This window comes from Ectobacillus ponti (assembly GCF_024294785.1).
In the GTDB taxonomy this organism is placed as follows: Bacteria; Bacillota; Bacilli; order Bacillales; family Bacillaceae_G; genus Ectobacillus; species Ectobacillus ponti.
Map to the genome: position 1 here is coordinate 230,686 of NZ_JANCLT010000005.1, position 57,180 is coordinate 287,865.

At 48.8% G+C, this 57,180-nt stretch carries 56 protein-coding genes, 3 tRNA genes, 2 pseudogenes and 1 riboswitch (2 of these 62 cut by a window edge); of the genes and pseudogenes, 43 read left to right on the plus strand and 18 right to left on the minus strand.

Annotated elements, in window-relative coordinates; all coding sequences use genetic code 11:
- From NK662_RS11780 to hxlA, 3 genes are all read right to left on the minus strand, one after another.
- Positions 1–260 carry the 5' portion of a hypothetical protein gene (locus NK662_RS11780; protein ID WP_254759134.1) on the minus strand. 346 nt of this gene lie to the left of the window's left edge, so 260 of the gene's 606 nt are visible here — the first part of the coding sequence; the start codon lies at positions 258–260; its stop codon lies off the left edge, out of view.
- A 136-nt stretch (positions 261–396) separates the two neighbouring features.
- On the minus strand, positions 397–954 hold the full coding sequence (gene hxlB, locus NK662_RS11785) for a 6-phospho-3-hexuloisomerase (RefSeq protein ID WP_254759253.1): 558 nt from the start codon (positions 952–954) through the stop codon (positions 397–399).
- Positions 955–958: 4 nt separating this feature from the next.
- Positions 959–1,603 carry a 3-hexulose-6-phosphate synthase gene (gene hxlA, locus NK662_RS11790; protein ID WP_254759135.1) on the minus strand — a complete coding sequence of 215 codons (645 nt, stop codon included), beginning with the start codon at positions 1,601–1,603 and terminating at the stop codon, positions 959–961.
- Positions 1,604–2,020: 417 nt separating this feature from the next.
- Here hxlA and NK662_RS11795 point away from each other — a divergent pair, with 417 nt between their 5' ends.
- The 5 genes from NK662_RS11795 (at position 2,021) to NK662_RS11815 (ending at position 4,105) form a co-directional block, all read left to right on the plus strand.
- The gene (locus NK662_RS11795) at positions 2,021–2,305 is read left to right on the plus strand and encodes an ArsR/SmtB family transcription factor (RefSeq protein ID WP_254759136.1); all 285 of its coding nucleotides are present in this window, start codon (positions 2,021–2,023) and stop codon (positions 2,303–2,305) included.
- 162 nt (positions 2,306–2,467) lie between these two features.
- Positions 2,468–3,352 carry a hypothetical protein gene (locus NK662_RS11800; protein WP_254759137.1) on the plus strand — a complete coding sequence of 295 codons (885 nt, stop codon included), beginning with the start codon at positions 2,468–2,470 and terminating at the stop codon, positions 3,350–3,352.
- 515 nt (positions 3,353–3,867) lie between these two features.
- Positions 3,868–3,953, plus strand: a tRNA-Leu gene (locus NK662_RS11805).
- A gap of 1 nt (position 3,954) precedes the next feature.
- Positions 3,955–4,029 (plus strand) — tRNA-Gly (locus tag NK662_RS11810).
- Positions 4,030–4,032: 3 nt separating this feature from the next.
- Positions 4,033–4,105 (plus strand) — tRNA-Ala (locus NK662_RS11815).
- A gap of 45 nt (positions 4,106–4,150) precedes the next feature.
- Here NK662_RS11815 and NK662_RS11820 read toward each other — a convergent pair.
- Positions 4,151–4,357, minus strand: coding sequence for a YozQ family protein (locus NK662_RS11820; protein WP_254759138.1), 207 nt, complete (start codon positions 4,355–4,357; stop codon positions 4,151–4,153).
- 210 nt (positions 4,358–4,567) lie between these two features.
- Here NK662_RS11820 and NK662_RS11825 point away from each other — a divergent pair, with 210 nt between their 5' ends.
- Positions 4,568–5,383, plus strand: a complete 816-nt coding sequence (locus NK662_RS11825) for a basic amino acid ABC transporter substrate-binding protein (RefSeq protein ID WP_254759139.1) — start codon at positions 4,568–4,570, stop codon at positions 5,381–5,383.
- Positions 5,384–5,444: 61 nt separating this feature from the next.
- On the opposite strand, the gene NK662_RS11830 is transcribed toward NK662_RS11825, so the two are convergent.
- Positions 5,445–6,101 (minus strand): C40 family peptidase, encoded by a 657-nt coding sequence (locus NK662_RS11830; protein ID WP_254759140.1) that lies wholly within the window; start codon positions 6,099–6,101, stop codon positions 5,445–5,447.
- A gap of 241 nt (positions 6,102–6,342) precedes the next feature.
- Between NK662_RS11830 and NK662_RS11835 the strand changes: the two genes are divergently transcribed.
- The 6 genes from NK662_RS11835 to NK662_RS11860 all read left to right on the plus strand — a co-directional run bounded on the left by NK662_RS11835 (position 6,343) and on the right by NK662_RS11860 (position 14,241).
- A complete protein-coding gene (locus NK662_RS11835; protein WP_254759254.1) occupies positions 6,343–6,612 on the plus strand; it encodes a LemA domain protein in 270 nt (89 codons plus the stop codon).
- An 88-nt stretch (positions 6,613–6,700) separates the two neighbouring features.
- Positions 6,701–8,491, plus strand: coding sequence for a DUF8727 domain-containing protein (locus NK662_RS11840; RefSeq protein WP_254759141.1), 1,791 nt, complete (start codon positions 6,701–6,703; stop codon positions 8,489–8,491).
- The gene (locus NK662_RS11845; protein WP_254759142.1) at positions 8,481–10,325 is read left to right on the plus strand and encodes a hypothetical protein; all 1,845 of its coding nucleotides are present in this window, start codon (positions 8,481–8,483) and stop codon (positions 10,323–10,325) included. Before NK662_RS11840 ends, NK662_RS11845 begins: the two co-directional genes overlap by 11 nt.
- 140 nt (positions 10,326–10,465) lie before the next feature.
- The gene (locus tag NK662_RS11850; RefSeq protein ID WP_254759143.1) at positions 10,466–11,935 is read left to right on the plus strand and encodes a spore germination protein; all 1,470 of its coding nucleotides are present in this window, start codon (positions 10,466–10,468) and stop codon (positions 11,933–11,935) included.
- Positions 11,932–13,134, plus strand: coding sequence for a Ger(x)C family spore germination protein (locus tag NK662_RS11855; RefSeq protein WP_254759144.1), 1,203 nt, complete (start codon positions 11,932–11,934; stop codon positions 13,132–13,134). The genes NK662_RS11850 and NK662_RS11855 overlap by 4 nt, the downstream gene beginning before the upstream one ends.
- Before the next feature lie 12 nt (positions 13,135–13,146).
- Positions 13,147–14,241 (plus strand): GerAB/ArcD/ProY family transporter, encoded by a 1,095-nt coding sequence (locus NK662_RS11860; protein ID WP_254759145.1) that lies wholly within the window; start codon positions 13,147–13,149, stop codon positions 14,239–14,241.
- Here the strand turns inward: NK662_RS11860 and NK662_RS11865 are convergent.
- A complete protein-coding gene (locus NK662_RS11865; protein WP_254759146.1) occupies positions 14,232–14,456 on the minus strand; it encodes a hypothetical protein in 225 nt (74 codons plus the stop codon). The two genes, NK662_RS11860 and NK662_RS11865, sit on opposite strands and share 10 nt — an antisense overlap.
- A gap of 179 nt (positions 14,457–14,635) precedes the next feature.
- Between NK662_RS11865 and NK662_RS11870 the strand changes: the two genes are divergently transcribed.
- Together NK662_RS11870 and hcp are read left to right on the plus strand one after the other, a co-directional pair.
- Positions 14,636–15,238 carry a GNAT family N-acetyltransferase gene (locus NK662_RS11870; RefSeq protein WP_254759147.1) on the plus strand — a complete coding sequence of 201 codons (603 nt, stop codon included), beginning with the start codon at positions 14,636–14,638 and terminating at the stop codon, positions 15,236–15,238.
- 136 nt (positions 15,239–15,374) lie between these two features.
- Positions 15,375–16,673 carry a hydroxylamine reductase gene (hcp, locus tag NK662_RS11875; protein WP_254759148.1) on the plus strand — a complete coding sequence of 433 codons (1,299 nt, stop codon included), beginning with the start codon at positions 15,375–15,377 and terminating at the stop codon, positions 16,671–16,673.
- A gap of 258 nt (positions 16,674–16,931) precedes the next feature.
- Here hcp and NK662_RS24335 read toward each other — a convergent pair.
- Positions 16,932–17,043, minus strand: a pseudogene (locus NK662_RS24335) (chromosome segregation protein); the annotation flags it as partial.
- A gap of 908 nt (positions 17,044–17,951) precedes the next feature.
- Here NK662_RS24335 and NK662_RS11885 point away from each other — a divergent pair.
- Positions 17,952–19,214 (plus strand): hemolysin family protein, encoded by a 1,263-nt coding sequence (locus tag NK662_RS11885; RefSeq protein WP_254759150.1) that lies wholly within the window; start codon positions 17,952–17,954, stop codon positions 19,212–19,214.
- Between the two features lie 39 nt (positions 19,215–19,253).
- On the opposite strand, the gene NK662_RS11890 is transcribed toward NK662_RS11885, so the two are convergent.
- Entirely contained in the window at positions 19,254–19,655 is a 402-nt protein-coding gene (locus tag NK662_RS11890; RefSeq protein WP_254759151.1) for a YueI family protein, read from the minus strand.
- A 199-nt stretch (positions 19,656–19,854) separates the two neighbouring features.
- Between NK662_RS11890 and NK662_RS11895 the strand changes: the two genes are divergently transcribed.
- Positions 19,855–20,970, plus strand: coding sequence for a sensor histidine kinase (locus NK662_RS11895; RefSeq protein WP_254759255.1), 1,116 nt, complete (start codon positions 19,855–19,857; stop codon positions 20,968–20,970).
- A 28-nt stretch (positions 20,971–20,998) separates the two neighbouring features.
- Here the strand turns inward: NK662_RS11895 and NK662_RS11900 are convergent, their stop codons facing one another.
- Complete coding sequence (locus NK662_RS11900; protein WP_254759152.1) at positions 20,999–21,760, minus strand: DUF4397 domain-containing protein; 762 nt, start codon at positions 21,758–21,760, stop codon at positions 20,999–21,001.
- An 81-nt stretch (positions 21,761–21,841) separates the two neighbouring features.
- On the opposite strand from NK662_RS11900, the gene NK662_RS11905 reads away from it, so the two are divergent.
- From NK662_RS11905 to NK662_RS11915, 3 genes are all read left to right on the plus strand, one after another.
- Entirely contained in the window at positions 21,842–22,114 is a 273-nt protein-coding gene (locus NK662_RS11905; protein WP_254759153.1) for a hypothetical protein, read from the plus strand.
- 25 nt (positions 22,115–22,139) lie between these two features.
- On the plus strand, positions 22,140–22,925 hold the full coding sequence (gene yidC / locus NK662_RS11910; protein WP_254759154.1) for a membrane protein insertase YidC: 786 nt from the start codon (positions 22,140–22,142) through the stop codon (positions 22,923–22,925).
- Between the two features lie 164 nt (positions 22,926–23,089).
- Complete coding sequence (locus tag NK662_RS11915) at positions 23,090–23,233, plus strand: YjcZ family sporulation protein (protein WP_254759155.1); 144 nt, start codon at positions 23,090–23,092, stop codon at positions 23,231–23,233.
- Positions 23,234–23,403: 170 nt separating this feature from the next.
- Here the strand turns inward: NK662_RS11915 and copZ are convergent, their stop codons facing one another.
- Positions 23,404–23,607, minus strand: coding sequence for a copper chaperone CopZ (gene copZ, locus NK662_RS11920; RefSeq protein ID WP_254759156.1), 204 nt, complete (start codon positions 23,605–23,607; stop codon positions 23,404–23,406).
- Between the two features lie 183 nt (positions 23,608–23,790).
- On the opposite strand from copZ, the gene NK662_RS11925 reads away from it, so the two are divergent.
- The 8 genes from NK662_RS11925 (at position 23,791) to NK662_RS11960 (ending at position 31,231) form a co-directional block, all read left to right on the plus strand.
- Positions 23,791–23,994, plus strand: coding sequence for an SHOCT domain-containing protein (locus tag NK662_RS11925; RefSeq protein ID WP_254759157.1), 204 nt, complete (start codon positions 23,791–23,793; stop codon positions 23,992–23,994).
- Positions 23,995–24,261: 267 nt separating this feature from the next.
- Positions 24,262–24,495 (plus strand): hypothetical protein, encoded by a 234-nt coding sequence (locus tag NK662_RS11930; protein WP_254759158.1) that lies wholly within the window; start codon positions 24,262–24,264, stop codon positions 24,493–24,495.
- A 409-nt stretch (positions 24,496–24,904) separates the two neighbouring features.
- On the plus strand, positions 24,905–26,461 hold the full coding sequence (locus tag NK662_RS11935) for a spore germination protein (RefSeq protein WP_254759159.1): 1,557 nt from the start codon (positions 24,905–24,907) through the stop codon (positions 26,459–26,461).
- Positions 26,458–27,543 carry a GerAB/ArcD/ProY family transporter gene (locus NK662_RS11940; RefSeq protein ID WP_254759160.1) on the plus strand — a complete coding sequence of 362 codons (1,086 nt, stop codon included), beginning with the start codon at positions 26,458–26,460 and terminating at the stop codon, positions 27,541–27,543. The genes NK662_RS11935 and NK662_RS11940 overlap by 4 nt, the downstream gene beginning before the upstream one ends.
- Positions 27,540–28,760, plus strand: a complete 1,221-nt coding sequence (locus NK662_RS11945; RefSeq protein WP_254759161.1) for a Ger(x)C family spore germination protein — start codon at positions 27,540–27,542, stop codon at positions 28,758–28,760. The genes NK662_RS11940 and NK662_RS11945 overlap by 4 nt, the downstream gene beginning before the upstream one ends.
- A 10-nt stretch (positions 28,761–28,770) precedes the next feature.
- Positions 28,771–28,929, plus strand: a complete 159-nt coding sequence (locus tag NK662_RS11950) for a hypothetical protein (RefSeq protein ID WP_254759162.1) — start codon at positions 28,771–28,773, stop codon at positions 28,927–28,929.
- A 606-nt stretch (positions 28,930–29,535) separates the two neighbouring features.
- Positions 29,536–30,945, plus strand: coding sequence for a lysine 2,3-aminomutase (gene kamA / locus NK662_RS11955; protein WP_254759163.1), 1,410 nt, complete (start codon positions 29,536–29,538; stop codon positions 30,943–30,945).
- 4 nt (positions 30,946–30,949) lie between these two features.
- Complete coding sequence (locus NK662_RS11960) at positions 30,950–31,231, plus strand: YokU family protein (RefSeq protein WP_254759164.1); 282 nt, start codon at positions 30,950–30,952, stop codon at positions 31,229–31,231.
- A gap of 256 nt (positions 31,232–31,487) precedes the next feature.
- On the opposite strand, the gene NK662_RS11965 is transcribed toward NK662_RS11960, so the two are convergent.
- Positions 31,488–33,089, minus strand: coding sequence for an acetolactate synthase large subunit (locus NK662_RS11965; protein ID WP_254759165.1), 1,602 nt, complete (start codon positions 33,087–33,089; stop codon positions 31,488–31,490).
- A 340-nt stretch (positions 33,090–33,429) separates the two neighbouring features.
- Here NK662_RS11965 and NK662_RS11970 point away from each other — a divergent pair, with 340 nt between their 5' ends.
- On the plus strand, positions 33,430–33,819 hold the full coding sequence (locus NK662_RS11970; RefSeq protein ID WP_254759166.1) for a cupredoxin domain-containing protein: 390 nt from the start codon (positions 33,430–33,432) through the stop codon (positions 33,817–33,819).
- Between the two features lie 101 nt (positions 33,820–33,920).
- On the opposite strand, the gene NK662_RS11975 is transcribed toward NK662_RS11970, so the two are convergent.
- Entirely contained in the window at positions 33,921–35,336 is a 1,416-nt protein-coding gene (locus tag NK662_RS11975) for a PQQ-dependent sugar dehydrogenase (protein ID WP_254759167.1), read from the minus strand.
- A 445-nt stretch (positions 35,337–35,781) separates the two neighbouring features.
- On the opposite strand from NK662_RS11975, the pseudogene NK662_RS11980 reads away from it, so the two are divergent.
- From NK662_RS11980 to NK662_RS23745, 7 genes and pseudogenes are all read left to right on the plus strand, one after another.
- A pseudogene (locus NK662_RS11980) lies at positions 35,782–35,961 on the plus strand (ring-cleaving dioxygenase); the annotation flags it as partial.
- Positions 35,962–36,129: 168 nt separating this feature from the next.
- Positions 36,130–36,396: a hypothetical protein gene (locus tag NK662_RS11985; RefSeq protein ID WP_254759168.1), complete on the plus strand. Its 267-nt coding sequence runs from the start codon at positions 36,130–36,132 to the stop codon at positions 36,394–36,396.
- 602 nt (positions 36,397–36,998) lie between these two features.
- Positions 36,999–37,559, plus strand: coding sequence for a class I SAM-dependent methyltransferase (locus NK662_RS11990; RefSeq protein WP_254759169.1), 561 nt, complete (start codon positions 36,999–37,001; stop codon positions 37,557–37,559).
- 28 nt (positions 37,560–37,587) lie between these two features.
- Positions 37,588–37,839, plus strand: a complete 252-nt coding sequence (locus tag NK662_RS11995; protein ID WP_254759170.1) for a TVP38/TMEM64 family protein — start codon at positions 37,588–37,590, stop codon at positions 37,837–37,839.
- Positions 37,840–37,861: 22 nt separating this feature from the next.
- Positions 37,862–38,548 carry a response regulator transcription factor gene (locus NK662_RS12000; RefSeq protein ID WP_438503616.1) on the plus strand — a complete coding sequence of 229 codons (687 nt, stop codon included), beginning with the start codon at positions 37,862–37,864 and terminating at the stop codon, positions 38,546–38,548.
- On the plus strand, positions 38,545–40,014 hold the full coding sequence (locus NK662_RS12005) for a HAMP domain-containing sensor histidine kinase (protein ID WP_254759172.1): 1,470 nt from the start codon (positions 38,545–38,547) through the stop codon (positions 40,012–40,014). The genes NK662_RS12000 and NK662_RS12005 overlap by 4 nt, the downstream gene beginning before the upstream one ends.
- Positions 40,011–40,130: a hypothetical protein gene (locus NK662_RS23745; protein ID WP_368736065.1), complete on the plus strand. Its 120-nt coding sequence runs from the start codon at positions 40,011–40,013 to the stop codon at positions 40,128–40,130. The genes NK662_RS12005 and NK662_RS23745 overlap by 4 nt, the downstream gene beginning before the upstream one ends.
- 68 nt (positions 40,131–40,198) lie before the next feature.
- On the opposite strand, the gene NK662_RS12010 is transcribed toward NK662_RS23745, so the two are convergent.
- From NK662_RS12010 to NK662_RS12020, 3 genes are all read right to left on the minus strand, one after another.
- Positions 40,199–41,566: a sensor histidine kinase gene (locus NK662_RS12010; protein WP_254759173.1), complete on the minus strand. Its 1,368-nt coding sequence runs from the start codon at positions 41,564–41,566 to the stop codon at positions 40,199–40,201.
- A gap of 18 nt (positions 41,567–41,584) precedes the next feature.
- Positions 41,585–42,262 carry a response regulator transcription factor gene (locus tag NK662_RS12015; RefSeq protein WP_254759174.1) on the minus strand — a complete coding sequence of 226 codons (678 nt, stop codon included), beginning with the start codon at positions 42,260–42,262 and terminating at the stop codon, positions 41,585–41,587.
- Between the two features lie 134 nt (positions 42,263–42,396).
- A complete protein-coding gene (locus NK662_RS12020) occupies positions 42,397–42,948 on the minus strand; it encodes a YdhK family protein (protein ID WP_254759175.1) in 552 nt (183 codons plus the stop codon).
- Between the two features lie 423 nt (positions 42,949–43,371).
- On the opposite strand from NK662_RS12020, the gene NK662_RS12025 reads away from it, so the two are divergent.
- The 5 genes from NK662_RS12025 to NK662_RS12045 all read left to right on the plus strand — a co-directional run bounded on the left by NK662_RS12025 (position 43,372) and on the right by NK662_RS12045 (position 51,179).
- The gene (locus NK662_RS12025) at positions 43,372–44,034 is read left to right on the plus strand and encodes an MBL fold metallo-hydrolase (protein WP_254759176.1); all 663 of its coding nucleotides are present in this window, start codon (positions 43,372–43,374) and stop codon (positions 44,032–44,034) included.
- 343 nt (positions 44,035–44,377) lie between these two features.
- Positions 44,378–44,887, plus strand: coding sequence for a MarR family winged helix-turn-helix transcriptional regulator (locus NK662_RS12030; protein ID WP_254759177.1), 510 nt, complete (start codon positions 44,378–44,380; stop codon positions 44,885–44,887).
- A gap of 206 nt (positions 44,888–45,093) precedes the next feature.
- Positions 45,094–45,747: an HlyD family secretion protein gene (locus NK662_RS12035; RefSeq protein ID WP_254759178.1), complete on the plus strand. Its 654-nt coding sequence runs from the start codon at positions 45,094–45,096 to the stop codon at positions 45,745–45,747.
- A 12-nt stretch (positions 45,748–45,759) separates the two neighbouring features.
- On the plus strand, positions 45,760–47,610 hold the full coding sequence (locus NK662_RS12040) for a DHA2 family efflux MFS transporter permease subunit (protein WP_254759179.1): 1,851 nt from the start codon (positions 45,760–45,762) through the stop codon (positions 47,608–47,610).
- A 365-nt stretch (positions 47,611–47,975) separates the two neighbouring features.
- A complete protein-coding gene (locus tag NK662_RS12045) occupies positions 47,976–51,179 on the plus strand; it encodes a DEAD/DEAH box helicase (RefSeq protein ID WP_254759180.1) in 3,204 nt (1,067 codons plus the stop codon).
- A gap of 79 nt (positions 51,180–51,258) precedes the next feature.
- On the opposite strand, the gene guaC is transcribed toward NK662_RS12045, so the two are convergent.
- The 3 genes from guaC to NK662_RS12060 form a co-directional block, all read right to left on the minus strand.
- The gene (gene guaC / locus NK662_RS12050) at positions 51,259–52,242 is read right to left on the minus strand and encodes a GMP reductase (protein WP_254759181.1); all 984 of its coding nucleotides are present in this window, start codon (positions 52,240–52,242) and stop codon (positions 51,259–51,261) included.
- A 123-nt stretch (positions 52,243–52,365) separates the two neighbouring features.
- A riboswitch (purine riboswitch) is annotated at positions 52,366–52,465 on the minus strand.
- 263 nt (positions 52,466–52,728) lie between these two features.
- The gene (locus NK662_RS12055) at positions 52,729–53,949 is read right to left on the minus strand and encodes an MFS transporter (protein WP_254759182.1); all 1,221 of its coding nucleotides are present in this window, start codon (positions 53,947–53,949) and stop codon (positions 52,729–52,731) included.
- A gap of 122 nt (positions 53,950–54,071) precedes the next feature.
- Positions 54,072–54,884, minus strand: coding sequence for a hypothetical protein (locus NK662_RS12060; RefSeq protein WP_254759183.1), 813 nt, complete (start codon positions 54,882–54,884; stop codon positions 54,072–54,074).
- 137 nt (positions 54,885–55,021) lie between these two features.
- Between NK662_RS12060 and NK662_RS12065 the strand changes: the two genes are divergently transcribed.
- From NK662_RS12065 to NK662_RS12075, 3 genes are all read left to right on the plus strand, one after another.
- On the plus strand, positions 55,022–56,086 hold the full coding sequence (locus NK662_RS12065; protein WP_254759184.1) for a C45 family autoproteolytic acyltransferase/hydrolase: 1,065 nt from the start codon (positions 55,022–55,024) through the stop codon (positions 56,084–56,086).
- Positions 56,087–56,268: 182 nt separating this feature from the next.
- Entirely contained in the window at positions 56,269–56,691 is a 423-nt protein-coding gene (locus NK662_RS12070) for a MarR family winged helix-turn-helix transcriptional regulator (RefSeq protein ID WP_254759185.1), read from the plus strand.
- Positions 56,688–57,180 carry the 5' portion of an MFS transporter gene (locus tag NK662_RS12075; protein WP_254759186.1) on the plus strand. Its footprint extends 689 nt past the window's final position, so 493 of the gene's 1,182 nt are visible here — the first part of the coding sequence; the start codon lies at positions 56,688–56,690; its stop codon lies off the right edge, out of view. Before NK662_RS12070 ends, NK662_RS12075 begins: the two co-directional genes overlap by 4 nt.

Consider the following 57,180-nt stretch of genomic DNA (forward strand, 5'->3'; position numbering starts at 1 on the left):
AGGGAGCCGTCCGCATTTCGGGTGGACGTAATGGCCCCGCGCTTTTCTGCCTCGGTAAACATAGCATTCATTTGTTTGTTTTGCAGCATAGAAGCCGGCACTTTCACAGATGTCTGCTTCAGGCCGTTATCAATGGCAGAGCGCTGTTCTGTGTTCAGTCCGGCATTGTTTTGGCCGCTGGCGTTGTTTTTGTCATTTGCGGAGCAGGCGCCTAAAGCGAGAAGTGCTCCGGCCAATAGGGCACAGGTTGTCTTTTTCATGCAATTGCCTCCTTAAGAGCTGTTATCCTTAACATGGGAGGAATTGCGTTTCTCTATGCATGGCTGCAGGAAGACTGCAGGAAAAAAGGAGCTTCAGGCTGGTATCCTGAAGCTCCTTTGGGGAGGCGCGCATGTCCTATTCGAGATTCGCATGCCGTCCGTACATCTTGTTTGTATCCAGTCCCTTCTTTTCCATAAAACGCAGAATGACCGCATCATAGAAGAGAAGGAGGGTTTGTTCGAATAAAGAACCCATGGGCTGGATTGTTGTATAGTCGCTTTCAGCCTGGTCCTTTGGCGAACCCGGCAGCGTTACGGTGAAATCAGACAGCTTCCCGATTGTGGATCCGGGAAAAATAGTCACCGCAGCAATCGTGCCGCCGATTGCTTTTGCTTTCTCGGCAAGGGAGACCAAGCTTTTGGTTTCTCCGGAACCAGAGCCGATGATAAGCATATCATCCGGTTCGAAGTTTGGCGTCACCGTTTCGCCGATGACATAGGCATCAATGCCCATATGCATCATGCGCATGGCAAAGGACTTGGCCATAAAGCCGGACCGTCCGGCACCCGCGACAAACACCTTCTTGGATTCCAGGATGCCGGTTACGAGCGCTTCTGCTTCTTTATCGGAGATCAGGGCTGTGGATCGTCTTAGTTCTTCTATTACAGCCGCCAGATACTGTGCTGTCTGCATGGAATCAGCCTTGGGCAACCGGCTGCTTCATCATTTGCTGCATGGCCACCGCTGCAGCCTTCTTGTCAGCTTGGCTTGTGATGCCGCCGCCTACAATTACAAGGTCGGGCTGTGCTGCTACTACCTCAGCCAATGTATCCAGTTTAATGCCGCCGGCAATCGCCGTTTTCGCGTTCTTCACAACACTTTTGATGGTTTGCAGATCCTCGAAGGAATTCTTGCCTACTGCCTGCAGGTCATAGCCAGTGTGTACGCAGATGTAGTCCACACCCATTTCATCCAGTTCCTGCGCGCGGCCAGCCAGGTCTTTGACTGCAATCATATCAACCAGAATCTTCTTGCCTTGCTTGCGTGCTTCCGCAACTGCGCCCTTAATGGACTCGTCTTCCGCAACTGCAAGAATCGTCACGATATCTGCGCCCGCTTCAGATGCCTTCATCACTTCATAGCCGGCTGCGTCCATGATTTTCAAATCAGCCAATACTTTTAAATTTGGGAAAGCTGCCTTTACTTCCTTCACTGCGCGAAGGCCTTCATTAATGACAACGGGAGTACCGATTTCCACGATATCAATGTGATCCTCCACTTCTTTTACAAGCTCGATAGCTTCCGGGATGTTTACCAGGTCTAGTGCCAATTGCAGTTCCATATTTGTGTCTCTCCTTCTCTGTATGGGAATGCTGTACCGAGACAGCAAGAATTTGTGTAACCAGCGTTACGTATTTCAGTATACTTTTGATACAAACTATAAAAAAGTACGCACTTTATTTTTACATAGTGAGGGAAAGGATACTTGGTATCATCGGAGTAAGTGTGATTTTGAGAAACCTTTCCTGCATAAAAGCAGAACTGTCTCCTATAAACCGGACTAGGGCTTGTGCAGATAGAGGAAAGCAGAAATCAAAGCTTTGGAAAAAAATTATTTTTCTTTTTTTGAAAACGACGGACAGAAAAAAGAACCTCCCTTCGAATATGTATAGTGAAAGCAACACAAGCTGTTTTATCATTCCGTTTTAATATCTGTATATGTATCCAACAGCGTTACATACACTAAAGGAGGAATACAATGATGCTGGATTACGCACAAAAACAAGCAAACTATGAAGATATCGCCGAGCGACTACGAGTGATTGCTCATCCTGTCCGTCTGGAGCTGCTTTCCATTCTGCTGCAGCAGCCGCAAAACGTGACCTATCTGTACGGCAAGCTGGGGCTGCCGCAGTCCACAATTTCGCAGCACCTTGCAAAGCTGAAGGCAGCGGGGGTATTGCGCGGCGATAGAAAAGGGCTGGAGATTTTTTACCGTGTAACTGACAACAGCATTCAGCATTTAATGAAGGTATTGACGTAAGAGGGGGCCGGTGGACTCCCTCTTTTTATATGCCCTTCTGTCCACTCTCCAGAAAATATTTCCACACTAAAAGAATGAAAGAAAATTGTGGACAAGCCATCATATGCCGCCTTGGCGGGAAGGATAAGGCGGAAGACAAGAATAGAATCAGGGAGGGTTGTCATGATTCAGCCAACCGGATACTGGACCTTTTTCTGCAATACGAAGCAATGGGATATTGAAGTGGATTTGTCGCGTGTGTCCGGCAATCCGTACGATATTTTCTCAGTCACCCGCTGGCAAAAGGATTGGTTTCGGAAGGGGCAGCTTGGTCTGGTCCGGGTAGGGATGGACCAGCGGACGAAGGATCAGCTGAAGGGGCGGCAGCGCCTCAAGCGCGGCATTTATACCATCGCTGAAATTCTGGGAGAGGCATATCCGGCTTCGGAGGACAGGGGGGCTTACTGGACCGGCCGGTATATTGTGGACATCAGGTATGTCCGTAATCTGCTGCAAACCCCCATTTCCTTGCGGTATTTTCACGAAGATACACCTGAGTACGATAAATATCTGGTGCATGGCTTTCAAGCTTCCTCCATGCCGCTGAAGCCGGAGGCCTTCGCAGCCGCCGTTGCTGGAGCAGGCGGGGCAGATCTGTTGGACTTGGAGGTAAACCGAAGCATGGTGCAGGTGCAGGAGGAGATTCTGGATGTAGAGCGTATCTATCAGGATGCGGTGCCGGAAGTGCAGGAACGGATCAGCCGGTATATTGAGACAGGAAGGGCGGCTGAGGAATACAAACAGCTGCAGGGATATACATGCCAAATCTGCGGGGCAATGGGAATAGAGCTCCCTTCCTTCCAAACGAAATACGGCAGACCGTACATAGAAGTACATCACATTATGCCGAAGGGTCTTGTAACTCATAATCTGCTTACCGTTTGTCCGCTGCACCACCGTCAGCTGCATTATGGCAACGCCGAGGTGCTGGAGAACAGCAAGGAGAGGATTCTGCTGCAGATTGATGCTCAAGCTGTAGAGATTCGGAAGGGAGCTGTTAGGTTTTAGTGAATACGTATCATTTTCCCTGCCGTGCAGAAGGTGGAGGCTGGTCGATCTTCCGTCCAATCCACCTTTCAAAATCTTTATGTGCGGCATAAGAGAAGTCTGTGCTGAACCGATAGAAATGCGGAGAGCTGTCCCCCGAAGGAGCGTGAATGGAAATTGTATACAAGCCAAGTGTGCGGGCGCATCGGCAACATTGCGGAGGTTCGAGTCCTCTCGCCTGCACCAAAAGGGGCTCGATGGACAGAAATAAGGTGGGGGTGTACGGCAAGAGCATCATTCCTCGTCACTGTGTTTGGCCGGCAGACAGTCAAAGAGTTTCTCAACCTGTTGGTCAGGTGCGGCTTCATACAGAAAGTCGTACCGTATCCGCAGGGAGGCTTTATACTGAGCAATCGAACCAGGTTGTTTTCTCTAACCATATAAGAGCAGGCTGCTTTGTCATGAATATACATTTGTTTCTCAAATCTATTGACACTGCTTTCATAGTTAGTATAATAGAGTTGTATATCACATATGCGGTCGTGGCGGAATAGGCAGACGCACCATCTTGAGGGGGTGGCGGGCATAGCCCGTGCGAGTTCGAGTCTCGCCGACCGCACCATGCGGAAGTAGTTCAGTGGTAGAATACAACCTTGCCAAGGTTGGGGTCGCGGGTTCGAATCCCGTCTTCCGCTCCATACGGGGCCTTAGCTCAGCTGGGAGAGCGCCTGCTTTGCACGCAGGAGGTCAGCGGTTCGATCCCGCTAGGCTCCATCAGAAGAAAAGGATCAGTTCCATGTGAACTGGTCCTTTTTTGTTTTACTTCTCATATCCCTTGCGCTGCAGCGGGATGTCTTTGCCGGCCACATTTTCCATGACACCATCCACCGTACCTTCTGTGTAAGCATCGCTCACCTGTTCGTGGGTTGTCGCAAACCCCTGTGACATGTTGTCCTTCTTCTTGTAATCGCTTGTATCATACATGCGGTCAGCCAGCTTCTCGCTTTGCTGGTTGTTGTTTGCCATTTCCCTCACACTCCTTTCGCTGTTAGTATTGCATCCCATATGCATTTTATTCCACGGTGAAAAAGAGATAACAGAAGTGGGAAACTATATCAAATTCATGAATATACAGCCTAATCCATATATTTGTAATTGATAAAAAATTCATAAAAGTATGTAAAAATAGAATCCAGTAGATTATAATAGGCAATATAAATGTTCAGAGGAGGATGAATGATGAAAGGAAGAAAGACAATCCTTACGATGCTGCTCTCTGCCACGCTGGCGTTGACAGCAGGCTGCGGTGCAAAAGAAACAGCAACAAGCGGAACAAGCGAAGCCAAGACAATCCGGGTGGGTACAGATGCGGCTTACGCGCCGTTTGAATATCTGGATGGCGGCAAGGTTGTTGGCTTTGATGCAGATTTCCTGGATGCGGTCATGAAGGAAGCCGGACTGAAGTATGAATTGAAAAATGTCGGCTGGGAGCCGTTGTTTGCATCCCTGAAGACGGGCGAACTGGATATGGGCATTTCCGCTATCACTATCAATGATGATCGCAAAAAGACATATGATTTCTCTTCGCCCTACTACGAGTCCACACAGATGATCATGGTGAAGGAAGGTTCTTCCGTCAAGAAGGCAGATGACTTGAAGAGCCTGAAGAAAATCGGGGTGCAGACAGGTACCACGGGTGCAGAAGCGGCTGAAAAGCTGGTAGGCAAGAACAGCGAGAGAATTTCCAAGTACGAAAATACGGTGCTTGCCATTATGGCGTTGAAAAATGGCGAGGTGGACGCAGTTGTTGCCGATAATGGCGTTGTAAAGGAATATGTAAAGAACAATCCAAAGGAAAAAATTGTCGCCATTGAAGACAAGGCAAGCTTTGACTCTGAATTTTACGGTTTAATGTTCAAGAAGGACAGCAAGGACCGTGACAAGGTGGAAGCTGCTGTGCAAAAAATAATGGAAAATGGCAAATATACAGAGATCTACAAGAAGTGGTTCAACACAGATCCTGATTTGGAAGCATTGAAAAAGGCAAAGTAAGAATAGAAACAGGAATCCCCCGCCCTTGGAGAAAGGAGCGGGGGATTCCTGTTTCTTTTTGCTATGAAAGCCTGCCGTAGCCCAAGAAATGCTTCTTGTAATAGGAATTATTCATATTGTCGATGCGTACCTTGTCCTTGGAGCTGCTGGCGTGGATGAAGCTGCCGTTCCCCAGATAAATGCCCATATGTGAAGGCCCTCTCTTGTAGGTATTCTGGAAGAAAATCAGGTCACCTGGTTTTGGGTTTTTTGTACGCTTGGCCTGGGACCAATACCCCGCCACGTTTGTCCGTTTCATGTCATACCCATTCTTGGACAGGACATAGAAAATGTAGCCGCTGCAGTCGAAGCCTCTTGGAGTTGTGCCGCCAAACACATATGGAGTGCCTATGTATTTTTTCGCAAAGGAAATGATATGCTCCGCTTTTGCCGGGGCTGCCGGCCTCTGCTTTGTCAGGTAGCGGGAGTGCACATAGCCTGTCTTGCCGTTTGCCTCAATCTTTGTCCAGTCGCCTTGTGCCGCCAAGACGCGCACCTTTGTATGGTCGCCCAGTTTGGCTAATACAGGGGATGTAGTGGATGGGGACTTGCGCAAATGCAAGCTGTTGTCAACAGATACATACTTGTGAGAAATGGGTGCCGCAGCGGCTGAGGCCGGCGCAGTTGAGAATAATAGAGTAATAGAGAGAAGAGATGCAGCAAGTGCGGTGCGTTTCATGTGTAAATGCCTCCTGATTGTTCTGGTTTGTAAGGCAAGTATAACAAGAATTCAGACAATAAAAGCGATTTCAAAGAAGATGTAAACGAGAAGTAACGGTTTATTAATAATAGAGCCAAGAAATTCCCCTGATGGAACAATATTCTTTAACAGGAATTTCTGGAATTTTATAGAATAGAATATAGTAGAAGCTAAAGCAAGAGAATTGTCATTCTTTCGTGAAAAAGGGGGACTGGGTGTGATGGAAAATCAAGAAAAGCTTCGCCGTATTCAAGGGCTGGCGCAAGAGATTGTGGAGACGCTGCTCGAGGAATCTTTCTTCAACGATCAGCCTCATCTGCGCCACTCGGTTGAGCATTTGGCCAACACGGTGGCTGCATTGACAAAGATTCAACTGGAAGAAGACAAAAATATGGAAGATACCCTCCGCTATACAGTCTCCAAAATGAAAATTGCAAAAAATGCAGTGGATCAGGAAAAGAAAACGAAGCAGTTCAAGAATCCTGTATAAAGTCTGACTCCGGTCAGGCTTTTTTGTTTCTTGTTTGTTTTGCCGGCGCATACAATGATAAAAGCATACGAGAAGGAGGCTCCCGTCTGTGAAGCTTCAACGCACGCTGCATCCAAATGTGTTAAAACGTCTGCATCATCTTGTCTTTGTCGGCAACATTGTGGAAACCAATGAAAAATCCTTCCGCATCCAATGTCTCTCGCCCATCCCCAAGCTTATTACTGAAGCCATTGCGGCGGAAGGAAATCCGGTCCGTCTCTCAGGCTTGCGCTCGCTGCCCCAAAACGAAAAGGTGCTGCGGGATGCTGCAGACCTGAAAGCAAGCTTGTTTTTATTTCGTCTCCGGCATGGGAACAAGCACTTGTACGTAGAACTGATAGCCGGAAAAGCAGAGGAGGCTGCTTCCTTCTATGAGATTGTACCGGCACCTTACTTAGGGGTGGGACAGACGAGGGAAATGCTGGAACGGAAGCTGTGCAAAGGGTACGTGTCCTTTCTGCTGCCGCGCTACAGCAGCGATCTCGGCATGCCCGAACTCATGTACTGCCAGGGGCGTCTGTATGGCCGGCTTTCACTGAAATCCACTGTCAGCTCTATCATGTACCGGGAGCAGCACCGGAATGTGGTGTATTATGATATCGAGGATTGGGATGCATACGTGTCGTGGAATGTAGATGATGCCTTGTATTTCATTCAAAAGGATCACTATGACATGATGAGAGAGGAAACAGAAAAACAAGGAGAACGGCTGATCATGCCGGATGTGAAGCAGCGTGCCCCGGCAGAAGGGGCAGATACTCATGGGGAAGCTGCTTTTTTGCGGCAACTGCAGCTGCAGACGCGGGAGAAGGGGCTCTATCTGGAGCTGACGGATATGATAAACTTCCATACGTGTGTCAAAACCGGGCGGATTACCATTGTCGGCGGGATGCCGGGGATTGGGAAGTCCAAATTTGTGAAAGTGTACGCTGAGGCTATGGGCTTGCGGCACGGGCGGGAGCTGTTATGGCTTCCCATTTCTCCTTCGTTTCAGGAGCCGCAGGACTTGCTGGGCTACGGCCATCCGAATGGTTCCTTTATTCAAAGCGAAACCGGGCTGGTGCCGTTTTTATTAGAAGCGGAGCGGCATCCTGAACAGCTGTACATGGTCGTATTTGATGAAATGAACATTTCACATGTCGAGCATTGGTTCACCCCTTTTCTGTCCTTATTGGAGCTGGAGCCGGAGGCGCGCATGTTAAAATTGCACGCACTTGCGGATTCAGAGGTGCCGCAGCAGGTTACAATCGGCAACAACGTCATTTTTGTCGGTACCGTGAATTTCGACGAAACAACGAAGGAGCTGTCAGACCGCCTGCTGGACCGGGTGAATATGGTGACGTTCGAAAAGCCCCCATTCCGGGAGGCTTTTGTGACAGCCGGCGCCCGCAGGGAGACGGAGCCACTGAGGTCCTTCAACGGTCTGTTCGCACAATGGAGCCGCACTGATGATTCGCTCTCCTTTACGGAGGAGGAGCTGGAGCTGCTGGATGCGCTGCATGCGTGTTTGCAAAAGCATGATGCGGCCAAGGGAGTGTCCTTTCGGGCGGCCGCCGCCATCGGCAGCTACCTGGCCAACCTGCCAAAGGATGAGGACGGCAATTGGCTGATCAGCAGGGAGGAGGCCTTTGATCTGCAGGTGAAGCAGCGTATCTTGACGAAAATACGCGGGCTGGAGCATGCTGTTGCGCCGCTTGTCCAGGAGCGCGGCCGAAGGGAGGAATCGCTGCCGGAGCTGCTGCAGTCTCCGCTGGCGCAGGATGTTTCCACATTCACGCACTCGCTCGCCTTGCTGCGGCAGAAGGCGCGGGAACTGGAGCTGTACGGATATGCCAAATAATGAGGCAACAACTTTCATTATCGATACAGCGCAGCTGCTGCCATTTTCTCTGCGTCTCATTGTGGGAAACGGGGAGAAGGGGGAGGTCATCCCGCTGACACACCTTTGCTGTTCCCTCCGCCACATTGAGATCTGCATTTATGACGTGCAGGAGCTGAAGCCTTTGCGGCTGCAGCTGTCAGGGGAAGCAGAGCCGGTTTTGTTTGTATGGAACAAGGTATATGAAGGCCGGAAGGAAGGGCAGGAAGGAACGTATGAGCTGAGCCGCAAGCAGCCGGCAGCTTTGCTGTATGAACACGGCAAAACAGATTATGCCTATCCATGGCGCTGTGGGCTGTATCACTTTGAGGTGCAGGTGGGAGAAGAGACGTATTATGGGGCGTTTCGCATTACCCCGAAAAATTTTCAGGATGAGGGCCTCTCCTTAATTCAGCAAACCGTTGAGAAGGTAATGGGGAGTCTCATCATGGATCGCGGCCACTATAAAAAGACATTTTCCACCTTTGCCGATTTGGAGGACCATCCCTGCATGGAGGCAATCCGCGCGTTGTCTAAGCAGGCATCCCGGATTTTGCGTCTGTATGCGGAGGTGCTGCGGGGTGAGGCGAGGGAGGTCATCTACGAGCGAGGGCGCCAGTATCGAAAGCAGAGTCCGTACACATTGCGGAAAAACATGAAGCTGGAGGCCCGAGAGGCGCAGCTGCACTACAATCGGTATTACCAGGACACGAGCGTGCGGCTGCGCTATATTCAGCAGGAAACGCGTTCCTTCCTGTATGAGCTGCTGCAGCTTGTCCGCTTTCTTGGGAACACAATTGAAAAAATAGAACACATGCAGGAAAGCAGCAAAGCGGAAAAGCAAGCTGTACAGAGCATTTTGCAGACGATTGAGCGAAACGGCTCTGTAACGGATCGGGATAAGCAAAAGTACCGGAATATTTTGCCGCTTAAGGATACGGATGTAAAGAAAGCAGCCGTGAAGCTGCGGGAATACAAGGTGATGCAAAGCATTCTGCAGGGGTTTCGGCAGCGCATGGAGTCCTTGTACCGCCAGCGTGAACCAGGCGAAGAGCTGCAGCTCGCGCCGCCTGCCTCGCTGCGTCCGCAGGAACGGGAGTATGTGCGCCTGCTCAAAAGCGGGGAGCCGAATGCAGGTCAAACCTCAAAGCCGACCTTCCTGCTTGTCCACAAACCAACCTTTTTATTGTATGAATACTACATGTACTTTGCGGTCATTGAGGCAATGCAGGAGCTGGGTTTTCGTGCTGCACCGTCTGTTGCCGAGCAAATTCAGACCCACTTTTATCTCGATGGCCTGCAGGATGGCACGACCATTGTGCTGGTAAAAGGAGACATACAGCTGCGCATTGCGTTTAATGAACTCATTGAGACACATCCGCTTATTGCCCTCAGCAAGGGCAGCAATTTTTACAATGGAGAGGATACGAAAAAGCCGGACATTCGCCTGGATTGTTACAGGTGCACGGAGGGCGGGGAGGTATATCAGTCTTCGGTCATCATCGAGGTGAAGTACAGCCCGATGTACAATATTTTTCAGCCGGTCGGCAATACCAAGGCAACAGAGCAAATGTATAAGTACTGGTCCATTAAGCATGTACGGGAGCAGGATGGAAGGCGGCAGTTTCATCGGCGGGCCATCTATGAGGTGATTTGTGTGTACCCGGGCAGTCAAATGCACCCCAGAAGAATTGACACAGGCTGCGGAATTTTCCTGCAGTTTTATCCGTATTTGACAAAGCAGGGACAGGAGCAGGTTGTAGGGAAGCGGGAGCTGCAACGCATTATGCGGGAGTGGCTGGCGCTGGAGGATTGACAGGCCAAAACAGGAGGCTGCTGATTGTATCTCCGTGCAGGAGCGAAGCGTTCTCTTTACAGAGGCCGCTTTTTTTATTGGACTTATGCTTGCCAAAATTGGGCAATATACAGCATATATGCCAGAAATCAGGTGAGTGTATGAAACAAGCAGCAGAGAAGCTTCTTTCCCTCTGTCTCGGCACCAACTTGGACATGCTTCGCAAAGAGCTTGGGGATAGTGCGGATGTGTCCATCCGGCAGGTTGTCCTGGGGGAATCTGCCCAGCGGGCTGCCCTTGTAAGAATTGATGGAATATCCGATGAGGCGGCTGCCGCCGATGGAATTCTGCAGCCGCTCCTCAAGGCACAGCGGCGGGTGGAAGGTCCACTTGCGGCAGGGCTGCTTCAGGAAGAAGTTTTGACGGCGGGCGGTCTAAAGAAAATCGGCACACAGGAGCAGGTGCTGGAGGCCATTTTGGAAGGCGATACCGTCCTGTTTCTCGATCAATGCGATGCCGCCATTGCAGTGCATACAAAGGGCGGCGAGCAGCGGGCGGTGGCAGAGCCAACCACACAGACCGTCATCCGCGGCCCGAAGGAAAGCTTCGTAGAAAATATTCGCACGAATACAGCGTTGGTCAGAAAACGGCTTCACAGTCCAAAGCTGCGGGTGGAGAAGCTGCTCGCCGGTTCTGTCTCGCGTACGAAGGTTGAAATGATGTATATGGAGGGGGTGGCAGATGGGCAGACGCTTGCGAAAATCCGGGAGCGGATCAACCGGGCGCAACTGGATATGGTGCTGGAATCCGCTTATATTGAGAAGCTGATTGAGGATCGAAGTGATACCTTGTTTCCGACGATTCTGAACACAGAGCGGCCGGATGCTGTCGCCGCTAATCTTGCGGAGGGGAGAATTGCCGTCTTTATTGACGGAACGCCGTTTGTCCTCATAGCCCCGGCTTCCTTTTTTCAATTTTTTCAGTCGCCGGAGGATTTTTACGAACGCAAATATATCAGCTGGTTCATCAGAGGGGTGAGGTTCGCTTCCTTTTTTATCGCTCTGCTCGCCCCCTCTGTTTATATCGCGCTCATTACCTACCATCAGGCTATGCTGCCGACACGTCTGTTGATCAGCCTGTATGCGCAACGCGAAGGCGTCCCGTTTCCATCAATCGTGGAGGCTTTTATCATGGAGCTGTTGTTTGAGATTCTGCGCGAGGCCGGTGTCCGAATGCCGCGGGCTGTCGGGCAGGCTGTTTCCATTGTGGGGGCGCTTGTATTGGGGCAGGCAGCGGTGCAGGCCGGACTCGTCTCGACAGCTATGGTAATCGTGGTGTCGATTACAGCCATCTCCAGCTTTACACTGCCGGTGTACAGTCTGGCTGTACCGGCGCGGCTGTTGCGCTTCACCCTGATGTTTGTGGCCTATTATCTCGGTTTTTATGGTCTGCTGCTGAGCATGCTGGCGATTGTTGCCCATATTTGCAGTCTGCGGTCAGTCGGTATTATGTATGTAGCGAATTGGCTTCCGTCATCACCTGGAGCCGCACCATATCGCGGAAGCATAGCCCGCATCTTTAACGTGGAGGAACCGCACCGGTGCCAGAAAGGAGGGCAGGAAGAGCCATGAGAGAACGGGCTTTGTATGTGCTGTTGTCCTTTCTGTTCGTTTTGAACGGGTGCAGTTCACAGGCAGAATTGAATGAACTGGCTGTCATTGTCGGGCTTGGCATTGACCTAATCAAGGAAGATGGCAAGCCGATGTATCAGGTAACCTTTCAAGTGATTGACCCGAATCAGGTAGGCAGTCCGCAAAACGGGGGAGGATCAGGAATTCAAATCGTGAACGTCAGCGCCAAAGGGCGCAGTTTAATCAGTGCTGTCCGGGAGTCAGCGCGTAATTTATCCCGCCGCAATTTCTATGCCCATGCTTCCATCCTCCTTATCGGGGAAGAGGCGGCACGTTTCGGGCTGGAGGAAATTATGGATCTGGTTGAGCGGGACCAGAGCATCCGCACCAATATTCCTATGGTGATTGCCCAGCATACAACGGCACTTCGCATTTTAAATGGCCTGACCGCCCTGAATAAAATACCGGCCCAGTCTGTGATCGGAAAGCTGGAGAATACGGCGGAAATCTTGGGTGAGAACAGCAAACTGCTGGTGCACGATTTTGTCTCGACTGTTTCCATGCCGGGACGGAACCCTGTTGTAAGCGGCATAGCGGCAAAAGGAAAGGCAAGTCAGACAAGCAAGCAGGCATATGTGGAGCAATCTCATCCGCATGCAAGCAATGTGGGAGGCCTGGGAATATTCGACAATCAGGCGAAGCTGATAGGCTGGCTGCATCATACAGATGCGCGAGCCGTGCTCCTTGCGGATAACAGAGTCCGATTCTCCGCAGTGTCAGTCCCTTGCGGCAAGAAACGGGGAATACATACAGAAATTGGCCATGCCAAAGCAAAAAAGCATGTGGATATGAAGCAGGGGCGGCCGGAATTTCATTTGGACCTGTATGTAGAGGCCGAAATTGAAGGGATTGGCTGCCGGAGCTTTGAAGTTGCTTCGCCAAAGGCTGTCCGCCAACTGGAACAGCAAGTCAGCCGACAGCTGGAGAAGGAAATGCAGCATGGATTTCAAACGGTGCAGAAGATGCAGAGCGATGTGTTCGGATTTGGAGAGTGGCTGTACCGCAACCAGCCGCGGGTATGGAAGAAATATGATCAGGATTGGCCGAGGCTGTTTGGGCAGGCAGATCTCACTGTCAAGGTGCAGACAACCATCCGGCGCTCCGGCATGATTCAAAATCATTATCCGCTCATTCAGTAAGGGAGATGAAGGATGAAAGAGAAACTGATTCCGTCAGCAGAGTTGTTTTGTTTGCTCTTGATGTTTCAGCTTGGCAGTGCGGCATTGGTTGACATCGGACGCGATGCCGGGACGGACGCTTGGATTGCTGTGCTGGCCGGCACAGCAGCCGGGCTGATTCCGATTTGCTTGTATATCCTGCTGCACCGGCAGTTGCCTTCGGAAACGCTGGTCGGTATGCTGCGTACAGCCTTTGGAACATATGCGGGGGGCGCAGCCGGGGTGTGCTATATTGTGTATTTTCTCTATACTTGCTCCCGTGTGCTTCGGGACTTCGGTTCTTTGCTGATTCTGTCCGCTTATCCAAACATATCCCCCATGATGATCAACCTGTTTATGATGCTTACAGTGGTGTACGTCACCAGCCTTGGCATGGAGGTCTGGGCGAGGATGTCAATTGTGATTACCGGCATCATTATTGCCACGACTATGATCTTGGTCGCTTTGGAAGTAGCATCAGGCATCATCCACCCGAGCTATTTAAAGCCGTTTCTGGAGAATGGGTGGAAGCCGATTTTTCGGATTGTATTTCCGCAAATGATTACCTTTCCATTTGGAGAGACAGTGGCTTTTCTTATGCTGTTTCCATATGTCTGGAGACGCAGGCAGGTAGGGAGAACTGTCATTGGCGCCACGCTGCTGACCGGACTCACGCTGAGCATCCTTGCATGCTTGCATGTCACCATTCTTGGTGCGGAATCAGTCAGACACGCCACCTTCCCCATTTTAACAGCGGTCTCTCTGATTGACATCGGCGATTTTCTGGAACGGCTTGATGCCTTTGTGGTCATTGTAATGGTGCTGCTTGGTTTCTCTAAAATTATGATTTTTTTTGCCGCGGCTCTATTGGCAGCTAAGGAATTGTTTTCCATTTATCAGCCCGTTCCGTTTGCATACCTGTTGGGGGCGGGCGTGGCTCTGGCATCCTCGCTCATTGCGACGAACTTCGCGGCGCACCTGCAGGAAGGGCTCCGGTACGTGCCGTATGTTCTGCATCTGCCTATGCAATTTGGGCTTCCTCTGCTGCTGTTGGCCGCGCTATGGATGAAAAACAGGAGTCACTCCTGAGCGCGCTCCTGTTTTCTTTTGTATGTTTTTACGCTTAGAAAGCATACACATGCATAAAAGAAAAATGCCAAGGCATCTTCCCCGTCCAGCCCTCTCCACATATCCAGAACGGCTTGAACGGAGTCGGCAAATCTATACCCTTGAATGAAATCCATGAGCATGATGAGCAGCAGTAACAGCAGAATGAGGCCGGCTGCCGGCACAGCAGATGTCAACACAATCACCCCCTGTCATTAGCGTGAATTTTTATTTGGCATTTCATGTATGCAAAATGAATATTTTTTAATGGATATACAAGTAAGAAAGAGTTATGATAGATATTGAAAGCGCTATCAATTTATATAATATAAGACGTTTTTATAGAAAATGAACAGAGAAAAGGCAGGGGATGGGAATGTTTGAACGGGTGCATAGTCCAGAAGAGCATCTTGTGTTTGAGCAGCTGTGGGGAGATTTCTGCGAGGAACGAAATCTCGTATTTATTGAACGTTGTCTGCAGCCGGAGCGTTTTTTGCTGGTCGGCGAAGGCGGCAAATATATCGGCACGGTGGAGTGTGCCCGGTACAGCAGTCCAGAGGAGTCCAATTCAGAGTTCTTTTATCCTTTTTCCAAAAATGCAGCCTTCATGGAAATTCAGCATAAAAAGGTATACGAAATCGGCAAACTGAGCATCAACAGGCAATATCGGGGCCGGGGTCATTTTAAGCGTTTGGCGGCCATTCTGTTCATTCATGCGCTGGAAACAAGGGCAGACTGGTATGTGGCTGCTGTAACAAAGCGGATGTATATGTATCTTCGTTTTCTGGGATTTCGGATAGAGCCAATCGATGAAGTCTTCTCCTTCACAGGGCAGCTGACGGGGGTGCCTGTGCGGATTAACGCGTCACAGGCCATACGGCATATGTATTCCCTGAAGGAATTCCGCGATGTCATCTTAACGGATACCCGCGCGCAGCAGCTGCTGAAGGAAAACAGCCGGGGCCTCTTGCTTGGATAAATTGCCAGTATAAGAGAATGTTCGCAAACCTGTCACAGAACTCTTTGTCTCCCTGTGATTTCCATCACACCCAGTTCCCTCTATTTCTTCTATGATAAAGGTGTGAATCAGATTTAGAGCGAAGGGATGAGATACTATGTTCTGTCATCAATGCGAACAAACGCCGACAGGCGGATGTAAGGTAATCGGGGTTTGCGGGAAAGATGAAACAATTGCAAGCTTACAAGATATTCTGGTATTCGGCTTGAAGGGGATCGCGGCCTACCGTACACATGCTGCACAGCTTGGTTATACAGATCCGTTCGTGGATGCGACAACACATGAAGCGTTGTATATGACTCTCACAAACTCAAACTTTAATTTGCAGGAGCACTTCGATATGGCGATGAAGGTCGGCCAATCCGCTATTCGGGTCATGGAGCTGCTGGATCAGGCGCATACAGACCGTTTCGGTGTGCCGGAGCCTGTGAAAATCAGCCAGAACAAAGTGGAAGGAAAAGCAATTGTTGTGACAGGGCACAATCTGTTTGCATTGGAAGAACTGCTGAAGCAAACAGAGGGCCTCGGCATCAACATCTATACACACTCTGAAATGCTGCCGGCGCACGGCTATCCGGCATTGCGCAAGTACGCGCATCTGAAGGGGAATATTGGAAAGGCTTGGTACGATCAACGCCGTTTGTTCGAGAAATTCCCGGGTGCCATCCTGGCAACCACAAACTGCGTCATGCCGATAAAAGGTACATATGCAGACCGCTTCTTCTCCTACGAAGTGGCCGGCTTGGAAGGTGTGCGCAAGATTGAAAATGAAGACTTCAGCCCGCTGATCCAAAAGGCGCTGGAGCTGCCGGAAGCAAATATGGAGTCTGAGGAAGAGCTGTCCACCGGCTTCCACCATAACACAGTGCTTTCCATTGCGCCGGAAATTATCCAAGCGGTGAACGAAGGCAAAATTCAGCGATTCTTTGTAATAGCAGGCTGCGATGCGCCGGGCAAGGGCGGAGAATATTACCGCGAGCTGGCAACATCACTGCCGCAGGATACAGTAATCCTGACAACCTCTTGCGGGAAATTCCGCTTTAACGACGTGGATTATGGAACGGTGCCAGGCACAGACATTCCTCGTTATATTGACCTGGGACAATGCAACAACTCTGTGTCTACCATTAAAATCGCAGCGGCATTGGCAGATGCCTTCGGCTGCAGCGTGAATGAGCTGCCGGTAAGCATTGTCCTGTCCTGGTTTGAGCAAAAGGCGGTCGCAATCTTGCTGGGTCTGTTCAGTCTCGGCATTCAGGATATTCGCATTGGACCAAAGCCGCCGGAGTTTATCTCTCCAGGAGTACTTCAGGTGCTGCAGGAGCAGTTCAATCTGAAGCTGATCACAACTGCTGCGGAAGACATGGAGGCTATGCTGTCTCCGGTGAACGCATAATAAGACAGGAGGGATTCGGCTTTTGTCGAATTCCTTTTTTTATGCAAGGATCCGAGGCTGTAAGAGGGTAAAGCTGTATGCAGGGTGAGAAGAACACCGCCCCTCAGCAGCGTAAAAACACCCTGACTGCCGTCAGGGTGTTCCCTTATAAGCCGAAGACGCTGAAGATGGCGCTGCGGCGCTTTGGTTTCTTGATTTGCGGAAAATCCCCCGCTGGAGGGACAGGAATTTTGCGTGCTTCCAGCTGCGCCACCGCCTCCTCCAGACGATGTATGCGCTGCTGCATTTCCTCCATTTCCCGGCGGTGCTGCAGGAGCTGATAATTGACAACATCATCTGCCTTGCCGCGCATATATTCCTCATTCCGTTCTATACGCAAAACCAACGCTTCCAATTGCTCCTGCAGCTGCTGCAAGGCCTGTCCGGATACAGCAGGAGGCGGTGTCTGCAGTCCCTTCATCTGTTCCCGCAAGGCGTGAAAGGCTTCCTCGGACACGGCAGATGGAGCCGGCTGCAGCGCTTGCACCTGTTCCTGCAAGGCATGGAAGGCTTCCTCGGACACGGCAGATGGAGCCGGCTGCAGTGCTTGCACCTGTTCCTGCAGAGCATGAAGGGTTTCCTCAGATACAGCAGAAACGGGAGTTGGCTGCTTGCGCAAAGCCTCTACTTCTGCTTGCAGTGCCCGGAACTGCTCCAACGGGACGAACTGTGCAGAGTCTGCGGCTGAATCGGGCTTCTGCCGGCTGCCGCGCAACTCTGCAATTTGCTGCTGCAGCTCCTCCAGCTGTGAAAGGGAAGCGAACTCCCCCGCAGGCAGGGCGGCAGCGGCAGCCTCTTGTTCAGCCGCATATTGTTCCTGAATTTGCTGCATATCTTCTTCATTGAATATATAATGACCGAGTTTATTTTGTTTTAATTCAATGTTCAACTGGCGCACAATCCGCTTCACAACCTTCGGGCTGACCCCCATCATTTCGGCAATCATCGGAGTTTTATATTCCATGGTAACCCCTCCACAAGTTTTGTTTACTTAACCATTTCTCTGTTCCTGTAAGCATCCCTTCCAGCTTGACAAAACAAGTGCGGAATCGGCAAAGAAAGAAAAAATGCGCAGACGGACGCAAAAAATGTCGGGGTATGGGGAGCTGTTTTACAGGAAAAGAAGCAGCTCCATGAACGCGAAAATGAGAATGAGAGACAACGAGGGCCTCATACATTAGAAGTAAAAACAGCAGGAGGTGGCTCCTTGTCTGTATGATACAGGCGGGGAAAACATATTTGGACATATTGATTGTATGTGCTTTAACCGGCATGACGGCATTTTTTGCAGTCAGTGAGACAGTGTTGACGAAAGGACGTCAAGCGAAATCCCAAAAGGTAAAGGAGTATGCGGAGGATTATGTTCTGCTTTGCAGGTTTGGCATTGCTGTGTCAGCCATCCTTCTTGGCTGGACCGGAGCGGCTGTTTGGAATCTCTTGCATGCTTGGCTTTTGGACCGGGGCGTGGGAGCGGCTGCTTCTTTTCTTGCTGCCGTTTGTCTGAGTTGTGCAGCACTTTTGTATGTCATGCTCGGCATCTTGATCCCGAAAGCTTTTGCCGCGCGGCACGCGGAAAAATGGGGAGGGATTGCTGTTCCATTACGGGGGATGCGCTGGTGCCTGTACCCGCTGCTGCAGCTGATGCGCTTGTGTGTATTTCTGCTGACAGGACAAAGCAAAGGCTTGGATGCAGCCGCCAGCCAGCCTGCCCATTCGGAGGAAATGCTGCGCGAGCTTGTCGCTGAGAGCTTTGAAAAAGGAGAAATCAATCATTCAGAGTATAAATATGTGCATAACATTTTTGAATTTGATAATCGGATTGCCAAGGAAGTTATGGTGCCGCGTACGAAGATGGCTGCGATGGATTGCAGCACCCCGCTGCGGGAAGCCATGAAAATGATGTCCCTTGAGCAATATACCCGCTATCCGGTATACGACGGCGATAAGGATCGTATTATCGGGCTGATTCATTTTAAGGATGTGTTTGCAGAGGCTGGTTACGGCGGCACGCAGTCAATCCGGCCGTATGTGCGTCCAATTATTCAAGTAATTGAATCCATGCCCCTGCAGGACTTGCTGGTGAAAATGCAGAGGGAGCGCACACACATGGCCATTTTGGTCGATGAGTATGGAGGGACATCAGGGCTTGTGACAGTGGAAGATATTTTAGAAGAGATTGTCGGGGACATTCAAGACGAGTTTGATGTTGATGAAATGCCAGAAATTCAGCATATTAATGAAGAGACCGCTGTTTTGGAGGGGAGGGTGCGGGTAAGTGAAGTGAACCGCTTATTCGGTCTGTCTATTGATGACAGCGAGGTGGACACCATTGGCGGTTGGCTGATGGCAGAGCATTTTGGCGCCGCGCAGGATGATTGCATTGAGGTGGATCGGCATACATTTCGCATCATAGAGATGGATGGACATTGCGCCAAGCGGATTGAGGTTACCAGATCCCCCCAAGAAGCGGCCAGGCTGATAGCCTTAAGGCAAGTTACCTGAGCGGAGCCCCGGCGGACGGGTTTGTCCGCCGGGAGAATTTCAATGCCAGGAGTACTGTTCCCGCTTCCACACTTGATCATGCACAAAAATTTCAGCCCGGTCCACGGCAGAAGCATGTGCCAACAGCAGGCCAATTGGAGTGTCGTGCTTTTCATTTTGGACAATTGTAAAAGGGATATTCTTCTTGTTCGCCAACTGGATATACTTGGACAAGTATGAATAAGCAATGGATCCATTCAAGAGCATAGTCAGGGAAGCATTCTGCTGCAAACAGGACTCCAACTCCGGATACACGTTCGGTTCCATGACTTGTCCTTTTGTTAAAGCCAGTTCAGCCCGCTCGCGCAAGGATCCGAGATAGATGTGCCGTTCTTCCGGCTTATTCTCCCTGGACCCGTACATTCCTTCTTGAAGATACTCTTCTATTTCCTTTGGCGACATATATGCACCTGCCTTTCCTTCTTACTCTGCGCGCCACACAAGAAAAACATACAAAGGATATATATGAAATTATGAAATAATAGATTGATAATTCGGAATAATGCGCGTTCAAGCTCTTAACGCATTCCTTATTTTGTGATAAGATGCATAGTATATGAAACGATTCCTCCGCTTGTCCGCAGCGGAAGGTTAGGGGGTCATTCCAATCGTCAGTGATATTGGACAGACATTTTGTACATACTTGCTTGAGAACAGCGGGCAATTGATGCGAGAGTGGCAGGAAAAGGCTATTTTCGTTACTTATGATCCTTTTCAACAGGAAATGAGCGATAATGGGAGACAGCTGCTGTATTTCTTGGTGGACTTTCTTGCAGATGAGAGGCAAATTGAGGATTTGCGGCCGTTGTGTGATAAGATTGCGGCTGAGCGGGTACAAGCGTATGGGAAAATTGGTGATTTTGTGTATAATGCCAATATCGGCCGCAGTGTGCTGCTTGATGCCTTATGCCGCTTAGACGCGGGGAAATCGGAACTGCAAGTGCTGCTGCAAAAAATTCAGGAAAGCTTCGATTATTTTGTCTATTACACCGTGCTGACATACTCCGATATTGTTTCACGCAATTTAGAGGAGAAGCAGCAATTTATTGATGAGACACACAAGGAGCGGTTGACCATCCTCGGACAGATGTCAGCCAGCTTTGTGCATGAGTTCCGCAACCCGCTGACTTCCATCATGGGCTTTGTGAAGCTGCTGCGAGGGAGCTATCCTGACCTCCCTTATTTAGACATTGTCTCTCATGAGTTGGATCAGTTAAACTTCCGCATTTCCCAATTTCTTCTCGTTTCGCGCAAGGAAATGTGGGATGAAAAAGAAACCTTCATGCTGAGAGATTTATTTGGTGACATGATTCAATTCTTGTATCCCAGTCTGGTGAATGCGAACGTGGAGGTGGAACAGCAGTTTGTATCACCAATTCAGTTTACGGGATATCGAAATGAAATCCGCCAAGTTCTCCTGAACATCCTGATGAATTCCATTGATGCGTTAGAGTCAGTGGGGCGTGAACGAAAAATTGTGATTCGTGCTTTTGAGGACCAAGAGGGCATTCATATTACCATTCAGAATAACGGCCCTATGATCCCGGCAGATCGCATGCGAACCATCTTCGAGCCGTTCGTCACGACGAAGAAGCTGGGTACAGGCATCGGTTTGTTTGTGTGCCGGAAAATTGTGGAAAAGCACCAAGGGAGCATTTCCTGTGAGTCGACACCGGAATGGACAAAGTTTATCCTTTCCTTTCAGAAGCAAATATGATAAAAAGAGTCTACAGTGATGTAGACTCTTAGTTTGTCAGGAATAGAGCTTCAAGCTTTGGTTCTTTGCCTGTGAAGCCGACAGCGCAAATGGAATATATTTTGTTGGCTTCAATTTTGGCATCCGGGAGAGAAAGGACTACATCCTTCTTGCCGGCAAGGCGGACTTCCAAGTCGGTGACACCGGGACTGACCTGCAGGTATTCTGTGGCTTGCTTGAAGGACACGTTCGGCAGGATGACGTCTCCGCCCTGATTGGCAATGTCGACAGCCGGCGCATCCGGTGACAAGTGGATGAAGCGCACCTTTGCCTGGCCGTAAGGCAAATATGTGGAATCGGCAAATGCCAGCAGCTGCAGCTTTGCCGCATCTCCGGCAGCTGCAATCGTGTAGGCCATGTTGCTCATCACTGGCACAATAGCAGAAACTACAGGTGTTGTCTGAGTGCCTGCCGGGTATACGTCAATCCTGTATTGGCCTTGCGGAACGGCAACGTAGCTGCTGAATTGCTTAAACGTTACATTTTGCAGGGCGCGTTGCCCGTTGATATACACATCGACGGCTGGGGCATTCGGTGAGGCGTGGAGCACGCGCACCTGTGCCGGCTGGGTGCCGGACGGCTGCTGCGGGGCTCGTCCTTGCTGATAGGCGCGCGATAGCTTTTGCACTGCTTCATAGTGCTTCAAATAAAATTCCATATGCTTTTGGGGATCACTGTATTTATAGTAGCAGGCAAGCTGCTCATACATGGCGGCTTCGAAGGCATAACGGTCTGTTTCTGTCTGGAACATAATTCCACCTCCTGTTTACTACTATATGTGGGGGCAGCAGGACAGTATGCAAATTTCTTTTCGTTGATAAGGAGGGATGGGATGGATGAGCTGCTGTTGCTTGAGCAGTGGGATGTTTGGGTTCTCCTGGCGATTATCGGCGCTTCCTATGTGGCAGGCAAGTGGTCACGGCAGTTCTGCACCCGTCTCCCGGGCACATATGCTTCGCTGCATTTGCTGAACGAAGACACAAGGCTGCAGGCACGCAGGCAGACAGTGCCGCTTTGCGTGTTTGATATTCGCCAGCGCATTCTCTGCTCTGTAAAGCACAAATCGGCCCCTGATGGAGAGGAGCCATCCTTTTTGTTGCTGTGATCATACACAACAAGGAGGATGAAGGATGAATCAAAAACAATTCAGTTTGGCAGGACTTGGACTGGGGCTGCTGCTGTTGGCCGGCTGCAGTTCTCAGGGGGCCATTACACCACAGAGCAGCGGACTTTGGAACCACTATTTTGTATACCCAATTTCCTACGTAATCACGGAAATCTCCAGTTGGTGCGGTGACAACTATGGAATTGGCATTATTGTGATGACGCTGTTGATCCGGCTTGTGCTGGCTCCGCTTGCGGTCTATTTGAATGATAATAGCGTAAAGATGCGCGAGCTGCAGCCGCAGCTGAAAAAGCTGCGGGAGCAGTATGGCGCCAACGACCGTGAAGCACAGCAAAAGATGACGCAGGAGATGACAAGGCTGTATCGGGAGAATGGTGTGCATCCCATGATGGGCTGTCTGCCTGCCGTTATTCAAATGTTCATTTTAATGGCGCTGTATAATGCGATTGTCCGGACAAAGGTGATTGCGGCACACTCATTTCTTTGGTTCAGTCTTGGGCAAGTCGATCCGCTGCACGTGCTGCCGGTGCTCGCTGCTTTGGCGACATTCCTGCAGTATGCGGCCATCAGCAAAGCATCGCATACCGGGGATAACCCAGCTATGCAGCAGCAAATGAAGGTGATGAAGTATGTAATGCCGGTCTTCATTTTCTTCACGGCCTTCCATCTGGCGGCAGCAATCGGTTTATATTGGGTTGTCGGCAATACTTGGATGGCACTGCAGGCATTGTATATGGAACGGCGCCGGCAGCGCCTTGCCGCAGCAGCTGTGGCAGCCCCGGAAATATAATATGTAAAACCCGCTGCAAGCTGTTTGCGGCGGGTTTTTATGTGCTGCTTGGCGGAAGGCAAAGCTTTTTTTGTTTTCTGGGCGAATGCACATACACATAAGCCCCTGTCCGACATACCTTGTGAGTGTAAACTAATTCAACACTATGTAAGGAGTGAAAAACTATGTGGGGTTACGGATATCCTGGGTATGGCTATGGGTATGGATATGGTGGCGGCTTCGGCGGCGGCGGTTTCGGTTACGGCTTCGCCCTGATCGTTGTGTTGTTCATTCTTTTGATTATCATCGGGGCGGCTTGGATTCACTAATCCTCCGTGCAGAGCATCATTTCCATGTGCCGGTCAACCTGTGTTGATCGGCTTTTTTCTTTGGTTGCACCCTTGGATTTCCCCGCCGGCAGATACAAGGATGATATTTGCAGCTGCCCGTCCATGGTGTGCGGCAAAAAAAAAGGCACACCAGCGGCATGCCTTTTTCCCTATTGTACATCGTATCCTTGGTCCTCAATGGCTTCCTTCAAAGCTGCCAGGCTTACTGCGGCAGCATCGAAATCTACGTCCACTGTGCCCTGCTGCAGATTCACTGCCACCTTTTGTACACCTTGCAGTTCTTCTAACGCTTTTGTTACGGCAGCCTTGCAGTGGCCGCATGTCATGCCTTTCACCTGCAGAGTTGTTGTCATACTTGATCCCTCCATACTTGATAGACGTATTTGTATTATACATATAGGGGGTATGGGTGTACAAGCGAAAAATGTGTGAACAGAAGAGGCGGGCTTATTTGACAATCTTGTAAAATCGGCGGGTATTGCACAGCAACTGCATAGTTTTGTTTTATAATTGAAAATAGAAGGGGAGTGAAGAGTATGATGAACCACGGTATGATGGGCGGCATGATGCTGCTGTGGATTGTCGTGCTGGCGTTCTTATTTGTGGCTGTAAACCGTTTGTTGAATTTTAGCCGATATCGGTATGCTGAAATCTCTGCGGCAGAAGCATTGGACCTGCGGCTGGCAAAAGGTGAGATTTCCGCTGCTGAATATGACGAAATCAAAAACAGACTACTATAAGTGCAGTGGGAGACTCCAGGCGGCAGCGGAGTCTCCTTTTTTGCTCAGGTGTCAGGAGGCTTGAACCGGGAAACAAAAATAAAAAGACCAGATCCATTCCCTCCTTTACACAGTGGATCCGCTGCTGTCAACCTAAAACAAGCAACAAGATATGTTGTACTCCTGTAACAAATCAGCATATGTATACACATTTTCAGGAGCCGAGAAGTATTTTCCGCGTAATAGGACAATACTGTGAACAGCAAGGGTTATAAGGGAGGATGTCCTGTGAACAACGAGCAGATCAATACAGATAAAATTAATATTCTCACCGCCGGCAGGGTATTTCTTAGTACGTTGAAAAATGGACTGCAGCATCTTGAGGACGATAAGACTATAGCGCAGTATGAGAAGGCAAAGGAAGTGCTGGTCCGGCTGATGGAGCAGGAGGCGCGGAACTGTGAAAGCTTTTTGGAAAAGTGCGAGGAGTTGGAGGCGGAGCTGGGAAAGCGTACGCATTAGGCACGCGCAGACAAAAGCCTTTCTTGGGCATGTGCTGCAGCGGGAATGGCCCGGTTGCTTGTTCTTGCTAAGGACGGCAGCGGTCCTTTCTCGGTTGCGAAGGCCGTGACGAACATGCTGCATATGGTATATTCAATAGATTGATAGGGATTGAAGCTGTTATTGCTCCAATGCCAATGGACTGCAACAGATTACCAAAGGCAGAGGATGCTTTCTTCAATACTGTAAAGTAATCTTCTTTTTTTATTTCAGCCTCAAGGCTGTCTGTATATGATTTTACCGTAAAAAATAGAAAAGCGCGCTCTGCCTGTGCGGTAATGAGAAACGTACTGTTGGGAAATAATAACTCCCATAAAAGGGTGGCTATGGCCTTCCCCAGACTATCCTACGGAGACAGCAGGGGTTTATCATGATGAGTTTTTTCAAACGAGCGCACATGCAGACAGAAGAGGAATCCAACACAGACCATATGCTGGAGGATACTCCATTTTCCGAAAGCATGCATATGAATATTGGCAGAATTCAGAAAGCTTTCTTTTATCCATTGAATCATGTACTGAAGACCAAAAATGTTGTGTTCCCTTCAATTGGAAGAGAAGGCACCATTCTGTACTTAGAGGGGACTGTGGATGCAGATACCATTGAGGAGCATATTATTGGCCCGATTGTGCAGTCCACCTTTCCTTATGAGCAAGGAGATGCAGCAGCTGTATTGCTGCAGCATGTGCTGACGGTCATGCAGGCAGAGCAAGTAAGCCGGCTGCAAGCGGCAGTCAGCCATTTGCTGAATGGCAACACTCTGATTTTCTTAGAGGGATGCCCACTGGCCCTGACTGTTCCGACTGCCGGCTTTGCCGGACGTTCTGTCAATGAGCCGGCGGTCGAGAATGTGCTGCGGGGGCCAAAGGAAGCTTTCATTGAATCAGCTGAAACCAACCGTTCTTTAATCCGGAAAATGATGAAAAATCGTCACTTAGTCTGTGAAATCATGAAAGTGAACCAGCAGGAAACAAAGCAGGTATCCGTCATGTATCGAAAGGATATTGCCAACCCTGAACTTGTGGCAGAGGTGAAAGAGAGAATTGCAGCCATTGAAAGCGATGCGGTGCTGACTTTGGCGATACTGGAGCAGTATATTGAAGAACGGCCCTATTCCCTGATTCCTTCCACGCTGATGACAGAACGGCCGGACCGCGCCTGCGCGCTTTTACAGGAGGGGCATATTGTCCTGTTAATGGATAACTCCCCTTATGCATTAGTGGTGCCCATTACGTTCTGGACGCTGTTTCACACATCAGAGGATCAATTCTTGCGCTGGCCGTACGGCAACTTTATCCGTATTATCCGCCTGCTCTCTATTTTCACAGCTTTGCTGCTGCCTTCTCTCTATATTGCTGTCAGCACGTTTCATGAGGAAATGCTGCCGACTGACCTGGTGCTGGCAATCAGCGCAACCCGGGAGCGGGTGCCGTTTCCGGCTTTTCTGGAGGTGTTGATCATGGAGCTGTCCTTTGAGCTGGTAAGAGAGGCAGGGATTCGGGTTCCGACTGTGATTGGTCCCACGATCGGCATTGTGGGTGCGCTGATTTTGGGGCAGGCGGCCGTGGATGCGAACATCATCAGTCCGATCCTGGTCATTATTGTGGCGCTTACCGGGCTGTCCTCCTTTGCCATCTCGGAGCTCAGCTTTAACTTTGCGATACGGATTTTGCGTTTTCTGCTGCTGCTGACCGCATCGCTTATGGGCTTCTTTGGCATTGCGCTGCTGCTGACCTGCTTGATTGCTTATATGGTCTCCTTTGAGTCCTTCGGCATTCCATTTCTTTCACCGATGGCGCCGCACGGGCGCTCCTCAAAGGATTTGCTTGTCCGTCCCCCTGTATGGAAGCAGTGGCTCCTGCCGTTTAATCTGCAACCGATTGCAAAGACGAAAGCAAAGCGGCCGGGAGGGAAATCAGATTCATGAAGATACGGACAGCGAAGCTGCAAACAAGGGAGTTTCTGGCACTGGTGTCCTTCGCGATCGGCATTCGATTTACCGATACAACGCCAAATCTGCTGATTGATTTAGGCAAGAATGCCGCCTGGATGATGCCATTCATCATGGGAGGATGTATGCTGGTCTCGCTTTTGCTTCTATTATCTCTTATTCAAAGGCACCAGTTGGGACTCATGGAGCTTGTGATGAAGCTGGCCGGCAAGAAGGCGGGCTTTGTGATTGGATTTCTTTTGTTTTGTATCATGCTAAGCAGTGATATATTGAACATGAGAAGCTATGTAGATATTATTGACACGATGTTCTATCAGGAAACCCCTACGGATTTGCTGCTTTTGTTTCTTGCGGCAGCTGCGTGGTTTGTTGCGAACCGGGGGTTTGCTGTAATTGGGCAAACCTCCTGGATTGTTTTCCCCTATATTATTGGCAGCGCCATACTCATTATTTTGCTGTCCTGGAAGGAAACAAATGTGCTGCAGATTTTTCCTTTGGAAGGACCGGGGCTGCCGGTTGTTTTAAAGGGGGGCATTACGCACAGCTCTGTATTCGGGGAAATTATCCTGCTGGCTCTGTTTTTCCCCTTTGTCCGCAGCTACAGGCAATTCCGTCTGGCTGCCTTGGGCGGATTTGCAATATCCTGCAGTGTCGTTGCCGTATACTGCGCTTTGTACGTCATTTCCTTTGACTATCCGGCCGTTTCCTATTTGGCTTTTCCGTTTCAGCAGCTGACCCGGGCGGTTCCTCTTGGTGAGATGATTACACATGCAGAAGCTATTTTTCTTGGATTTTGGATCATTGCATCTGTCTTGCATTTTGCCATTGCGCTGTATATCACGGCATTTCTGTTTGCAAAGATGGTGCAAATTCACGAGTTCGAACCACTGCTTCTTCCCATTGCCGGATTTGTTGTGATTGCCGGGCGGCTGCCAACCAATATTATGGCCAGCATTGCGCTGCGCACCTCCCTTATATATGTAGGATCCGTCGTACTGGTGCTGCTCCCCTTTGTTCTTTGGCTCCTGGACTTTGTGAAAAGGAGGCTGCAGACATGAGGCTGCTGAAATGTGTTGGGCTGCTTTTGCTTCTGTTGCCGTTATCCGCTTGCGGCGACCGTCTGGAGTTGGAGCAGCAGGCCTATGTAGTTGTGATGGGGCTGGACAGGGCTGAGGGCAACTTAATTCGGGTTACCTTTCAGGTCGCCAATCCTCAGGTTGGTTCAACAGACCGGGGATCAGCCCCGAACGAAGCACCGAGCGATATTGTCACGTTTACAGCTCCTGACATTTTGTCAGCAAAGGATATAGCCAATAGTGTGATAACGAGGAGAATCAGCTTCGCTCATCTGCAAACTATGATTATTGGAGAGAAGCTGGCGAGAACGCAGCTGTTTCACCATATTATGGCGGATTCCATCCGTGATCCGGAAATGCGCCGTGAAATGAATTTGATGGTGTGCAGGGAGAAGGCAGAGTCCTTTATTAAGCGTAATAAGCCGGAAATGGAGACAAGGCCCCATAAGTATTATTCTTTTATGCAGAAGCGATGGAAGGATACAGGGTTTGTTCCTTATTCTACAATGAACCGTTATTTTCAGCGGGTGGGCAGGGAACTCTTTTTGGCCATTTATGCAACCACAAAGCGGCTGAAGCAGGTGGAAGGCAATGAGGATGGGTACGAGGCCGGACAAATTCCCCAACGCTCCGGTGACCCGGTTCAGATGATGGGATCTGCGGTTTTCAAGGAAGGAAGAATGGTTGGCACGATGACGGGAGAAGAGACAAGGTATGCACTGCTGCTCCGCCGAAGAGTTCTGGCGAAATCCTTTATTATGTCAATTCAAGACCCGCTGAATCCGCGCTTTCGTGTTTCCTTCCGGGTAATCAGGAGCAAAAGCACAAGTGTGTCAATGGATGTCGGAGGAGAAAGGCCTATCGTGAAGGTCCGGATTCCGCTTAAGGTGCAAGTTCACTCCGTGCCAAGCTTGCTGAACTATGAAAGCAATGAGAAAAACCAGCAGCTGCTGAAGAAGAGCATTCAAAAAGAGCTGCAAGCGGGAGCTATGGACATTATTCGCCGGACGCAGACCGAGTTTCAGGGGGAACCGTTCATTTGGTATACAGAGGTCCGCCGGTATTTTCGGACGTTGCAGCAATATGAAGCCTATGATTGGGAAAAGCATTATACAAAAGCCCGGGTACATGTGGATTTTGATCTTGATATTGAGAGCTTTGGCAAGCAATTGAAATCACAGCAGGTAAGCGGACGGTAAGGAGGCTGGTATGGAGGGAGTTCTGATCGCGCTGGGATTATATTGCATGTATTATACTTTTGTGTTTGCGAGGATGGTCTGGAAGGACGGAAACCGCTTTGGCGGGATGGCGGTGGCGCTGCTGTCATTATGCTTTCCCGCACTTTATCTGGTAACGAAGCTTCTGTGATGCTAGTATAGGAGGCTGTCCGCCGGCCGCAACATACTGTACAGCACTTTGTGTTGTCTGACCCAATGCTGCACAAGCTGCAGCTGTGCCGGTGCCTTTTGTATACATGCCAAGATGCAAAGGCACCGGCAATTACGGTTAGAAGGATTGTCTTGCTTTGATTTGATTTGCTTGCTGCAGAATATGCCACTTCATCCCCAGCACGTACCGGTTCTATGGCTTCATCCTTTCCGGCAATCATGCTTGATGCATGTTCTTTCATCTGATCCAGTAACCGCACTTTCCCTCTCCTGCATCTACCGTGAACTCCTGTTTACCATTATAAGGGATTTATTTCCTTTTGCTGCACCACTTTTTCATAGCATGTATACGTCCTGGAAGGAAATGTGCCGAAAATCCGGCATTCTGGTGCCGGAAATCTGGCAGCAGGCATCGTGAAAAAGCTGTCGAAGCATCGATAGCGCTTCTGCTTCACCGAATATTTCCATTGTACATATACAGATAGTAGGTCAATGTACCGTATTTTGCTGTGTCTGTGGAAAAGGGAGAGTTGGCACACAACTTGCATTAAATATGGGTGAGTGCTGAATGAAGGGGGAAGATGTCATGCTACATGATTTATATAAACCAAAGCGCCATTGGAAGGACGTTGAGCTTTGGAAGGACGTGACGGAAGAGCAGTGGAATGACTGGATTTGGCAGTTGACCAACACGATTAAGACGCTGGATGATTTAAAAAAGGTCATCAACCTGACACCGGATGAAGAAGAAGGTGTCAAAATTTCCACCAAAACAATTCCGCTGAACATTACGCCATATTACGCCTGGCTGATGAACCCGGACGATCCGCGCTGTCCGGTGCGCATGCAGTCTGTGCCGATTTCCAAAGAGCTGTACAAAACGAAGTATGACCAAGAGGACCCGCTGCACGAGGATGAGGATTCCCCAACACCAGGCTTAACGCATCGTTATCCAGATCGTGTGCTATTCCTGGTTACCAATCAATGCTCCATGTACTGCCGCTATTGCACACGCCGCCGCTTCAGCGGACAAATCGGCATGGGCGTACCAAAGAAGCAGTTGGACGATGCAATCGCGTATATTGCCCGGACGCCGCAGGTGCGGGACGTTCTCATCTCCGGCGGTGACGGATTGTTAATTAACGATAACATCCTGGAGTATATCCTGAAGAATCTGCGGGCCATTCCTCATGTGGAAATTATCCGCATCGGCACGAGAGCGCCTGTTGTGTTCCCGCAACGCATTACAGAAAACCTGTGCAACATTCTGAAAAAATATCATCCGATCTGGCTGAATACGCATTTTAATACATCCATTGAGATCACAGAAGAATCAAAGAAAGCCTGTGAAATGCTGGCCAATGCCGGCGTGCCGCTTGGCAACCAATCTGTTATTCTCGCCGGCATCAACGACAGTGTGCCGATTATGAAAAAGCTCATGCACGACCTGGTCAAGATTCGCGTTCGCCCTTACTACATCTATCAGTGCGACCTGTCTGAAGGCATCAGCCATTTCCGGGCGCCGGTGTCCAAAGGTCTTGAAATTATAGAAGGATTGCGCGGACATACTTCTGGCTACGCCGTACCTACCTTTGTCGTTGATGCACCTGGCGGTGGCGGGAAAATCGCTGTGCAACCAAACTATCTCATTTCCCAAAGCCCGGATAAAGTCGTGCTGCGTAATTTTGAAGGCGTCATCACAACGTATCCAGAGCCGGAGAATTACGTGCCGGGCCGTGCAGAAGGCTACTTTGGCGAAGTGTATCCAAACTATGAAGAGAAGCGTTCCAATGTCGGCATTGCCGGCCTCATGAACGACGTCAAGCAAACACTGGTGCCGGAAGGGCTGCAGCGTCTGGACCGTCGCAAGCAGTACGAGACGAATCCTGAGCATGCTTCCCTGAAGGATAAACGCGAAAAACGTGACTTGTTGAAGGAGAAGAAGTTCCAGTCGCAGCTGAAGAAGATGGGTGATGGATTGGATAAGGAGGCGTAAGCGTATGCCAACATGTGATTGGTGCGGGTCTGAGAATGCCAAGGAAAGCAGCAACACTGTATTTTGGGAGCTGCCGGACGGGACGAAGGCAATCGGGATTACGGGGACGCCTTGTGTGAGCTGTGGTGACTGCGGGATGGAATATCAGACGGAAGAGACGGTGAAGGGGATAGAGGACCAGCTGTTTCTTATCAATACGAAGCAGCTGGAGAAGCAGCTGACGTATGCCGAACTGATGGGGAAGCCGCGATTGTTGAAGCGGAATTATTTTGATTTTAGTTCGTAAAACCAGCGCCAAGCGCTGGTTTTTCTCTTTTTATAATCAAGCACTACAGAGGAAAATGATCTCGCATGTTATTATATGGAGCGTTTGATGCACAAGACGGGGATAAGCCTTGCTAGATGGGATGTATACGCATACCTTCTCATTTTCGGGCTGCACCCTCCACGAAATTAAAGCAGGGGTATCCTCTCGACAGAATCTTATGGAAACAGTCTCTATTTCCGCGTATTCAAACGGAGAAGTTCTTATTCCCGTCCAGCTACAATCCATTTTGCATGACAACATCAATTAAAACGATGTCCTCTGAACATTCCAGCGCTTCTCCCAAGATGGCTTCAAACTCTTCTATATGCTTCGCTTGATGTCCCTTGATCCTGAAGCTGGTTGCCAATTGTACGAAATCCGGGTTTTGGAACGTTACCCCGTAGCTGTCTCCAAATTTTTTTTCCATCATTTGTTCTTCAATTTTCAACAGATCGTCATGGAGTACCACAATACTGAAGGAGAGCCCCAAGCGTTTGGCTGTTTCGATTTCAGAAATATTCATCAATGCCCCGCCATCTCCCGTTATACAAATGACTTGGGCATCCGGACAAGCCAGCTTGGCGCCAATGGAGCCTGGTAAAGCGACTCCCATGGAAGCCAGACCATTCGATATAATGAGGCTATTCGGCTGTTTTGGCTGATAGGTGCGGGCGATGGATACCTTATGGGCCCCAACATCAGAAATTACAATCGTTTTTTCTGAAGAGAGTGTTTCAATACTGTGTAGAACATGTTCAATTGTACATGGCAGGTTATATATGTCTTTTGGTTTTTCTTCGATAGCATAAGACTGTTTGATGTGCTCCTGAAGATTCCCGGATGGAACCCATGGTTTAGATGGCACATCAAGTATCTGAAAGGCTTGAAGGGTCTGCTTTACATCCCCAACTAACTCAACTTCAACTGGATAATATTCATCCACCTCGGCTGGTAATGCGTCTATATGTAAAATTGGTAACTTGTTTTGGTTCCACTCCTTTGGCAGCTTTTCTGTAAAATCAAACCCAATAACAATCAATAAATCAGCCTCCTGTATGCCGGAGACTACTTCATCCATTTCATTGAATCCGAAAGTGAAGAAGTTGAGGGGGTGATCCTTTGGTAATACACCTTTTGCCATATAGCTATGGGTAACAGGTGATTGGAGCCGTTCTAAAAAGGCTCTCAGCTCATCCGCCGCCCGTTGTCTGCATACGCCGTTGCCGATTATGACAAAAGGTTTCTTATGTTGATGAATAAGCGTGTGAGCCCTTTTCATGGCATCCTGGGCAGGGATACTTACCGGCAGAGCAGCAACCGGCAAAGGCTTGCTTGTAATGGTTTGGGCAGCCAAGTTCTCCGGCAGGACGATTGCGATGGGGCCTGGCTTCTCCATGCTTGCGATTCTAAAGGATTTTCGAACGATTTCAGGGATTGCTTGTGCATCCTTGATTTGAACGGACCACTTTGTCACCGAATCAAATATGTTTACAAGATCGATGAATTGGTGGGAATCCTTGTGCTGTCTCTCGAAGGGGGCCTGTCCCATTACTGCCACAACAGGGGAGTGGTCCAGCTTCGAGCTTGCGATACCCGTCAGCAAATTGGTCGCTCCAGGTCCCAGTGTTGCCAGACATATTCCCGGCTTGCCGGATAATCGTCCGTATAAATCTGCCATGAAGGCAGCTCCTTGTTCATGTCTGACATTTACAAACTGAATTTGTTTGGAGCGGGATAAGGAGTCCACTAAATCAAGAATTTCCGTGCCAACGATTCCAAAAATATATTCGACTCCCTCAGCCTCTAAACATTGAACAAATACATCTGTCGCTTTCATAGTGTCCTCCTTCTAAAACATTTCATATGGCAGGGCATCGTCAGCTTCCCTTTCTAAGTAGTTTGAGCCAATTCCCTTCCAATCAATGAGGAAAGAAAAATATTTCTCTAGACTCTGCCACATACATATTGTGTGTATGTACAGAAGAGGGAGTAGGGGATAGATGCATGTATTACCAATGATTGGAGACATTATATGGAAAAGAGAATGATGCATGGAGGGACAGATATGGACGGAAATAGAACGGGAAATAGTAAAATGCCTCAATAAGAGCACTTAAGTTTCTTACCGCAATCGCTGGTGGATTCAGATAAAGGAGTAACATAAAGGAGGAGTACAAATGTTGGTGAAAAATTGGTTAACAGGACTGGTCGGTTTGCTTGCGATGATTATGGTTGTGACAACTTCAGGCTCAATTGATGTATTTGCCGAATCCAGTGTGGAAACACAGCCTATGGAGACGGTGCAAAGGATTGAGGTCAAGGTGAACGATGATTACTTTAATCCCAAAATCATCACGATTCCCAGTGGAAGAGAGACAATATTGGTATTGAAAAACGAAGGTAGGAAAAAACACACCTTCACAGTGGAGAAACTCGGAATTGATACCGAGGTTCAGCCAGAGAAAGAAAAAAACATTACTGTTAAACCGGAAAAACCCGGCACATTTGATCTGATATGCCGGTACCATTTTCAGGAAGGGATGGCCGGGAAGATCATAGTCAAATAACAAGCAGGGCCCAGGGGGCCTTGCTTGTTTAATGGGCCATGGTAACTTGTCATACCAGCCAACTTTCTTATCCGGATTGAGCAGAATATTGCGGGGATGAATTATGGAGCAATTTCAAAAACAGTACCCTGGTTAAAATCAGTCACTTTTATAGATCCATAAACCCCTAAATATAATTTGGTTTGATCCAGATTCGTTCCTAGAGCAACATAATAAGCAGATTGAGACCCGAAATTATAATTGGTTTCAATCACACTAAAATCATTTGGCTTGCAATCCGTTCTTGCTCTTGTATAAGCCAAAACCCCTTGAACCGGAGTTTGAAATCCATCCTTCCGGGCAAGATCGGTGAACACAACGCTTCCCGTTAAAGCGGGGATCCCGTTCCCCATATATGGCTGGACTCCTGTAAGTGCAGTTCCCCCGAACTTGTCGGGCCGGGGATCATTATGGAAGTAGCTGGTTAAAGGCTGAATTCGCCTCACTGAAGTTTGAATGACTTCATTGTAATAAGTGATTGTTTTCTCATCTAAATCCGGATTTTCGGAGCAGGCCCTCACCATCGAGGTAGGAAAAGCACCTTCCCATCCCCGCCAGCCAAAGTTTATACATCCTTCTTGGTCAGGTTCAAGTCTCATGAGAGAGGCTTGAATAAGCTGAGTAACCGGTATTGGCTTATAATGAACGAATGAAAAAATGGACTCTACCAAATCCTGACCGACATTTCCCGCATATTTAATATACTGATGGTAATACCTTTGAAATGAAATGCCGGGCATATTGCGGACTCCTTTGGCAATTACCGTAAGTGTTTCCTGAATAGATGCGGGAAGTTCATTGAAACGTGTGACTACGGGTGGATTATGGATGGATGTAGCTTTGCCTACATCCATTTCAATGATTTTCCCGCATATCTCCATATCATCCTGACTTAAATTGAATGGATCGTAGCCGGATCCGCCATCTCCGGTTGTTAAGACAAGTTTTCCTGTCTCAGGTGAGAAGTTTAAGCTATTGAAACCATTATGATTAGAAAATGGTCTTCTTAAGTTAAGTAATGTCCTTCGTTTGAGAGGTTGGCCATTCGGCTGTAATATCCATTCTTCCACTGTGTCGATATGGTCATATTGAGTTTCTCTATTTGTCCACCTTGGATGTAACGTTTTGGAATCACACGGGTCAGGATGAAAAGGTTCAGAAAGGGCACCTGGACCTTGTGTTCCAGCTACTGAATAATGAAGATAAAACAGACCATTATAATAAAATTCAGGATGAAACGCCAGCCCCAGCAATCCCCGTTCATCATAACCGCCGCCAGAATCGCCTAGTTTGATGATTCGCGGGCGAATATCTAAAAAGGTCTTGATGCCCCCATTTCCCATGTGAAAAATCTCTCCTACCTGGGTTGCAATAAATAATCTCTCAGTCGAGTCGCCTGGAAGTATGGTTGTTTTTAAAACAGTAGGTAAATTTATCTTACTTACAATAGGACGTAAATGAACCTTAACTTTTATCAACTAACTTTACACCCCTTCTATCTTTTTCTCATATCATGAACTAGAAGAAGCAGTTTGTGCGGTGAAAAAGATTTTACCCTTCACAAGCTTATCTGGGTGTCAGCACCATTTCAGTTGTTCCAAAAGGGCCAGGCGGGACATCTGCAGCATCCTGACCATAACTTTGAATATTCTACATATACTTTATGTCCGAGTCTCCTTTATCTTTCCCGGATACATACCCTTTTTCATGGTTTATATACAGGTGATAGTGCTCGGCAACCATTGCTGTTTCCATTATGACGTTCTCTCCTATAACTACAATCATGAATGACTGTCTCCAAATACAAAGAGGCGACGTGCAACCACTTCCTTGTAATAAAGATGAGCTTCGCTTTCTTCGTGATTCAGTATATTCATTATTTTGCTCGTATAGTCTCTCAGAGTCCGATTTTGGAAGCTGTACATTTACTTCAGAGAACATGGTGAAATCTTGTTTGAAGTTGCAGCAGATCCTCCAGGCTTTGCTCATAATGAATTACAAGAGACAATGGGGGAGAAATTGGTGCTGCCTGCACGATACGAACAATATAGAGCGCAGCTTGAGCGAGCGTTACTGCCGTTTGAAGTACGAGAATTAGACTGATGGTACGAACCGAAATGATTTCGTTGCTTTCGGTCGACCCAACCCAAACAACAGGTGCGTTAAACATGAAGTCCATACTATAGGAAAAAGGCTGATTTGAATTTTTTTACAATTCATGTTAAAATAATGCATAGGTCGAATGTTGGCCGCACACTTGGAGGTGGGTAGTTGAATAAGAAAGCTCATGAAGCTAGAACGCTGCTGATTGCGATGATGCGAACGCATGAAACTAAGAACGTCAAGGAGACAGGCCGCAAGCTGATCGCTATGAGAAATGAAGTAAAGCAAACGTTGCAGACAGGCACGAAGCCCGGCGGAAAGGCTGTCACGCTGAGTGAGAAGAAGGAACTGCAAAAACGCTTATTATACTACCGCAGTGAACTAAAGCAATTGGTGGCTTCCAGTAAGATTTACAAAGCGGAAAAAAGAAATTAAGAGCGGAGATCCCTGCTGTTAGAAGAAGATGAACTGCATCTCCCTTCTTATTTCCAAAAATTGAGATATGGCTGAGAGCGGACTGCAAGAACATGGAAGGCTTGTATCTATAGAGCCGGAAAACTAAGATAAAAGTGTCTGTGTTTAGCAACAATGTATGGATTGGACGGAGGCTGCGGTCCTTTGGTTATATAAATTACGTTGATAAAAGCCTGTTACTGAGGGAATGATGAGCCGCAGTGGCAGGCTTTTTAGTATGTTTTTAAAGTGTGAAAGCCAGCTGACCGCCTGGTTTTCTTTGCGTGAACCAGAAGAAGCAGCCGTTGCTGTAAAAGGAGGCTTAGCCTTCACGAGCGAGTCTGGGTGTCACCATGGTTCAATCGGCTGAGATCATGGGGGAATTCTATATTCCTTTTAGGTACTCGCGCATCCCTGAGAAGTCCGTGGGTCGGTGAAGCGATTCAGGCAGTTCTACATGGTCCCCATGTCCCAAGAGGCACAGAGTAGTGGGGGTTCTTAAGGATTCTTAAGATTTTTCCCCGCTGTATCTTAATGTTCCCTGTGTATCCTAAGCTTATCAAGGACATGGGAGGAATGCTGAAATGAATGCCATTCGCTTCATTCAAGAATATATCAAGAACCCTTCGGCAATAGGTGCCGTCATGCCAAGCTCAAAGCAGCTGGCGAAGCAGATGGTTGAGGAGATTTCGTTTGCGGCCGCATCCTGCGTTGTTGAATATGGTCCAGGCACTGGCGTGTTTACAGAGGAGTTGATTCAGCATAAAGGTGTGGATGCCATGCTTTTGTTAATTGAACAAAATCCGATCTTCTGTGAGGAGTTAAGAGAGAAATACAGCCAGATTCCGAATGTACATATTGTATGCGGCTCTGCGGAGGAAGCAGCTGTTTATTTGGAGCAGCACGGGTATGCAAAAGCAGATTATGTCGCCTCGGGTCTTCCGTTCACGAGTCTGCCTGCAGCTGTATCACACCGCATTCTGGAACAAACGCTGAAGATATTGGGGGACGATGGGACTTTTATCACGTTTCAGTACACAAAGGTAAAGCAAACCTTCTTTCGTAAGCATTTCCGGTCCATTCGGATCAAGAAGGTATATTGGAATGTTCCGCCCGCTTATGTCTTCATTTGTTCCAATCGATAAAAAACAAAACAGAAGGGGAGATGCAGCGATGAAGAAAATCATACTGACAGCTGCAGCTTGTTTTATCGCCGGAGCTACAGGAATGAAGTACAAAACATTTTTGTTGTCGGTGATTTCTGGGGCGGTACCAATGGTAATCCTATATACAGTGGCCGGAACAGCAATCATGGCTTCTGTACCTGTATGTATTGCGGTGGCTGCTGGAATTTTGGCACTTGTGGCAGTTGCAGTGTTTGTGCTGCGAAAGTGGAGCAGTGCAACTGAACAGGAGGCTGCATAAATTCATGCATAGAGAGGATCGTATGAAAGGACAAACCATACTTGTAGTAGATGATGATGCAGATATCCGGCAGCTGGTCTCCATTTACATCCGGAATGAGGGATATGAGGTAGTAGCAGTACCGGATGCTTTACAGGCTCTTCAGGCATTAGAGCATGCAACGGTAGATCTTGTCATTCTGGATGTAATGATGCCTGGCATGGATGGGATTCAAGCCTGCATGAAGATTCGGGAGGCATATCAGATGCCCATTATTTTCTTATCCGCAAAATCTGAGGATATGGACAAAATTCATGGCCTGATGAGCGGTGCGGATGATTATGTGACCAAACCATTCAATCCGTTAGAGCTGACTGCACGTGTGAAATCGCAGCTGCGGCGCTACCATATGTATCAGCAGCCGGAGGAACCGTCCTCTGTGCTGGAGATCGGCCACCTGAGAGTGGATGAGGATACAAGACAAGTGCAGATACATGGAAGAGATGTGCGCCTGACTCCCAAGGAATTTGATATTCTTGCCCTATTGGCGCGAAACAAGGGGCAGGTGTTCAGCGTGGAAAAAATTTATGAAATGGTTTGGAAGGAGCCATTTTATAAGTCGGATAATACTGTGATGGTTCATATTACAAACATCCGGGAAAAAACAGAAGAAAACCCGAAAAAGCCGATTTATATTAAAACGGTTTGGGGAGTAGGATATAAAATATGAAAAAACAGGTTGCACATATCCTGAGATTGATCAGAAAGCTGCTGTCTACAAAGCTGAACATCCGGATTATTGCTATTTTTATTGTGTGCTTCTCGGGTGCAACCGCCAGTTTCGTGCTGATTGCATCAAAAAATCCAATCATCTCCCAAACGGCAGATTATCAGAAGAAGGAAGAGTGGCTGCATCAGGTTGTCAGCAATATCGGGGGGGAACTGGAAAGGAGGCAGCTGCGGTCAGATGATGCAGAGCAAATCGCAAAGATTGTTGAGCAGTATAAAGATGCACGCATGCAGGTTGCCGTTGCGGGGGAGAAGGAATCTGTTGTACTGACAACAGGGGGAGAAGAGCAGAAAATAGAGGTCCGCAGTCTGCTGCTGAATGGGCTGGGCTTTTTCACAGAGGATTTGCCGGCAGGAAATCCTCTGATTGCTATTTATCCGGTTTCTTTTCAGGATGAAGTGAAATATATAGTGGCCGTGTCCCCGCACAAGGTTGCAAGTATAAGCCCGCGGCAGTATAACCAAAATGCCCTGCTTACCATGGTCGGAGCCATAGTTGTGTTTTTGGTGCTGTTTTTCCTGTTTATGCGCCCCATTACCCGTTATATTAAGGAAATTGAAACAGGGATCCGCAAAATCGTCCAGGAGGACTTGAGCTACGGCATCCGGGTGAAAGGCAAAAATGAGCTTTCATCCTTGGCGGCGAATATCAATTGGATGGCCCAGCAGCTGAAGGAACGATTTCAAAGAGAACGAGAGCTGGAGCAATCCAAGAATGAACTGATTACCAATATATCGCATGACCTGCGGACACCGCTCACCTCCATCATTGGGTATACAGGATTGCTGAAGGACGGGCATTACGAGGATGAGCAGGAGCTGCGGCACTATTTGCAAATTACATATACTCTGTCGGAAAAGCTGAAGAACCAAATTCAAGAGCTCTTTGAGTACACCAAGCTCGTATCGCCTGATATGCAGCTGGAATATGAGGATATGGACTTGGGAGGGCTTTTGCGCCAGTTTGCGGGAGAGTACATCCCGATTTTCAAAGAGAGCGGACTGCAGCTGGAGCTGTTGATCCCTGAGCATCCGGTGCTTGTGCAACTGGATACAGAAAAATTTGTGCGTGTACTGGATAATGTACTATCAAATGCCGAGAAATACAGCTACAAACCATCCAAGGTGACGGTGCAGCTGCAGCAGCAGAAGGATACCGCAAAAATTTCTGTTACAAATGAAACCAATCATATTCCGGAAGATATGCTTCCGAAGCTGTTCCAGCGTCTCTATCGCCTGGACACGTCCCGCTCCCAAAGCATAGAGGGATCGGGAATTGGGTTGGCTGCAGTGAAACGCATCGTAGAGCTTCATAAAGGAAATGTATGGGCCGAAAGCAAGCAGGATGATATAACTGTACACATTGTACTGCCGCTGGCAAGCGGGCTGCCGGCCGGGCATATATGAAAAGTGAAGCATTTGCAGGTACAGTCAGTGCAGTAAATAATGAGAACAATAGGGTCGTTGCAACAGTGCCTGTTGGAGAAGAGCCAAATGGCATTACCTTTCAGGAAACCAAATAAACAAAAATGGTACTTTGGCATCTGTCCAAAGTACCATTTTCATGTAATCTTTCGATAGGAGGGCTTTGCTACAAAGGCAATTGAATGGTGAAGACAGTGCCCTTGCCTGGAGAGCTTCTGACCGCAATACTCCCGCCATGCAGTTCAACGATCTCCTTCACTATAGCCAATCCGAGGCCGCTTCCGCCCTTTGCCCGGGTCCGTGATTTATCGACACGATAGAAGCGTTCAAACACATGGGGGATATCCCCGGCTGGAATGCCTTCTCCTTCATCCTGCACTTGAATGAGCAAGGCTTGCTGCTCGACAGCTGCCGTTACGGTTGTGCGGGAATGCGGTTCTGAGTGGGCCAGCGCGTTGTTCAGCAAATTCATCATTACCTGCTCAAATCGTTCTTCGTCTATGGCGGCGTACAAGCTGTTTGCGGATTGTAAGGATAATGTTACATGCTTCTGCTCGTAGGATGGCTGCAGCTTCGCAATCATCCGTTGCAGAAAGGCCGAAGCATCTATCGTCTTCTTGTGAATCACAAAGTTATGCTTCTCCATTTGCGCGAGCTCAAATAAGTCATTCACCAGACGGGTGACACGGTCTGCTTCTTCCTGAATAATAGACAAATATTGCTTCCGCTCTTCGTTTGTCAGAGTGCCCCGTTTTGCGATGTCGGCGTACCCTCTGACATACGTTAAAGGGGTGCGAAGCTCATGGGCTACACTGGCCAGGAACTCACTGCGCTCTTGTTTCATATAATGCAGGTCTGTTGCCAGTGTTTGGATGGCCAGTGCCAGCTCGCCGACTTCATCCTGCTGATTCGTATCGAGAGAAACGGACAAATCGCCCTTGCTCATTTTTTCAGCTGCTTCCTTCATGCGAATGAGAGGCTTTGTTAAGATACGGGATAAGAAAAACATAGCGATCACGGTGAAAAGAAAGGTGGCACAGCCAGTCATAAAAAACTGTGAAGTCAGCCGGTCAATCATATCCCGCAAAGAGCTGGTATTTTGAAACATGTATACATATCCTTTTGGGGTTCCCTGCGACAGAATGGGGCTTACTGTGCAAATATAGCTGGAGGTTTTCCAATGATCCTCTATAATTGTGCTTTTTGCAGGTGTATGCTGCATAGTTTCACGCATATGCGTCCGTATTGAAAAATCAATATTTTTAGATTTCGCTAAAATCTTTCCGGTTGCCGAAGCAATCACGACATTTGTTTCCGATTCTGACTCCATGAGTGCCACATGCCCGATGGTTTGGGCGTCGAAGTTTTTTTGCAGCACATCCCGATGGCTGTTGCCGCGGGCGAGCAGAGCATCCACTTCTTCGTTCACACGGGTATTCACGAGACTGTAATATAAGGAAACAAAGAGAACAATTTGTATCAGGAATGTACAAATAAAAAAATAAAAGCCGATTTTAATGGAAATATGCCTCACGTACAATCACTCCCAGGCTCAGGCGCCATGATCAGTCCAGCGGTAGCCGACGCCATACACCGTTTTTAAGTAGTCATCAATCGGGAAGGAAGCCCGGCGCAGCTTGTCCCGCAGATTGCGGACGTGAGAATCCACCGTGCGGTCCTCTGTGTCGGAATCCAGTCCCCAAATCCGCTCAATCAATTGCTCGCGGCTGAAGACTTGATGGGGATGGGAAAGTAAAAGCCCAAGCAAGGAGAATTCAATAGGCGTCAGGGCCACTTCTTTGTTGCTTACTGTCACGAGATGCTTTTCCTCATCCCAAACAAGCTCTTGAAACTCCAAGTGTCCCGCTTGGTGTGTGCGGCGCAGTACCGCTTCCATGCGTGCCAGCAGTTCTTCCTCGTGAAAAGGCTTTGTAACATAATCGTCTGCCCCATACCGCAGACCGTGGACAATATCGGCAGGCTGATTTCTGGCAGTCAGCATAATAATGGGAACATCCTTCATGTCCCGAATTCTCCAGCATGTTTCCCAGCCATCCATTCCAGGCATCATCACATCCAGCAGCACGAGGGAAACCGGCTGATCCTGGAGGATGCCAAGTGCCTGTTCTCCTGAGACAGCCTTCAAGCACTGATACCCGCGCGGAATCAAATACAGGGAAAGCAAGTCCAGCATACGCGGCTCATCGTCGACCAATAAAACAGTAATCATAGCTACACTCCTTTGTTGCGGTGCTATCCTCTATTGTACAGAAAAACCGTACAGAAGTGGTGCAAAAGGGCAGAAAGAAGGGGCCGGTCTACAAAAACCGCCCCTTTCTTCTTCAGCTAATAAAGTCTTCTGACTCACTTGACCAGTTCGCTCTCGGTCACCCACTGATGGTTTTTCACCTTTTGTCCATCTGTTGCAGTATAGTCCACCATGTAAACCGTCGCTTTCTCAGCTGAATCAATGGTGGCTTTTGCCCCATTCATTCCCTCCATGTGATCGGCCTTCAGCGTCACTTCTGTCCCAGGCTTCAGCGGCTGGTCTCCTGCATGTTCAAGCTCTTCTTGAACGATCCACTTATGATTTTTCACCTTTTCTCCGCCCGTGGTCGGCGTGTAGGAGACAGCATACACAGTTGTATCGTAAGCACCGACAATCGTTGCTTTCGCGCCGTTCATGCCGGCCATATGGTCGGCCTTGATTGTGGCTTGGCTCCCGACCTTGTATTTCGGATTTGCCGCTGTTTGTAAGCCCTGCGGGACTTGGCCGGAGCCTGAATGGTGCATGCCTTCATGGTTCATGCTGCCCATATTCCCCATGCTGGAGTTGTTTGTATCCTTCGTATTCGTGCTGCAGCCGCTTAAAGCGATGGCAGCAATGGTTCCAAGAATGAAAAGCTGTTTTTTCATTATGTACGCCTCCTGTGTATGAAAATGCGGCCATACCTAAGAATAGGTATTCCTTCTGGCTGACAAAAGCAATACTGCTTACAGTGTCCATAGTAGCAAAAGAATGTTGAGAAATTATGCAGACTTTAAGTGAAAGCATAAAAAAATGATAGCTGGCGTCGGGAAGTTGTATTTGCTGCTTCAACAGCGGCCTGGATTCTTCAATAGGTGATTTGAATATTATATCACAAAAGCAGAAAACCCCATTGTTTTCATTCTGGCAAGTGAGTATTTTGCTTCCGTTTGTAATTGTAAATAGATATCAAGCGAAGTCACAACACTCCACTTTATTGGGGGAGATTGCAAGTGAAAGGACTGCTGCGTTTTTCTGTACGCAGTTTCATTGCACCTGCTACAATAAAGAAAAACAGAGGAGATGTTTCTATGCAAATTACTCAAATTTCAACGCATATTTGGTCAGTGAAGCCCAAATGGATTCCTATACAGGTGTGGCTCGTCAAAGGCGAGAATGGCTGTAATTTAATTGATGCGGGGCTCCCGTTTATGGGAAAGGGAATTCTACAGGCGGCAGACTCGCTCGGGCTTGGTCCTATTACAAAGGTGCTGCTTACACATGGACATCCTGACCATGTCGGCGGGTTGCAGTATATTTTGAAGCAGCAGCAGCTGCCTGTATTCGCAACCGCAGCTGAAATTCCGTATGCGGCAGGAGAAAAGCCGTACATCGAGGGAAAGAAAAGTAAAGCGGCTTTGGAGCGCCGGCAGCTTCAGCCATTGGTCGAGCAGGATGGAGCATTTGAACAAATAGAGGGACTGGTTCCGTATTTGACGCCAGGCCATACACCTGGGCATGCTTCGTTTTTTCATAAGGAGGACGGTGTGCTCCTTGCAGGTGACCTATTCGCCACAAAAAGGGGACATTTGGCACCTCCTGTGGCGCGGTTTACGACGAATATGAAGCAGAACGTGGAAAGCGGACGTGTTGTTGTAGACCTGCAGCCGCAATTGTTAAGCATTTGTCATGGGAAGGAGCTGCAAAATCCGCATCTGCAGTATGAAGCATATGCGGCCGCCTACAGCAAATAAAGACTGAGCCATGCCTCGTGCTGACGGGGCTGTAAGTGAGCTTATACGGTGCGGGAGCTGGTTCAACCTGAATCAGCTTTTTTTGTCTTACTATCCTATTTGCAGCATGGTACGGAACCGGGCCTGTTGTCCAGTTCATCGAGACGGAAGGTTTCGCCAGCTCCTCGGAAGCGGCTGCAAGGAGAGGTTTGCCACAGTTAAATCGAGAAAATCCTATTTTTCTCATAGGAAAATCAGATGTTTTAAATCGAGTTCTATATGAAAATGTCAGCAAGAAATATTGACGGTAATTTATAAGGTAACGTAGAATAAGGAGGCTTATTACTATTAGGATGTGAGAAATATGAAGGCGCCTATAAAGTCAGGCTTTCAGATTGATATGAAGCATCTTGGCCTATTATCCGAGGAGCAGCCGTTTGATTTGCTGATGCAGCTGGTGAGAGTTACACGTGAACTGGAGCATGAGTTAACGTCAAAGCTGGCGTACTTTGAATTGTCTAATGGAAAATTAAAGGTTTTATTGTCTCTATTACAGTATGAGCGCCCGTTGAATCCTTCCGAGCTCGCTGACTTGGCAAGCGTTACCCGTTCTACCATTACAGGTTTGCTAGATGGTCTTGAAAAAGACGGGTTCATCAGCAGGAGTCCTCTTGAGGACCGGAGAAAAACAGCGGTTTGCTTGACTGAAAAAGGGCGAGAAGTCATTCGCATCCTTACTCCTTTGTATACCAACCATGTCATGAACACCTTTTCCAAGATTACTAAGGAAGAACAACAACTGTTTATGAGTCTGCTGTATAAGATTAAGGAAGGCTTGCAGCACGCGAGGAAGCACACGATGTTTCCTGAATGATGTCCTTACTCCCATACATATGCCTGATCAATCCTTGTAGTTGAATATTCAGGTAATCTATCATGTGTCATGATATTTTCATTGAGGGCCCTGCAGATGGGTCAACAGTCTGTCCGATGTGAAGCCTTATAGGTATTATGCTTGTATTATAATGAGGGACAGTCTGTTTTCACATATATGTAAGAAAACAGAGAGGAAGAGGAAGGATGAATCAATTTCGCAGACTACTCGTAGTCAACGTGATCACGCTGCTTGTGCTGGTGGGAGGGGGATTTTTGGGCTACTACTACTACAACCAGGCGCAAAATTATTTGAAAACAGATAATGCCAAAATTGACGGAAAAGCCATACCCATTGCAGCTCCGGCAGCTGGAAAGCTGGTAGAGTGGACTGCCGCGGCAGGAAAAGCATATAACGCCGGCGATAAAGTGGGCGCTGTATCCGTAAGCAGCGGGACTGCTGTGCAGCAGGTGGATGTAACGGTTCCGGCAGCCTCCACGGTTGTACAGTCCAGCGCAACGGAAAACACGTTTGTCGGTGCGGGCTCTCCGTTGGCTTACGCGTATGACATGAACAGCTTATATGTAACGGCAAATGTGAAGGAAACAGACATTGACGATGTGAAAAAGGGCCAAGATGTAGATGTGTACGTGGATGCATACCCGAACACAACACTCAAAGGGAAGGTGGAGCAAGTGGGCATGACAACAGCAAACACGTTCTCGCTTCTTCCATCTGGAAGCGCAACTGCCAACTATACGAAGGTTACGCAGGTCGTACCGGTGAAAATTACGTTGGATCATACAAAATCTGTGAATATCGTGCCTGGAATGAATGTGTCCGTCCGCATTCATAAATAAGGAGGAGGTTGTATGTCCTCAATCATCATTGCTGTCTATGCTGTTTTTTGTGTCTCGATATTTGTTTTTGTTAATATATCAATGAATCGTAAAAAAGGCGTTTCTATAATAGAAGCGCACGCGGAACGTGAAGCTGTCAAGGAAGCGGCGGCCGGACAAGAGCCTATGCTGCTGGAGCAGGAGGATTCCTCATCTGAGCAAGTACTGCAGAGCGCGGCTACTACAGCCCTTATGGAACAAGCAGTCGAAGATGTAATGGAGGAAGTGGATGCTGAAAAGCCCAGCCCGGCGCCAAAGCGGACGGAAAAGGTGCGGGAGAACGTGCACACAGGGGAAAAGCCAGCTGCCAATCGGGCTTTAACACTAGTAATCCTTGTGATTGGCATGTTTGTTTCCCTCCTCAACCAAACCGTCATTGACACGGTGGTGCCAACGCTCATTAATGAGTTCAATGTATCCGCCACTACCGCTCAATGGCTTACAAATGGTTTTATGCTGGTCAATGGCATTCTCGTGCCCATCAGCGTATATTTGGTCAATACATTTACGTATCGAAAGCTGTTTCTATTCGCGATGCTGTTTTTTACAGCTGGTTCTATTCTTTGTGCCGCGGCAACGAATTTCTCGGTTATGATGACGGGCCGCGCCATTCAAGCGGTCGGCGCGGGTATTCTCATGCCAATTGGATCGAATATTTTCTTAATGCTCTTTCCTCCCGGCCGGCGCGGTGTGGCGATGGGCTTGCTGGGCATCGCCCTTATTTTGGCTCCGGCCATCGGGCCGACCATTGCCGGCTGGCTGATTGAACATTATACATGGAACGTGATGTTCTATGGCATGTTCATTCTTGGCCTGCTGATCTTTTTCGTTGCCATTCGCTTCTTCAGGCTCGAGCAGACGCTCTCCAAGCCGAGGTTCGATGCGATCGGCGCCGTTGCTTCCGCAATTGGTCTTGGCACTTTGCTGTACGGCTTTAGCGAAGCCGGCTCTGAGGGCTGGGACAGTGCTGAGGTTGTCAGTATGCTGATCGTGGGCACAATCGGCCTCATCTTCTTTATTGTATGGGAGCTGAAAGCAGAGAAAAAGCTGATGGATTTAACTATTTTCAAAATTCCGGCTTTCTCGTTTACGATTGTCATTAATGTGATTATTACCATGTCCATGTTTGGCGGCTTGCTGCTGCTCCCGATTTACCTGCAAAATATTCGCGGATTCTCGGCTATTGACTCGGGAATCATCCTGCTGCCGGGGTCACTGCTGATGGGCTTTATGGGGCCGTTCGCGGGGCGGCTGTTCGACCGGTACGGCATTCGCCCGTTAGCGGTATGCGGGCTGCTCATTACGACATACTGTACCTATGAGTTCACCCATCTTTCTTATGATACGCCATACTCGCATATCATAGGAATTTATACACTCCGCTCCTTTGGGATGTCATTCTTGATGATGCCGATGATGACTGCGGGCATTAACAGCCTGAAGGCGAGCCAGATTTCGGACGGGACAGCGGCGCAAAGCACGCTTCGTTCTGTAGCTGGCTCGATTGGAACAGCCATTCTCATTACAGTGATGTCAAGACAGTCTACCTTTCATGCCGCAGATTACGCAAATGAGGTCACTGCGGCAAATCCAGTGCTGTACACGAGCTTCACCCAAAATGTGCAAGGCTTGGCTGCAGTGGCGCATGTTCCGGCGCAGACAGGGGCAACACTTGAAACATCTTTGCTGTACGGGCAAGTGATGAAAATTTCAGCCATAGAGGGAATTAACGATGCGTTCTGGGTGGCAACCATTGCCTCCGCTGCCGCACTGGTTCTATCACTATTCCTGCAGTCTGGCAAGAAACGGCCGGCAAAGAAATAAAAGTATAGACTGCATTCAATCATATGCATGGAAGACCGCTCTTCGCTACGAAGGGCGGTTTTTGTATGGGAAAATATGAATTGGGCGGCGGGGGCAACAAAATTTTCTTCAAGAGACGGAAGCCGTCCAGCAAAACTACTGTTTAACCATTATGTTAAAATATAAATCTCTTCTTCTCTTCAAAAGTACTTTTTAATGCGGCATTTCGGAAAAAATCTGCAAGCTGTGGAACAAACAGGTGTTGACAGGTTGAAGTGGACACATCAGACTTAGGAAGAACTGAATTCGTTTTTATCTGTCCGTTACACCTGACTATATACAATAACTTGTTTAAAATGAAACATCCCCGGGGAGGCGTATGGCATTTGGATATACAGTTAAACCAAAAAATGATTCAAGACATGTGCGGTACAGTCTCCTTTAAAAGAGGGGCTGCTTTTTACCGTGCGAATCAAGTAAGATTTGAGCATTATAGTTCTGCGTACTGTGAAGCGGCAGTTACAGGCAAAGAAGATGTTCGTGTGACCATTGAAAAGAAGGAGGGGGACTGTTTTTCCGCGGCATGCACTTGCCCCGCGCTTGCTTCCTTTCACAAGGACTGCCAACATATTGCCGCTGTGCTGTTGGCGGTGTATGAGCATCAACGGCAAGGAACAAATCCTCTTGCTCTAGGGCGTTCCGGCCAAGACCTTACAGAAGGTGTATGGACTCTTTTTACAAATAAGCCTGTGCAATCCAGCAGACGGCAGCTTCATTTTGAAACAAGACAAGTGCTTGACGCGGTATTTATATGTAAGCCCGTCACAGTAAGCAAAGGATGCCGGATGTTCGGAATTGAAATGCAAATAGGTCCTTCCTGCGTGCAGAATGTCCGGGATTTTCTGGAGCAGGTACAGGAGGGGAATTCCAGCCTGCTTTCTCTTTCCTTCACGTACAATCCAGCCCTCCATTGCTTTCAAAAGGAAGTGGATGATGTGATTCAGCAGCTGATTCAAGTGGTGCAGGATGAGAAGGTGTATATAGAGGCACTGCCGGATCAGTCTGATTATACCATCAGCAAGCACGTGCTATTGATTCCGCCGTCTTCTTGGGAACGGCTGATTCCGTTTCTTGTAAGAGCACCGCTGGTGAAGCTCGCATATAACGGAGAGACGTTTGACGGCCTTTCCTTATCGGATGAGCAGCTGCCTTTACGGTTTGTACTCACGGAAGCTGAGGGTGGCGGCTCTCAGCTGCAGGTTCACGGATTTCGCCACATTACCATTTTACATGCGTATAGCTCTATTTTATATGAAGGGAAACTGATACGGCTGACAGAAGAGGATTGCCAGCGTCTTTCCGGCTTCAAGCAGCTGCTGGAGTCTTCCGGAACAAATCAAATGTATATTTCTAAAGAGCAAACAGGTTTTTTCCTTAACGAAGTGGTCCCTGGCTTGAAAAGGCTGGGTGATGTTCAGCTGTCAAACGTACTGTCCGCGCAGCTGGCGCACACACCGCTGGTTGCCAAGCTGTATTTGGATCGTGTGAAGGACCGTTTGCTTGCCGGTCTGGATTTTCACTATGAACATATGGCGGTAAACCCCTTGGCAAGCAGAGAGCTTCAGGCAGTGCCTGTGTTGATGCGGGACATGGAAAAGGAGGATGTGATTCTCCGGCTGATGGAGGACAGCTTATTTGCCAAAACAGATGGCGGATACTTTCTGCACAACGAAGAGCTGGAGTATGAGTTTTTGTATCATACTGTTCCCGAGCTGCAAAAGCTTGTGCAGATCTACGCAACAACCGCGGTGAGAAATCGGATTTTCAGGGAGACTGCCCGCCCGCAAATCAGGGTGAAGGTGAACACAGAACGGACCAATTGGCTGGAGTTCACCTTTGAAATGGATGGTATTCCTGAGAAGCATATACGCGAGGTTTTATTGGCTCTGGAAGAGAAACGGAAATATTACCGTCTGCCGAATGGATCGCTGCTCTCATTGGAAGCACGGGAATTTGAAGAAATCAATCGTTTTCTAAAAGGAATGCCAGACCAGAAGCGAGATTTGGAGAACGGCTTGCACGTCCCCCTTGTACAGGGGCTTCGGCTTCTTAACGCTGCACCTGAGCATAATGTATTCACATTAGAGGGATCATTCCGTCAGTTATTAGAGAATATCTATCACCCGGAACGTCTGGAATTTGAGGTGCCTGAGGAGCTAAGGCCGATATTGCGGGACTATCAAAAAAGCGGCTATAAGTGGATGAAAGCACTTGCCGGCTATGGCTTTGGGGGGATTCTCGCGGATGATATGGGGCTTGGCAAAACGGTGCAGAGCATTGCATTCATTCTATCAGAGCTTTCTCACGTTCGCAGCAGGAAACAACCGATTCTGATTGTCTGCCCGTCATCCTTGACGTATAACTGGCTTAGTGAAATCACAAAATTTGCCCCGGATGTACAGGCTGCCGTCATGGATGGCAGCCAAACAGAACGGTACAGGCTGCAAAAGGCTGCGGCAGACCTCGATGTTGTCATTACCTCCTATCCGCTGCTGCGCAGAGACATCAGCTGGTTTCAAAAGCAAAGCTTCCACACTGTATTTTTTGACGAGGCACAGGCGTTTAAAAATCCCATTACCCAAACGGCGCGGGCGGTGAAGAAGATTATGGCCGGGCATCGCTTTGCACTTACAGGGACGCCGGTGGAGAATTCACTGGAAGAGCTATGGTCCATTTTTTATGTGGTGTTTCCGGAACTGTTCCAGGGATTAAAGGAGTACAGCAATCTGTCAAAGGAAACAATTGCCCGGAGGATCCGCCCATTTTTGCTTCGCAGGCTCAAGGAGGATGTGCTTGCGGAGCTTCCTGATAAAACCGGGTCGATAGAATCAGTGGAGCTGCTTCCGGAGCAGAAGAAGCTGTATGCCGCCTATTTAGCGAAGCTGCGGGAGGATACACTGAAGCATCTGGACAAGGATACGCTCCGGAAAAATCGTATTAAAATCCTGGCGGGGCTGACCCGGCTGCGGCAAATCTGTTGTCATCCGGCTTTGTTTGTGGATGGTTATACAGGAGGCTCGGCAAAATTTGAACAGCTGCTGCGGATTGTGGAGGAGGCGAAGCTTTCCGGGAGAAGGGTATTAATTTTTTCCCAGTTCACAAAGATGCTGGCGCTCATAGGCAGGGAGCTGGCGATGCAGCGATTGCCGTTTTTCTACCTGGATGGACAAACCCCGTCTGAAGAACGAGTGGAAATCTGCAATCGGTTTAATGCGGGGGAGCGGGACCTATTTCTCATCTCTCTGAAAGCAGGCGGCACAGGCCTGAATTTGACAGGGGCTGATACGGTCATCCTGTATGACACGTGGTGGAATCCTGCGGTTGAGGAGCAGGCGGTCGACCGTGCCCATCGGATGGGACAAACAGATGCTGTACAGGTGATTAAGCTTGTTGCCCGCGGCACCATTGAGGAAAAAATGAATGAGCTGCAAGAGAGAAAGAGAGGCCTCATTGAGGAGGTTCTTGATTTTGGAGAGAAGGTGCCGTCAGCTCTGACTGAAGAGGACATCCGGGACATCTTGATGCTATGATGAGGCAGGCTGCGACAAAAAAGGTAAACAGGGAGGCAGATCCTTGTTTACCTTTTTTGTTATGGCGAAGCCGTCAGCTTTAGTATACCTTGTCACCGTTAAAGATTGAGTTTTTCACAATCACATAATCAACCGTACGGATGGCAGCCAATCGGTCTCCTCCCGCATAGGAAATGGAGGATTGAAGATCCTGTTCCATTTCTGTCAAAGTATCCTGCAGAGGCCCCTTGTATTCCACAAACATTTTTTTGCCTTCCACATTTCTTCGTTCGCCTTTTTGGAACTCGGAAGCGGAACCGAAATATTCCTTGTACAGCTTTCCGTCTCTTTCGACCGTTTCCCCCGGCGACTCCTCATGTCCGGCAAACAGGGAGCCAATCATGACCATGGAAGCACCAAACCGGACCGATTTTGCGATATCGCCATGTGTCCGGATTCCGCCGTCGGCAATAATTGGCTTTGTGGCAGCCTTTGCGCACCAGCGCAGCGCAGCCAATTGCCAACCGCCGGTTCCAAAACCGGTTTTAATTTTGGTAATGCATACTTTCCCTGGACCGATGCCGACCTTTGTGGCATCTGCGCCTGCGTGCTCCAGCTCTCTTACTGCTTCCGGTGTTCCCACGTTTCCAGCAATAACAAAGCTTTGCGGCAGGTGCTTCTTAATATGCTGAATCATGTTGATTACGGCGTTTGAATGCCCGTGGGCAATATCAATGGTAATGTACTCTGGCGAAAGCTGCTCCGCCGCCAGTTGCTGGATAAAAGTATATTCTTCCTCTTTCACGCCAACGCTGATGGAAGCATACAGGCCGCGCGCATGCATGTCCTTGACAAAGTCTAAGCGTTTGCCTGGATTAAAGCGGTGCATAATATAGAAGTAATCATTCTCCGCCAAGTACATGGCAATGTTTTCATCAATAATGGTTTGCATGTTGGCAGGCACCACAGGCAGCTTGAAGGTGCGTCCGCCAAAGGTGACAGATGTATCACACTCCGAACGGCTGTTCACCATAGACTTTGCTGGAATTAGCTGAATATCCTCGTAATCAAAAACGTTATCCATACATGACACTCCCTAATAATAATAGATTGTATGCAGCAGTTTGTGGAAATCAACACGCAGCCTGCAGCAGTATGCTGGGAACGTGAGGCCCATTTCCGCAAAAAATCCTGACTGCAAATGGGCAGACTTATCCTGCCCATTCGTAGTCAGGATTTTCCGGTTCCCGGTAGAAACTCTCAGTCCATATCACCAAGAATATACGAATGTTGTATTACTTATCCCTTATTCATTCTAAACGAACCTTTTTGTTTTGTAAACAATATATTGTTCGTATTTTTAGTGATTATTGCTGTTTAAATGGGTAAAAAAGGTTTTTATATTATTAATTCATGGTTTTTATCCCTACTTGTGCATACATGACTTGTATCGTAAGGCAGAATGGGATGGAGAGCGGAGGGGCAGAAGAAATTATGGTAAAGAAGAGAGGGCAGGATCTGTAACACACTGCTGCGTGCTACAGATCCTGCCCTGAGTTTGCCGTTGTGATTATGATAGTTTGGTATATTGCCGTGCCGTCTTCCATTTGCCAGCCGCAATTGCCGCCAAACGAATGGAAAGCAAAATGGAGATGAGAGCGAGAACAGCAGTTGTATATACTACTCCACTCCAGCCAAAGTGGCTGTAAATGGTGCCGCTTGCTGTCCCGCCAATGCTTGCGCCAAAGTAGTAGAAAAAGAGATACAGTGCGGCGGCCTGCGCCTTATCATGGGTGGCTATAGTTCCCACCCAGCCGCTTGCGATGGAATGGCCGGCAAAGAAGCCGTAGGTAAGGACAGCGAGTCCCAAGATTTTCAGCCACAGACTCATGTCTAATGTAATGCAGCCTCCAACCAATATAATCAGCAGGGAAAGCTGCAGAATTTTTCCTTTTCCGTGCTTGTCCGCCAGCATTCCCATCCATGTAGAGCTGAATGTGCCCACCATGTACACGATAAAAATAAAACCGACAACGGTTTGGCTTAAGCTGTATGGCGGCTTCATCAGCTGAAAGCCGATATAGTTGTATAAGGATACGAAAATGCCGCTCAGCAAAAAGCCGATGGCAAACAGGTAGATCAGCCCAGGCTCCTTAAATTGGCCGAACAAGGAACCGAGCAGCCGTCTCCCTTCAAGCTTCCGCGGCATAAAATGGGAGGAGGGCGGAAGCAGCAACCAAAATACAAGACTGGAAAGCAGGCTGATGAACCCAATTCCCATGAGCGCTGCATGCCAGTTTATATAATCGGTCAAAATGCCGCTGATGATCCGTCCGGCCATGCCGCCCAGGGAGTTTCCGCTGATGTACAGCCCCATGGCCATTCCCAGGCTCCGTGGTTCCACTTCTTCACCTAAATACGCCATGGCAACAGCCGGAAGCCCCGCCAGTACAGCTCCTTCTGCAATTCGTCCTGCCAGCAGGAGAGGGAAGCTCGGCGTGACAGAGGTGAGGACGGCAAGAGCGGATGATGCAACGAGCGATAGGGCCATGATGGGTTTCCGCCCGAACACCTCCGACAAAGAACCGGCAATTAGCATACTGACTGCCAGGGAAAAAGTGGCCGCTGACATAACAAAGCTGGAAACCGCTGGTGAAACATGAAACTCCTTTGCGATATCAGGAAGCAAGGGCTGTGTTCCCCACAGAATGGCAAAGGTGCTGAAGCCGCCTGCGAATAATGCTAGATTCACCTTCTGAAATGCGCTTGTTCCGCGCTGTATGTAACCCATTCTTCATTCGCGCTCCTTTTTATATAAGAATGACTCGATTGATCGGCGTTACAACATCCCGTCCCACCTGCTGCCTTATTTATAACTACTGTAACAAACGGGATGTGTGCAAAAGGACCTGCTTATCTCTGCAGGCGGCTCAGCAAAAAGCCGGCCGTCAGCAGCAAGCCGGAAAATAGAAGCGCCACTATAGAACATGCAAACAGGTACGCATTATACTGTGCGATCCGGAGCAGCAGCGCTGTGCTGTTCAAGGAGAGCAGACCCGCCAGCAAATTCAGCAATACCAGCAACACAAACAGGGTGATGAGTCCGTCCCAGGCACCCTCAATATCCAGTCTGCTTAAGCTGATATGGGAGGAAATGCAGACAGCCAAAAGCAAAAATATCCAAAAGGAAGCGCGGGACACATGCTGCAGGGTAAACAGGCTTTTCACGAGTACAGCAAATGCGGCCAGCACACCCTGTATGAGAGGCACACTCATGTTCCCCGGCTGGACATGCGCTTCAACTGCTGCTATGAAGGCTGCATAGGATTGTGGCACGCAAACATACAGCAGCCCCATAATCGCTGCGATGCCGGAGAAAATGGGACCTGTGCCGATAAAGAAGTTGCCGATGCGCTGATATAAGCTGCGCCGGTTGTATTGATGGCGTACATAGCCAAGCAGTCCATGCGAGGTGTCGGTTGGAAACCATTGCACCCCGGTAATGCGGTGTCCAAACAGCACACACATGAACGCGTGGCCAAGCTCGTGCACCGGCACGCCGACCCAGGCGGTCCACATATAGAAGCGCCGCAGCGGGGTGCGGCTCCAGTACAGCTGCGAGCGGCGCTCCGCCAGCCCAAGCAGAAAGCCGATCAGTATGGTCGTCCCAATTAAGTAGAAAAGCTGCAGCGCGCTTTGCAGCAATGCATGCAGGATGGTGTTCATATTCGGTGCCCTCCCTTCCAAATTTCTAGTTTTCCTAGTATAATTGTATCCATTTTAGCACAGATGGCCAGTCTACAATAAGGAGGAAGACCCGGGACGGCAATGACAATCCTACAGCAAATGGGAGGGCGACAGTAGTGAAAAGAGTATTTGCAGATGTGATTCAATTCCGCGGCACACATTATGATTTCGGTTTGAAGCAAGGAGAATTGCTGATTGATTCGCTTTTGGTCCAAAATCGGGAGCGGCAATGGAAGGTAAGAAAACCGCTGTTTCGGATAGATGTGGAGGAAAGCAAGCAGATCTTCCAGCAGTGGGCCCCTGTGATTTGGGAGGAGCTGTTGGGGCTGCAGGATGCATTGAAGTGGCCGATGGAAAGAGTGCTGCTGGAGTTTGGCGGCTATCGAATCAATATGCATCCGTCAGGCTGTTCCATCTATGCGGGAGATCATTATTTAGTCCGCAATTATGATTATCACCCGAAAACTTATGATGGGCGTTATATTTTGTATCAGCCGACAGATGGCGGCTATGCAAACGTCGGACTGAGCCAGAAAATTACAGGCAGATGCGACGGCATGAATGAAAAAGGACTGGCGATGGGCTATACCTTCATGAACCGAAAACGCCCCAGTGACGGTTTTATCTGTCACATGATCGGCAGGCTCATTCTGGAGCTTTGCGGCAATGCGGGGCAGGCTGCAGATTTGCTGAAGGAAATTCCGCACCGGGGCTCCTTCAGCTACGTTTTATATGACGGGGGCTGTGACATGCCGTATATTGTAGAGACTTCTCCGAGAAGGGTGGAGGTCCGGCAGGGGTATTCCTGTACCAACCATTTTCAGATTATGACCGAAGAGAACCGCCACGTGCTGGAGGATTCCAAGAACAGGCTGCAAGCAATGGAGCAGAGACAGGCACAGGGTTTAAGCGGATATGAGGCCTTCAGGCTTTTGAACGACACAGACCAAGGTGTGTTCTCCAAGCTCTATGGAAGCTGGGCAGGAACCATCCATACCTCTGCCTATTTCCCGAGAGAGATGAAAGCGTGGGTTGCGTTTGGGGGAAATCGGGAGCCGGTAGAATTTCATTTTCATAGCTGGCTGCAGGGGGAGAACGTCCCGGTTCAGCGGATGGAAGGAGATATTGACACGGACATTCCTTTCGCGCATATGGAACGTGCAGACTGGTACAGGTCATAGGAAGAGCGGCCCCGGCAAGGAGGCGCTTGGCATACTCGCGGCACTTTCCTAGAGACAGGGAGACGGAATCACTTGTCATGATACGGGCTGTTTTTTAAGGGGGGAATTTCGGCATTGCTTTTCTTGTCTCCATACCGATATAATTACCTGGGTAAATATATTTGCTTTTTAGAGGAGGATTTATGCAGCATCACTTATTTCATTCCGTACATCAGCTGTCCCGTGAACTGACGAGGCAGGTGAATGAAGAGCTGCAGCCGCTGGGGATTTACAGCGCCCAGTGGTCTGTTTTATATGTTCTGCACAATGTTGGCCCGTTGACCCAGAGTGCTCTGTGCCGCCACTTGGCCGTAGAGGCTCCGCCCATGACACGTGTGGTCCAGCGCCTTGTCAAGCAAGGCTATGTGCAGCAGGTTGCCGGAGAGGATAAGCGGGCGAAATATGTGGAGCTCACAGAAGCGGCTGTTGCCGCATTCCCCGTCTGGGAGAGCGCGATTTCCCGGGTGCATGAAAAGACGCTGCGGCAGATTCCTGAACTGCTGCAGCAGGAGCTGAGTGATTCCTTGCAGTTTTGGCTCCGGCAATTGAAAGGAGAGATTCTATGAAAAGTGCCCGATTATGGACACGAAACTTTGTCAGTGTGTCAGCCAGCAGTTTTTTTCTGTTTTTAGCATTCTATTATTTACTTGTTGTACTGCCGATTTACTCCATCCAAAGCCTGCACGGCCGTGAATCGGAGGCAGGCCTCATTGTGACCGTATTTTTGGTTGCAGCAATCCTTGTCCGGCCCCTTGCCGGGCGGTGGATGGAGCGCTTCGGCACCCACCGTGTGTTTTTGCTGTCTCTGGTCATCTTTGCCGGGATGGCCTCCTTATACACGCTGCCCAGCTCCATGGCAGGCCTGTTGCTTCTCCGGTTCCTTCAAGGTATTGGATTTGGGATGGCCACTACTGCAGCCGGCTCCATTGTGGCGGCAATTGTTCCTGACTCCAGGAGGGGAGAAGGGATGGGCTATTATGCCATGTCCATGAACCTTGCCATGGTGCTCGGTCCGTTTCTCGGACTGACCGCGCTGCACAAATGGGGCGGCGGCG

Coding starts and splice junctions, on each gene's coding strand:
- hxlB (WP_254759253.1), bottom strand. CDS start 954: ATGCAGACAGCACAGTATCTGGCGGCTGTAATAGAAGAACTAAGACGA.
- hxlA (WP_254759135.1), bottom strand. CDS start 1,603: ATGGAACTGCAATTGGCACTAGACCTGGTAAACATCCCGGAAGCTATC.
- NK662_RS11795 (WP_254759136.1), top strand. CDS start 2,021: ATGATGCTGGATTACGCACAAAAACAAGCAAACTATGAAGATATCGCC.
- NK662_RS11800 (WP_254759137.1), top strand. CDS start 2,468: ATGATTCAGCCAACCGGATACTGGACCTTTTTCTGCAATACGAAGCAA.
- NK662_RS11820 (WP_254759138.1), bottom strand. CDS start 4,357: ATGGCAAACAACAACCAGCAAAGCGAGAAGCTGGCTGACCGCATGTAT.
- NK662_RS11825 (WP_254759139.1), top strand. CDS start 4,568: ATGATGAAAGGAAGAAAGACAATCCTTACGATGCTGCTCTCTGCCACG.
- NK662_RS11830 (WP_254759140.1), bottom strand. CDS start 6,101: ATGAAACGCACCGCACTTGCTGCATCTCTTCTCTCTATTACTCTATTA.
- NK662_RS11835 (WP_254759254.1), top strand. CDS start 6,343: ATGGAAAATCAAGAAAAGCTTCGCCGTATTCAAGGGCTGGCGCAAGAG.
- NK662_RS11845 (WP_254759142.1), top strand. CDS start 8,481: ATGCCAAATAATGAGGCAACAACTTTCATTATCGATACAGCGCAGCTG.
- NK662_RS11850 (WP_254759143.1), top strand. CDS start 10,466: ATGAAACAAGCAGCAGAGAAGCTTCTTTCCCTCTGTCTCGGCACCAAC.
- NK662_RS11855 (WP_254759144.1), top strand. CDS start 11,932: ATGAGAGAACGGGCTTTGTATGTGCTGTTGTCCTTTCTGTTCGTTTTG.
- NK662_RS11860 (WP_254759145.1), top strand. CDS start 13,147: ATGAAAGAGAAACTGATTCCGTCAGCAGAGTTGTTTTGTTTGCTCTTG.
- NK662_RS11870 (WP_254759147.1), top strand. CDS start 14,636: ATGTTTGAACGGGTGCATAGTCCAGAAGAGCATCTTGTGTTTGAGCAG.
- hcp (WP_254759148.1), top strand. CDS start 15,375: ATGTTCTGTCATCAATGCGAACAAACGCCGACAGGCGGATGTAAGGTA.
- NK662_RS11890 (WP_254759151.1), bottom strand. CDS start 19,655: ATGTCGCCAAAGGAAATAGAAGAGTATCTTCAAGAAGGAATGTACGGG.
- NK662_RS11900 (WP_254759152.1), bottom strand. CDS start 21,760: ATGTTCCAGACAGAAACAGACCGTTATGCCTTCGAAGCCGCCATGTAT.
- NK662_RS11905 (WP_254759153.1), top strand. CDS start 21,842: ATGGATGAGCTGCTGTTGCTTGAGCAGTGGGATGTTTGGGTTCTCCTG.
- yidC (WP_254759154.1), top strand. CDS start 22,140: ATGAATCAAAAACAATTCAGTTTGGCAGGACTTGGACTGGGGCTGCTG.
- NK662_RS11915 (WP_254759155.1), top strand. CDS start 23,090: ATGTGGGGTTACGGATATCCTGGGTATGGCTATGGGTATGGATATGGT.
- copZ (WP_254759156.1), bottom strand. CDS start 23,607: ATGACAACAACTCTGCAGGTGAAAGGCATGACATGCGGCCACTGCAAG.
- NK662_RS11925 (WP_254759157.1), top strand. CDS start 23,791: ATGATGAACCACGGTATGATGGGCGGCATGATGCTGCTGTGGATTGTC.
- NK662_RS11935 (WP_254759159.1), top strand. CDS start 24,905: ATGATGAGTTTTTTCAAACGAGCGCACATGCAGACAGAAGAGGAATCC.
- NK662_RS11940 (WP_254759160.1), top strand. CDS start 26,458: ATGAAGATACGGACAGCGAAGCTGCAAACAAGGGAGTTTCTGGCACTG.
- NK662_RS11945 (WP_254759161.1), top strand. CDS start 27,540: ATGAGGCTGCTGAAATGTGTTGGGCTGCTTTTGCTTCTGTTGCCGTTA.
- NK662_RS11950 (WP_254759162.1), top strand. CDS start 28,771: ATGGAGGGAGTTCTGATCGCGCTGGGATTATATTGCATGTATTATACT.
- kamA (WP_254759163.1), top strand. CDS start 29,536: ATGCTACATGATTTATATAAACCAAAGCGCCATTGGAAGGACGTTGAG.
- NK662_RS11960 (WP_254759164.1), top strand. CDS start 30,950: ATGCCAACATGTGATTGGTGCGGGTCTGAGAATGCCAAGGAAAGCAGC.
- NK662_RS11965 (WP_254759165.1), bottom strand. CDS start 33,089: ATGAAAGCGACAGATGTATTTGTTCAATGTTTAGAGGCTGAGGGAGTC.
- NK662_RS11970 (WP_254759166.1), top strand. CDS start 33,430: ATGTTGGTGAAAAATTGGTTAACAGGACTGGTCGGTTTGCTTGCGATG.
- NK662_RS11990 (WP_254759169.1), top strand. CDS start 36,999: ATGAATGCCATTCGCTTCATTCAAGAATATATCAAGAACCCTTCGGCA.
- NK662_RS11995 (WP_254759170.1), top strand. CDS start 37,588: ATGAAGAAAATCATACTGACAGCTGCAGCTTGTTTTATCGCCGGAGCT.
- NK662_RS12000 (WP_438503616.1), top strand. CDS start 37,862: ATGAAAGGACAAACCATACTTGTAGTAGATGATGATGCAGATATCCGG.
- NK662_RS12005 (WP_254759172.1), top strand. CDS start 38,545: ATGAAAAAACAGGTTGCACATATCCTGAGATTGATCAGAAAGCTGCTG.
- NK662_RS23745 (WP_368736065.1), top strand. CDS start 40,011: ATGAAAAGTGAAGCATTTGCAGGTACAGTCAGTGCAGTAAATAATGAG.
- NK662_RS12015 (WP_254759174.1), bottom strand. CDS start 42,262: ATGATTACTGTTTTATTGGTCGACGATGAGCCGCGTATGCTGGACTTG.
- NK662_RS12020 (WP_254759175.1), bottom strand. CDS start 42,948: ATGAAAAAACAGCTTTTCATTCTTGGAACCATTGCTGCCATCGCTTTA.
- NK662_RS12025 (WP_254759176.1), top strand. CDS start 43,372: ATGCAAATTACTCAAATTTCAACGCATATTTGGTCAGTGAAGCCCAAA.
- NK662_RS12030 (WP_254759177.1), top strand. CDS start 44,378: ATGAAGGCGCCTATAAAGTCAGGCTTTCAGATTGATATGAAGCATCTT.
- NK662_RS12035 (WP_254759178.1), top strand. CDS start 45,094: ATGAATCAATTTCGCAGACTACTCGTAGTCAACGTGATCACGCTGCTT.
- NK662_RS12040 (WP_254759179.1), top strand. CDS start 45,760: ATGTCCTCAATCATCATTGCTGTCTATGCTGTTTTTTGTGTCTCGATA.
- guaC (WP_254759181.1), bottom strand. CDS start 52,242: ATGGATAACGTTTTTGATTACGAGGATATTCAGCTAATTCCAGCAAAG.
- NK662_RS12055 (WP_254759182.1), bottom strand. CDS start 53,949: ATGGGTTACATACAGCGCGGAACAAGCGCATTTCAGAAGGTGAATCTA.
- NK662_RS12060 (WP_254759183.1), bottom strand. CDS start 54,884: ATGAACACCATCCTGCATGCATTGCTGCAAAGCGCGCTGCAGCTTTTC.
- NK662_RS12070 (WP_254759185.1), top strand. CDS start 56,269: ATGCAGCATCACTTATTTCATTCCGTACATCAGCTGTCCCGTGAACTG.